This window comes from Halorussus caseinilyticus (genome assembly GCF_029338395.1).
In the GTDB taxonomy this organism is placed as follows: Archaea; Halobacteriota; Halobacteria; order Halobacteriales; family Haladaptataceae; genus Halorussus; species Halorussus caseinilyticus.
Genome location: NZ_CP119810.1, coordinates 227,693 through 283,272, shown reverse-complemented (window position 1 = coordinate 283,272; position 55,580 = coordinate 227,693). Strand labels below are relative to the sequence as shown.

Genomic DNA, 55,580 nt, shown 5'->3' with positions numbered 1-55,580 from the left:
GTGCTTCCAGACGTTCACTGGTCGGCGACTCGTCGGCCGCAAGTGGTTCATCGCGGCGATGGTGCTGGTGGCCCTCCAGAGCTTCCTCGTCTGGATGCACCACATGTTCCTGACGAGCATCAACCTCCAGATAAAGACGCTGTTCATGGCGACCACCATCGGCATCTCGCTTCCCTTCGACCTGATGGTGTTCGCGCTCATCTACACCACCGTCAAAGGCCGGGTGCGATTCACCACGCCGTTCCTGTTCTCCTTTGGCGCGCTGATACTGTTCATCCTCGGAGGCATCACCGGCGTCTTCCTCGGCGCAGTGGTGCTAGACTACGAGTTCCGGGGCACCTACTGGGTGGTCGCGCACTTCCACTACGTGATGGTCGGCGGCGTCACCGCGCTGGTCGGGGGTCTCTACTACTGGTACCCCAAGATGACCGGCAAGATGTACGACGAGTTCTTGGGGAAAGTCCACTTCGCGCTCTACTTCGTCGGGTTCAACCTGCTGTACTTCCCGATGTTCGTCGCGTGGGAGACCCCCAGACGGGACTTCGTGTACCCCGAGGCGTTCGTCGGGTGGCACCAACTCGCCACCGTCGGCGGGTTCGTGCTGGGCGCGTCGTTCCTCGTGATGTTCTACAACCTCGCGGTCAGCCTCTGGACCGGCGACGACGCCGACGACAACCCGTGGGAGTACTCGACCACCACCGAGTGGGCGATTCCCTCGCCGCCGCCCCTCGAAAACTTCCCCGGTCGGCCCTCGTTCACCAGCGGGACGCTGGAGTTCCGGCGGGGACCGGGCCGGGCCGCGGACGGCGGCGAACTCGAAGCAGACGGCGGCGCGGCGCTGGACGCCGACGCCCCCGAGGAATCCGAGAGTCACGCCAGCATCTGGCCGTTCGCCACCGGCGTCGCGTCGTTCGTCCTCCTACTCGGCCTGTCGGGGATGCAGGACGCGAGCTATCCCGCCGGTCTCGAAGGCGGGTTCTACGTTGCGGCGACGCTCGGGGGACTCGGCGGCGGACTCTGGACGCTGGTCCGGATGGCCAGCGAGGAGTTCCACGCGCTGACCGGGCCGTTCGGCGAGAGTTGGCCGTTCGAGGGCGTCGAGAACACCAAGCTCGGCGTCTGGATATTCCTCGCCAGCGACGTGGTGCTGTTCGGCGCGTTTATCGGCTCCTACGCCTTCATCCGAGTCGCGGAGGGATGGACCGACTGGCACCACCTGATTCCGGAGGCCCACGTCCCGCTTCCGGGACTGATAAACACCTACCTCCTGCTGACGAGCAGTTTCACCGTCGTCCTCGCACTGGTCGCCGCCGAGAAGGGGAGTCGGTGGGGACTTGTCGGGTCGCTGACGACGACGTTCGTCCTCGGTGTCGCGTTCCTCGTCAACAAGGCGCTCGAATGGCTCCACCTGTTTCACGTCCACACCGAGGCGTTCCCGCAGGGGTGGGACATCGGCACGAACGTCGCGTCCTCGACGTTCTACCTGACGACCGGACTGCACGGTCTGCACGTCGTCGCCGGTCTCGTCGTTACTTTGTATTTGATTGTGCGCGCGTGGAACGGCGCGTACCTCGACGACGACAGGCCCGTCGAGTACTTCGGGTTGTACTGGCACTTCGTGGACATCGTGTGGCTGTTCCTGTTCCCCCTGTTCTACATCCTGTAATCATGACCAGAATCAAACTCTACACCGCGATTTACGTCGTGTTGTTCGCGTTCGCAACCGCGCAGGTTCTCGTCGAGCAGTCGGGCGGCCTGCCCTACTGGAGAGCGTTCTGGGTCATCATCGCCCTGTCGTTCGTGAAGGCGCTTTTGGTGGCGTGGTACTACCAGCACCTCAAGTGGGAACCCCGGTCGGTGTCGTTCACGATGTTCGTCGGTCTGCTGGCGGCGCTGGCGCTCACGACTGCGGCGGCGTACTCGATACTGTAGTCGGCGTCGTCACCGGAGTCGCCCCTCGGTCAGTCGCCCGTCGCTCGCCCGCCGTCGGCCGCGAAGTCGGCGGCGTCCACCTCGCCAGCGAGATACCGCTCCCCGAGTTCCGTCACGCGGTAGACGGCCTCGCCCGTCACGCGCTCTAACAGTCCGAACTCCGTGAGTCGGGCGCACCGCTCGTCGGCGTAGTCGAGGTGGAGGCCGAGCCGATTCGCCACGAACGGAACGTAGTCCGGTTGCGTGCGGTGGAAGCCTTCGAGAATCTCTTCGTCCGCGCTCCGAATTCGACCTCGTTTGTGCGACATCTGGAATCTGCCGTACCCGTAGTGAGATAGGTTAACGTATAACAGTACCGGTCGGAACCCCCGAGGCGAGCGACGGCCGGTTCACCCCGAAGCCTGTACCATCGACACCGCCAGATACGTGAAGAAGAAGAAGGCGTACACCGCGACCAGTCCCGCGACCACCTTCAGATGGTAGACGAACAGGTCTTCGCGTTCGGCTTCCAGCGCCGCGTCGTAGGCCTCGCGCTGGTCGGCCGAGCAGTCCTCGGCGTGGGAGTCGCCGACGTGGAGCGCGCGCAGTCGCTCGGTCCGGAACGGGCGGCGACAGTGGGGGCACCGGGCGGGCGTCTCGGCGTCGGGGACGCGAACCTCGGAGTCAGAGACGACCATCACGTCGTCACCCCGCGAGAACGAGTTTGACTGCGACGGCCGCGACGAACAGCGACCCGAACAGCCACGCGCTCAGGAGTGCGGCCTGCGCGCTCCGGAGGCCCCGAAAGCGCGCGGAACTGTAGGTTCCCCACAGCAGGAACCCGACGAGGACGACGGCGAAAACCACCGCCAGTGCGACCCAACTCCCGACGGCGGACGCCACGGCGGGGTCGCTGACCAGTAACACCGCGCCGCCGCCCGCGACGAGGACCAACAGGAGGAAGCCAGCGACCCACGCGCCGACCGACTCGGACGCGCCGGTTTCGCCGGGTCGGGCGGGCGTCTCGGACGCCGACCGGTCGTAGTGTCGCCACTCCTCCATCCGAGCGACGGCCACCCAGACCGCGAGCAGTACCACCCCGGTCACGAGAGCGCTCGTCAGATAGGCCGTGCGAGCCATGTGAATCGGTCCGTACGGTATTGTTAGAGAGTATCACGCATAAGCGTTCACCCTGCGAGAGAGCGCACCCGCCAATCGCGTGACGCGTGCCAACGTAGCTCAATCAGTTTTAATAGATAACCGGTTATAGCAAGAGATACATCAGCCGCCCGGAACGACCGGGCGCGCGAGGTGACACCCATGAACTGCCTACCCACCCCGACCGACGCTTTCGGCACTTCGGCCGACAGCGTTAGGTCCGTCTCCGCGGCGTCGGGTCCCTCTGCCGGAGCGATTCCGGCTTGGGGCAAGCACGCCGGTCGGGTGGGTAATACGGGCGAGAGTGGGTATCGCCTCGAACGGACCACCCCGACCGCGTAAGGCGTTCGCGGACGCCGACGGGAGTTCACTCCCGTCGGCCGCGTGACGCCGGGTCGACTCGCTTCCTCTCGAACTCACGACTCGGAAGCGAGCGGCGTGCGTCGGGAGCGTGGTCCGTTCGGCCACGTCTTTCTCCGGCGCACCGACCCGGTAGCCGCGAGTCGCCTCCGCGAGTCGGTTCCCACCAACCAGACACATCTGCGCTCCCGATAGCGCCGCGTCTCGCGGCCGCGAGCGAACACTCGACGGGAGACACCGACCGCACCGGCCGCGACCGAACACACCCAACCACACCGACACGAATCACCATGACCGCACCCACCATCGACGCGACAGCAGACCTCGAAATCCAAGTTCCCCGCGGCGACGACGGCACGCTACAGGACGGCATCGTCACCGTCCTCGGCCGGAGCGCCGCGGTAGACCGCACGGAGGTCGTGGACATCTCGGGCGTCACACCGACGCTCAACGACCTCCGAGTGGACGCCTCGGTCCGCCTGCACGTCCACCTCGACGATTCGGTCGAGGACGAACGGGCGGCGGTCCGGGAGACCGTCGCCGACCAGTTCGGCGTCCGGGCCGTCACCGCCGTCGAGACCGACCAGTCGGCCTGAGTCCGGCCGGAATCGGCCGGACTCGGGCCTCGCGGCGGCAGAGGACGCCCAGACCGGTCGGCACGACTGCCGACGGACCCGGCGCGCACGACGCATCGAACACCGACCAACCCTGCCGAACTCACACCCATGCGATACACGCAGTACACGCCCGAACGACTCACCAGAACGACCCTGCGAGACGCCGCCACCCGACCGCTCGACGCCGCCGAGGGCTACGTCCCGACGGCGGCAGTCGCCCTCGCCGCCGCCGCGACGTTCGCGGCGGCGGCGACGGCCATCACCCTCTCGCTCGCTCTGGTCTTGACGACCCTGCACGCTCACCCCGCCGCTCTGCTCGCGGTCGGTGCGACGGCCGTCGTCGCGCCCGCCGCGCTCCCCCTGCTGGCGCTCTACTCGGCCCGCGCGGTCCTCCGGCGGTTCGACTGACGGGGCGAATCGACCCCGCCGACTACCGGACGCCGTTAGCCCGGTCTCGCCGGGCCGACCGATTTCGGTCGGCCCGGCTTGCCTCGTCCGGCCGCTAAGTTCGACTTGCGGGCCGATAGGCTCTTGTTACGCCGGGTAAGGCGCGCCATAACAATGGAATCGTGGTGCAGAGAGATACGTGGCATGGACCTGAAAGACATCACGCGCGGACTGCGAGGCGGCGACGAAACGCGCAAAGGCGACCAATCGCGGACGACGGCGGACGCTCGACCCGGCGCGGCCCAATCGTCCACGAGCGACCCCGCCGAGGCGACGACGAATCGAACCGACTCCGCGAGCGACGACGCCACCGACCCGGACCGGGACGACGAACACGTCTGCTCGTTCTGTCAGGCCGAGTTCGACGCCGACCGCGGCGTCTGTCCGGAGTGCGACGCCGAAATCGTCTTCCGGGGGACGCGATAGTCCCAACCCCCGTCTCCGGGGAAATACGGCGTTATACGGTTCGTAAGGCGGGACCTATCGCGCAACGTAAGCACACTTTTACACCGGATGGTGTCGTGGCAGGTGTCAATGAACCGTCGGCAGACTCGTCGGCAGTTTCTGGGAGCGAGCGTATCGGCCGGACTCGTGGGGATTGCGGGGTGCGCCGCACCGACTGGGGACCGCCGCCAGCGAAGTGGCTCCGCCGAGGGGAACGGAAACCCGGCCTCGACCACCCCGGACACGACCGAGAGGATGGCGCAGGCCAACGTCGAACCGGTGGACGTTCGCGGCGCGCTCTACGTCCCCGCGCGGGCGTGGAACACGTTCCAGATGTGGCACGGCTACGACGAGAAGGTCATAGAGCGTGACCTCGGGTACGCCGAGCAGATAAACATCAACGCCATCCGGACGTGGGTCAGTTACGAGCAGTGGTTAGAGAACCCGGAGAAACTGGAGCGGTCCATCGACCACTTCCTGACCGCGGCCGACGACAGGGGAATCGAAGTGCTGTTCGGCCTGTTCGAGAGCGTCGGCAAGGAACCCACCGAGAAGAACCTCCACGACACCGACCCGCTGACCGCGCCGCCGGTCCAGTCGCCGTCGAGTCCCGTGATTCAGAACCCCGACAAGTGGGACGAACCGCGGGAGTTCGTCAGGTGGTTCATGGACCGCTGGAAGGACGACGACCGACTGCTCGCCATCGAAGCGATGAACGAACCCGGATGGCTCCCGAAGATAAAGCAGTTCTCGAAGGGGATGTTCGAGACGCTGGCCGAGAACCGGGGGTCGGTCCCGCTGACCGTCGGTTCGACCAGTCTCGCCAACAACGCCGATTACGTCGATTGGGGGGCCGACGTACTCCAGTTTCACTACAACTTCCCGAGCAACCGCGACATCTACCACGACCTGCTCCCGGACGCCAAGCGACTCGGCGAGGACTTGGACATGCCGGTCTACCTGACCGAGTGGCAACGCATCGCCAACTACGGGTGGGGTAGCAACGAAACGGTAGAAGAGTGGCAACCCGACTACGCCTCCATCGCGCCGGTCATCCACCAGCACGGCGTCGGCAACTTCTTCTGGTCGCTGATGGTCAAACCGGCCTACGTCCGGTACATGCGCAAGCGCGGCATCATCAACGGCCTGTTCCACGAGGACGGCGCGGTGTGGAACGAGGCCGACGCGAAGGCAATCAAGGCGATGTCGGGCGACCCCGTGGTGGACCTCGAACAACGCCGCGAGTGGCCCGAGTGGGCGACGAAGGTCAAGCGCCACGCCTTCGGAAGTCAGTAGCGGGGACGCCCGGCGAGGGTCAGTAGAGCGCCCCGCCGAGGGGAACGTCCTCGTCGGGACCCACCAACACCGGGTGGCCCTCCTCGTCGGGGACGCCGACGGTCAGCACTTCGCTCTTCTCGCCCGCGATTCGGACCGACCCGAGATTCGTCGCGCAGAGAACCTGCCGACCCACCAACTCGCCGGGGTCGTAGTTGTACCCGGTCTGAGCGACCGACTGGACTTCCTCGTCGCCGAGGTCGATTCGCAGAATCGCCATCTCGGGCTTGTTCGTCTCGGGGAACGACTCGGCGTCCACGACTTCGCCGACGCAAAAGGTCGTCTCGAAGGGACTGTCGGACATGTCGCGGACCTACGCGGTCGGCGGACTTAAACGCCGAGTGCTACGTTCCGGTGGGTCGTGGCTCGTTTCTAAATAAAAATATCCGCGAAAACCGTCAGGGAAGCCGAATCAGTCGCGCTGGACCTCGATTGCGTTACCCGAGAAGTCGTTTTCCGTGAGCGTCACGTTCTCGCCCGCGGCCGAGACGCCGACGAGGTTGTCCGAGATGGTGCTGTTCTCGACCGTCGCGCCGGTCGCGTTCTCCAGTCGGACGCCGTAAGCGTTCGAGAACGTCTCTACGTTCCGGACCGTCGCCGACGACCCCTCGGTGACGAGGACGCCCGAGTGCCAGTCGGCCACCGAGACGTTCCGAATCGTGACGCCCTCAGCGCCCGCGACGGCGACGCCTTTGGTGTGGCTTACGCCCCGACCGTCCACAAGGTGGCCGCCGCCGTCGAAGGTCACGCCGTCGGCGGTGATTTCGATGCAGGCCTTCGAGATGGCGGTCTTGCCGCCGTTCTCGATGTCGCTGGTCAGGACGTAGGTACCGGAGTCGTCGATAGTCGTACACGAGTCGATTTCGGTCGGGGCGGCGTCCGTCGCCGCCGCGTCCGTCACCGCGCCGAACGGGGCCGCGGTTGCGAGTACCCCGCCGCCCGCGAGTCCGAACGCGACGACGAGAACGCCGAGCGTGCGAACGTCTCGAGGAGTCACGGTTCCGGCCACGACGGACGGGTAGTTATACCCACGGTGCGGTTCGACCGCCAAGGGCCGAAAACGAAACGGTAAGCGAGAGTTAACCGGCCGGTAGCGGCGGTGGGACGACCCCGCCCGAAGCGTGTCCGCGTCGGCGGTGACCGACGCCACCGGTCCAGAGCGACTCTGGCAGGGGCTACTCGTCCGCGAACGAGACCCGCCTCGGCCGGTCTCCGGCCGAGGCGCGTGCGCGTCGGCCGCGCCGCCCGCGTCGTCAGCGTCCGTCGGTTCTGCACTCCTCGCAGACAGCCACCTCAGCCGAAATCGGCCCGTCGTCAGGGGCGACTGGTAAGACCGTAATCGGAACGTACTCCCGGCAGTACGCACAGCGTTCGATGGCCGCGATTCCCGTGTCCATACCTGCCACCTCAAACCCCCACTACTCAAAGTTTACTCTGATTGTCAATGTATAGAAATAAATCTTGTGGCCATCTGTCGGAAAAACAAGGTCGTATTAGGCAGGAGTTAAACAGCGTTTGTAACAAAAGCCGTTTATTTACTACCCGCCTAAGACGGTCCGATGACCGACTCCGAGGACCGCGTGGGTGGCACCGAGAGCGACGGCCCGGAAACCGACTCGGCGGACGGCCCGGCCAACGACTGCCGGGAAAGCGGCGGCCCGACAGTCGCGGACTCGTCCGGCGACGACTCGCCGGGCGAGTCCGCTGACGACGGGACCAAGCGTCTGGACGTGGAGGCGTTCCACGACGCCATCGAGCAGTTCGGACGGCCCGTCGTCACCGCCGAGGAGGTGGCGCGCGCGCTCGACCGCTCGCAGTCCGGGACCGACGACGCCCTGTCGGGTCTCGCGGAGGGCGAGGGCGTCGAACGACTCGACGTGTCCAACGACCCCGTGGTGTGGTACCCGACCGACTGGGGGAAGTTGGCCGACCGCGAGCGCGTGGTCGTGTTTCCCAAGCGCCGCGAGTTGGTCGTGGACCAACCCACCCAGTTCACCCGCGCGCAACTCTCGCAGTTCGCCCACCTCGTAGACACCACCCGCGACGGCGGCTACATGTACGAGATTCGCCAAGAGGACGTGTGGGCCGCGCCGTTCGACGAGTTAGAGGACTTGCTCGGGACGGTCCGCGACGTGCTTCCCGAACGGTCGCCCCACCTCGAAGAGTGGATAGAGAGCCAGTGGAAGCGCGCCCGCCAGTTCGTCCTGACGACTCACGAGGACGGTTACGTCGTCCTCGAAGCCGCGAGCGAGGACCTGATGGGCAACGTCGCCCGCCAGCGGTTGGACGACGGCCAGTTGCGCGCGCCGCTCTCGGACACCGAGAGTTGGGTCGCTGAGGAATCGGTCGCCGAGGTCAAGCGCATCCTCTACGAGGCGGGCTATCCCGTCCGCGACGAGCGAGACTTGGAGACCGGCGAGGAGTTGGACGTGAGCCTCCACCTCGACCTGCGGGACTACCAGCGGGAGTGGGTCGCCGAGTTCGCCGAGACCAAATCGGGCGTCCTCGTCGGCCCGCCGGGGAGCGGGAAAACCGTCGCGGGGATGGGCGCGATAGAGGCGGTCGGCGGCGAGACCCTGATTCTGGTCCCGGGCCGGGAACTCGCCGTCCAGTGGCGCGAGGAACTGCTCGCCCACACCACGCTCGCGCCCGACCAAATCGGCGAGTACCACGGCGGGACGAAGGACGTGCGGCCGGTGACGATAGCGACCTACCAGACCGCCGGGATGGACCGACACCGGCAGTTGTTCGACCAGCGCGAGTGGGGGTTGATTATCTACGACGAATGCTTGAGTGGCGATACTATAATCGAAACTCGGTCCGGACGGACGACGTTCTCCGAATTAGATGAGAACTTTGGGTTCGACCAAGGTTGGAACCGAGACATAGACCTCTCAGTTCGGACGTACCTACCGGAAGATGGAAACTACGGTTGGACCGACGTACAGGGCGTATACAAGACCGAATCATCAGTTCGACGTATAGAGACGAACACAGGTCGTACACTCGAAGCAACTCCGAACCATACGCATCTCGTCTTCGACCCTAAAACGGGAGAAGTCAAGGAACGAAAACACATCGAGCAGGGAGATTTCCTCGTTCAGCCTCACAAACAGACCGAAACATCGGGTTCGACTTCTGATGCGGCTGATTTCACGAAACAGGAAGCCCGTGCCGAGTTAATGGGTTGGTTCATCGGTGACGGACACCTAAACGAGTACGGGGATGTGAAATTCGCGTTTGCCCGGCGCGCCGAGAGACAGGTGGAGATTCTTAAGAGCCTCTGTGAGCGTCTCGATACAGGGTATTCCGTTTTCGACAATTCTCGGGGCGATTTGAACCTCTGGGCACCGAAACTACAAGACGAACTGAACTGGACTGGAGCGAGCGGTGATAAAGCAAGCTCAGTTACGGTACCGAAGGAGAGCTACTGTTGGTCACAAGAGAAAATCGGTGCTCTTCTCCGAGGCCTCTTTGACGCTGAGGGGTCCGTCGATAAGAAAGGTCGTATTCAGTTCAATTCAGTGTCTGAGCGACTAGCGATGGACGTAACACTCCTGCTTCAAAAACTTGGAATCCTCTCTCGAACGTTCGAAATCGAACGGGATAACGAGGCACATAACGACATCTACCGAGTGACAATTCCCTCGTACTACGGAGACCGCTTTGAGGAGCAGATTGGCTTCCAATTACGTCATAAGGCCGAACGAGTCTGCGGCGGAGAATCACCAGCCACCGGACTTCCAGTCGGCCCGTATCTTCAGCAACTAAAAGAGGAAATAAATTTAACCAACGACCAGATTGCGGAGATGTGTGGCGTGGCAAGTGTCACTATTTCCGACGTGATAAACGGGAAGTACCGGCTCGGTCAGCGCCACATACATACCTTAGCCACGTCACTCCGAAGGTACGCAGACGAAGACATGGGCGCCCCGAAAGAAATCCGGGAGCGTCATAATATCACGTACTCGGAGCTAGCAGAAGTAGCGGATTCACCGCAAGCGACGGTGTACAAACGATTTCAACGTGAGGAGGAGGCGACGATTCAAACGACGGTGGACATCGCCAAACGACGACGAAATGTCGCTCGAAAGCACGCCGACCGTCTCGAAAAGCTACAAGGACTTACGTTCGTGGAAGTCACCGATGTAGAATCCATCGGTACGAAAACTGTCTACGACTTCGAGACGGAATCGCACACGTTCCTCGCCGATGGCTTCTTGACTCACAACTGCCACCACATACCAAGCCGGGTCTTCCGAAGGTCGGCGGAACTCCAGAGCAAGCACCGCCTCGGCCTGAGCGCGACCCCGGTACGGGAATCTGACGACGAAGAGGAAATCTTCACCCTCATCGGCCCGCCCATCGGCACCGACTGGGACGCCCTCTTCGAGGCCGGATACGTCCAAGAACCCGAGGTCCAGATTCGGTACGTCCCGTGGGACGACGAGACCTACCGCCACGAGTACGGGAGCGCCGACGGCCACGAGAAGCGCCAAATCGCCGCGAGCAACCCCGCGAAGGTCGAGGAAATCCGCCATCTCCGGACCGAACACCCCCACGCGAAGGCCCTGATTTTCGTTGAGTATCTCGACCAAGGCGAGGAGTTGGCCGAGGCGCTCAACGTCCCGTTCATCTCGGGCGAGATGCGCCACGCCCGCCGCCAGCACCTGCTACAGGAGTTCACGTCGGGCGAGCGCGACACCCTCGTCGTCTCGCGGGTCGGCGACGAGGGCATTGACCTGCCCGACGCCGAACTCGCAATCGTGGCCTCGGGACTGGGCGGGTCTCGGCGGCAGGGCGCACAGCGCGCGGGCCGGACGATGCGCCCGACCGGGAACGCCCGGATGTACGTCCTCGCCACGCGCGGGACGACCGAAGAGGACTTCGCCCGGCGGCGGATGCAACACCTCTCGGCGAAGGGCGTGCGCGTGACCGAGCAAAGCGCCGAGGCGGTAGAGGACCGCAGGCCGTAGCGGGAGTCGCGGGTCCGACTCCCGAACCGTCGTCGGACTCGCCGGTCGAAATCCGCGTTACGTCCGCGGAACCGGCCGAATAACGAGGGCGGTGGCACGCGAAGCGCGAGCGTGCGCCGAACGCTCGTCGCCCTCGCGGTACTGGGAACTCTGCTCACATCGGTCGGACCAGTCGCGTCGTCGCCGACCGAAGCGGTCGGCGACGACGCGGGCGAGGCCGGATTCGACTCGCGGACGAGCGCCGACTCTCGCGCGCCCGCGCCCATCGACTCCTGTACGACCATCCGCGAGTCGGGGCGCTACGCGCTGACGACCGACCTCCGGAACGTCTCGGCGGACCAGTGCATCCGGGTTCGGGCGAGCGACGTGGTACTGTCGGGCCGAGACCACCTCGTGGACGGCCGCGGTGCCTTCGGCACCGCGGGGGTGGCGGTCGGCGCGTGGGGAAGCGGCGTCTCGAACGTCACCGTCCGGAACCTCACGGTGGCCGACTGGGACGACGCCGTGCGCCTGACCGAAGCGGACCGCGGCGTCCTCGCGGACGTGACAGCGACTCGGAGCAGGGTCGGGGTCCGACTCTACGGCGCGAGCCGAAACCGACTTGCGGGCGTGCGCGCGACCGGCAACGCGGTCCACGGTCTCTCGCTCCTCGACGACAGCGACCGGAACGTCGCGGCGAACGTCACCGCCGCCGGGAACTCGCTGTTCGGCGTCCACCTCGGCGCGGACTCGTCGGGCAACGCGGTCCGGAACGTGACCGCGCGGGAAAACGAGTACGGCGTCGTCGCGGTTGGTGTGGACGGAAACAGCGTCGTCGGCGGGTCGGCCACCGGCAACCGCGTCGCGGGGGTCTGGCTCTCGGCCGCCGACGGTAACCGAATCGCGGACCTCCGACTCACGAATCGGTTCTACGGCGTCTTCCTCGCCGACGGCGCGTCGAACAACGCGCTCGCGGGCAACCGCGCGACCGACAACGCGGTCGGCGTCCGCCTCCGGAACGCCGACGGCAACCGCCTCCGGCGCAACGTCGCGTCGGGCAACCGGGACGGACTCCTGTTCGTAGAGAGCGACCGGAATCTGGTCGCGGGCAACCGGGTCGTGGACAACCGCCGCGGCGTCTCCCTGCTGGCGTCCGACGACAACCGCTTGCGGGCCAACGAGATACGGGGCAACCGGCGGGACTTCGTGGTCGCTCGCGGGAGCGCGAACAACAGCGTGTCGAGGTCGGAGAGGAAGATAGGAAAAGGATTGTTTAAGAAATGTTTCTATTTCTTTTAGAAATAATTATGCAGTCTTCATCAGAGATTAAAAGTTAGTCGTCCGACGGTTACGCCGCCGCTACACTCGGATAGCGTCCGCCAAGATACCCGGCAGAGAGTCCATAACAAAGGGAAATACCGGAATACGGACGATAAGTAGCGAGATGAACGTCGATAGAACCACGATTGCGAGCATCGCGCTGACGGTGCTGTTAGTCACGTCGGCGCTCCCGTCCGGTATCGCGGGAGTAGTCGGAACCGCACGCGCAGACCACGACGGGTCGCCGGTGTACACGATTACCCAACCCGGCACGTCGGTCTGCTACGAAGTGAACCCCTACACCGCCTCCCACCCGAAGATGGTGCCGGAGGTCGAACTCCGGGAAGTCGAACCATACGACGGGCCGGGCGAACCCGCCGACGTGTACGGCGACTTCGAGAATCCCGACTGGAACGGGTTCGAGTCCATCGAGTCCCAGATGGACTACCGCTACCGCAACGACACCGACCCCCGGCCCGGCGAGGAGAACGTCTCGATGCGGGGCCAGATACGCGAGTACGCGCCGTACCTCAACGACCAGTTTCGCTGGGAACCGTGGGAGTACGGCACCTACGGCAAGTACAACTGGTCGGCCGACGGCGAGAGCCACCTGTTCTTCTACGAGAACCCGAACGGCGAGGTCAGCCTCGTCGTCCGCCACGACCGACTCTACGAGGAGACCGCCATCTCGTCGCACAATCCCTACAACGGGATTCACGGGCCGGGCGACGGGTTCTTCGAACCGTCGCCCGGCGGGGGCACGGCCGACTGGACCTTCGAAAACCTGCCGTCGGGCGAGTGGGCGTACATCGACGACATGTACCCCCGCGAGAACATCGACGACGTGTACACCGACGGGTCCGGAACCCGGTACGGCCACCGGAACCTCGCGGAGAAGAGCGACGAGTTCGCTCCTCTCCGGGCGTTCGACGGTGGATACTTCGATATTCACTGGCAGTGGGGACCGGGCGGCACCGACGGCGGCGCGTACCGCGGGTTCCACAACCTCGCCGAGGGCGAGAGCGTCACCATCGACGCCGAGTTCACCGGCGACATCGAACGCTGGGCCGTGCGCAACAACGTCGGCCACGACGACATGGACGGCGAGATGCTCGACCTCCGGATGGGCGAACCGGTCGTCATCGAACGCGGCGCGAACTGCCTCGACGCTCGCGTCGAGGCGGACCCCGGAACCGTCGAGGCCGGACAGAGCGTGACGTTCACCGCCGACGACAGCGCCGAGGAGTACCGCTGGGACTTCGACGGCGACGGCGAGACCGACGACACGACCCCGCGAGCGCAGGTCTCCCACACCTACGAGAGCGCCGGGAACCAGCAGGCCGCCGTGACGATGGTCGCGGACGGCCAGACGGTGACGGCTTCCACAACAGTCGAAGTGAGGGCCGGAGAGCCACCGACCGCCGACTTCACCGTCGAGGACGACGCGGGCGACAGCGAGTACCACGTCGTCGGCGAGACCATCACCTTCGACGGGTCAGCGAGTTCCGACAACGTGGCGCTGGCCGATAGCTACGAGTGGCGTATCGACGGGACCCCCGAGACCGGCCAGCGCGTCTCCCGCGCGTTCGGTTCGCCGGGCACCTACGAGGTGACGCTGACGGTTGCCGACCGGTCGGGCAAGACCGCCAACGTCACGAAGACGGTCCGAATCGTCGCGGGCGACGACCCGACAGCGAGGGCCGCGGCGTCCCCCGCGGAAGTCGAGGCGGGCGCACCCATCACCCTGAACGGAAGCGCGAGCAGTGACGAACGCGGGAGCGTCGAGACCTACGAGTGGTCGGCCCCCGGTGGCGACGTGACCGACGCCGACCAGAACACCCCCGGCGCGAGCGTCACCTTCCCCTCGCCGGGCGAGTATCGAGTCAACCTGACCGTCACCGACAACAACGGCAACACCGGCACCGACGGGGTGGCCGTCACCGTCACGAACGCGAGCGACCCCGCCATCGAGAACTACACCGTCCCGAGCGAGGTGTCGGCGGGCGAGACCTTCGACGTGTCGGCGAACGCGACCGACAACAGCGACAGAGCGCTGACCTACGCGTGGACGTTCCGGCAGGGCGGGGACGCCGACCGGCGCGAGGGCGCGAACGCGACCTACGCCTTCGACGGAATCGGAGACGCCACGGTCCAACTCGTGGTCGAGGACGCCGCGGGACGAACCGCGGCGACCGAACGGATTCCGGTCGAAGTCACCGACGCGCCGAGCGCGCGACTCTCGGTGCCCAACCGGACCCGAACCGGGAAGACGGTGACGCTCGACGCGAGCAACTCGACCGACTCAATCGGCGAAATCGTCGAGTACCGCTGGGACTTCGACGGCAACGGAACGATTGACGCCACCACGACGGCGAACGCGACGGTGACCCACGAGTACGGGAGTTCCGGCACCTACGAACCCGTCGTGACCGTCGTGGACGACGACGGGAACGCCGACGAGGCGTCGGCCCGAATCGAAGTCGAGTCCGAGCGCAAGGCCGCGACCGGCGGCGGGGGCGGTGGCGGAGGCGGTTCGACCAGTCTCGGCCCGCCGCCGGTCGTCACCGAGACAGAACGGACCGGCCCGAACGCGTTCGCCATCGACGTGCGCAACGCCCGCGGCGACGAGGCGGTGAAGGCCGACCTCCCCGCCAGCGCCGTCGCCGACGAGACCGGAGTTCGGTTCCGAGCGATAGCGGTCGACCTCCGGAGCGACGACACCCACGTCGTCTTCGAGAGTTCTGCGAGCGCCGACCCGCCGGAGGGTGCCCCGGCGCTCGACTCGGCCGGTCGGACGCTGGCTTACCTCGACCTCGGCGCGAGCGCCCTCGACACCGGCGTCGAGAACGCGACGGTCGAGTTCGCGGTCCGGCGGTCCGCGCTCGGCGCGCTGACTTCCGGCGACGACGTGGCGGTCTACCGAAACGCCACCGAGTGGGAGCGACTCGACGCGAGGGTCGTGGAAGCGACCGACGACACTTACCGGATTGCGGCGACGACCGACGAACTCGGGACGCTCGCGGTCGGCGCGAACCGACCCCTCTCGGTCGCCGACACCCGACTGGAGCGCGAAGTCGTGGCGACCGGTGACGACGTGACCGCGAACGTGACGGTCGAAAACACGGGGACTGCGGCCCGGAGCGCCACGGTGAACCTCACGCTCGACGGGAGCGCGATTGCCTCGAAGACGGTCGAGGTGGCCGCTGGCGAGTCGGCCGACGTGACGCTCTCGGGGACGGCCCCCTCGCCCGGCGAGTACGAAGTCGCGGTCGAGGGCACCGCGGCCGGGACGCTCGCGGTGAAGGAGACGATTCCGGCGAACACGTCGGTCGTGGACGTGTCGCTGAACAGTTCGACCATCTCGGCTGGCGAAGCGGTCGAAATCACCGCGACGGTCGAGAACACCGGCGGCGAGGCGGGCGAGCGACCGGTCGCGCTGACCATGTTCGGCGACGAGTTGGCGACCAAGAACGTGACGGTTCCCGCAGGCGAGACGACCGAAGTCACCTTCGTCAGGCGGGTGAACGCCGCCGGAAACTACACGGTCGAGGTGGCGGACCGCACCGCGACCCTCGGCGTGACGAGCGAAGGCGACGGCGGCGGATTCGGCGACCCCGCGCCGAACGTCCCCGGATTCGGCGTCGGCGCGACGGTAGTCGCGCTTCTGGCGGCGGTGCTGGTGGCGCGGATGCGGGTCTGAGTCGCGTCTCTCCGCGCCCGAGGACTTTTCTCGGCACACACTGTTTTCGGTCGCACCGGCGTATCCGACGTGGAATGACCGGCGAGCGAACCGGCGACGGGAACCTCACGTGGATTACCGTCGTAGTTCTCCTCGGGTTCACGGCCGAGCAGGGGTCGGCGGTGACGGACGCCCTCCACGTACTTTTGCCCGTGAAATCCACCGAGCGCGACCAGAACCCTGATTTGCCGACGCCGCGACCCCACGGCCATGAAGCAGTCGTCCGCCGAGCGCGACTCCCCGCGGTCCCTCGACGTGTTGATTCTGCCAGCGTTCGCCGCCGAGGACTTCGCGTTGCCCGACGACGAGGACGCGCCGAGCGAACTCGACTACTGGGTGGACGCCTACGACTTCGAGCGCGAGGTCCGGGTCCCCGGCGCGAACGCGCCGGTCTACGTCACCGACCACGGCGTCGGCGTCACCCCGACCGGGATGGGGAAAGTCGAGGCCGCGACCACGCTCACGGCTCTGCTCGCCGCGCCCGAGTTGGACCTCTCGGACGCCTACTTCGTGACTGCCGGGGTCGCCGGGGCACCGCCGAACGTCGCCACGTTGGGGGCCGTCTTCCTCGCCGACGCGGTGGTCGATTGGGACCTCAAGCACCGCTGGAGCGACGGCGGAGGCCCGGGAGCAGACGAGACCCGGCCCATCGACCTGCTCAAGTACCGGCCCCGAGATTACGTCTACCGCTTGAACGACGACCTCGTGGAGTCGGCCCTGAACGTCGCCGAGGGCGTCGAACTCGCCGCAGACGAGGAAGCCTCGGCGTACTGCCAGCGGTACGACGAGGCGACCGCACGCTCGTCGCCGTTCGTCGGCGTCGGCGCGACGGTCTGCGGCGACGAGTTCTGGCACGGGCGGGCGCTGGCCGAACAGGTCGAATGGCTGGTCGAGCGGTACGACGCGGGCGTCTACGTCACCTCCGAGATGGAGGACTTCGGAACCGCGAGCGCGCTGGCGCGGTTCGGCGCGCTGGACCGCTATCTGAGCGTCCGCGGCGTGGTCAACTTCGACCGGCCAGCGCCCGGCGAGACGCCGCGCGAGAGCATGGACGACGGCGGTCTGGCGCTCGAACTCGGACTGGAGAACGCCTTTCGCGTGGCGTCCGGAATCGTGGACCACCTCGCAAGTCGGTCGGCATGAAAACGAGACGACTCACACCGACTCGTCGGACTCGCGGACGAGTCGCCGGACGTGACCGAGCGAGTAGGAGACGCCGAACTCGCGTTCGATGAACTCCCGGACGAGGTGGGGCGTCCACGACACCGCCTCGAAGCCGTAGGACTCCGGGGAGTCCGCGAGTGCGTCGAACAGCGCCTCGCGGTCGGTGTCGTCGAGTTCCGAGGGTCGGCCGGGCCGTTCGTCGTCTTGCACCGCGTCCGAGAGCGGTTTGTCGGCAATGCGGTCTAGCCAGTAGTAGAGCGTGGACTCGGGGACGCCGTATCGCTCCGAGAGTTCAGAGACCGACACGCCGTCCTTGTACGCGATGGCGACCATGAGTCGCTTCGTCGCCTTCGCGCTCTCGGCCGCGTCGAGGTGGTCCTGTAGTGCCGAGAGCGGTACGCCGTCGAGTTTGTCCATCAAAACGAATTTTCATATTTCTGGTTTTTAATTCTATCTATTTTTATTCAATACCCGAAAATACGATATTGTCGGAGCGTGGTCGCTATCCTCGACGACCCGGAATCTGCACTCTCGGTCCTACCGGTCGCCGCCGGTTTCCGGCGGCGACCGCTTCCCGAGGATTTAGGCCGTCGCTCGCGTACCTCGGGGCATGGAAGTCACCGACTACGAGTTGTTCGAGGTGCCCCCGAGATGGTTGTTCCTGCGCCTCGAAACCAGCGACGGCACGGTCGGGTGGGGTGAACCCGTCGTAGAGGGCCGCGCTCACACCGTCCGGGCAGCCGTCGAGGAACTGCTCGAAGGTTACCTGCTCGGCGAGGACCCCCTCCGAATCGAGGACCACTGGCAGACGCTCTACCGCGGCGGGTTCTACCGCGGCGGCCCGGTTCTGATGTCGGCCATCGCGGGCATCGACCAAGCCCTCTGGGACATCAAAGGCAAGCACTTCGACGCGCCGGTGTACGAACTGCTGGGCGGCAGGGCGCGCGACCGAGTTCGGGTCTACCAGTGGGTCGGCGGCGACCGACCCGCGGACGTGGGCGAGGCGGCCCGCGAGAAGGTCGAAGCGGGATTCACCGCTCTGAAGATGAACGCCACGCCCGAGATGGAGCGCGTCGATTCGCCCGCGAAGGTCCGGGAGGCCGAAGAGCGACTGGCCGAGGTCCGCGAGGAAGTCGGCGACGAGGTTGACGTGGGCGTGGACTTCCACGGCCGGGTCGCCAAGTCGATGGCCAAGCGACTCGCCGCCGCGCTCGAACCCTACGAACCGATGTTCGTCGAGGAACCCGTCCTGCCCGAACACAACGACGCACTGCCGGAAATCGCGGCCCACACCACCACGCCAATCGCCACGGGCGAACGCATGTACTCCCGGTGGGACTTCAAGCAGGTTCTCGAAGACGGGACCGTGGACGTGATTCAACCCGACCTGAGCCACGCCGGGGGGATTACCGAGGTCAAGAAAATCGCGTCGATGGCCGAGGCCTACGACGTTGCGCTCGCGCCCCACTGTCCGCTCGGACCCCTCGCGCTGGCCGCCTGCGTCCAAGTGGACGCCTGCACGCCCAACGCCCTGATTCAAGAGCAGAGCCTCGACATCCACTACAACGAGACCAGCGACGTGCTGGACTACCTCGCGGACCCGAGCGTCTTCGAGTACGACGAGGGTTACGTCGAACTCCCCGACGGGCCGGGTCTCGGCGTCGAGATAGACGAGTCGGTCGTCCGCGAGCGCGCGGGCGACGTGAACTGGCACAACCCCGTCTGGCGACACGACGACGGGAGCGTCGCGGAGTGGTGAGATGGCGGACCCACTCGCGGCGTTTCCCGACGTGGAGACCGAGACCGACCGCGAACTCGTCGCGCGCCACCAGCAAGCAATCCGGGAGTTGGAGGGCGTCGGCGTGGACGGACTCGTCTACGAGTACCGGACCCAGTTCCACCGGGACCCCCTCGTGACCCAGACCGAGACGGCGTACTACCTCTCGGTCCGGGACCACGTCTGGAACGAGTTCGGCGAGCGCATGAGGTTGGACGCCGACGAGTTGGCGCGCTTGAGGGAGGCACACGCCGCGCAATTCCGCGCGAGCGTCGGCGAAGAGGCTAGTGACGAGGCGATGGTTCTGACGAAGGAGTGAGCATTCGAAACGGGAATAGTTAATTTTGACTCGGTATCGTGGCACCTAAATAGGACGGCTTCGACACTGACACTCGAAATGCCACCCGGTACAGCTGGCGGTTTAGGTGCCGTTCCGCTCTACTTACTTTTCCTCGTGCTACCGGGGCTAGCTTTTGCGAAGGCGTTCATTTATGCCGAACGGAGGTTAGACACGCTAGACCGTTGGGATAAGCTCGGATACGTCCTCGTCGGCGGCGTTTTGTCGGCTCTCGTTCTCGTCGGAGTTTTTCGGCTCTTGTCGGACGGTCCGAAACTCAAAGGAAGCAACGTAGGAGAGGTCACCATATTGGCGATGCTTATCGGCGTAAGCATTCAGTCACTCATAGCGGCCGGAGTAGGTTTAGGAGTCGGGATACTAAGATACAAACGCGGAGACGATTTGTCTGATAGAATGGAGGAGACGATTAGAAACTGGTCCGGTGAAGTAGGCCGGAAATTCGACGACCGCGAAGAACCGTGGGAGTTAGTTGTCGATAACGTCCGTGACCAAGAAATCGAGGTAGTGACTGCCGAAGGACAGAAGTTAGTTGGATACGTCGCCAGATTCAGTTCTACCCCCGACAAGCGAAGCCTCGTCTTATCCCCGATAGAACCGGAAAACCAAGAGAAAATCGGACGAGAGAACACGGAAGCTAACTCCATCTACGTCCACGATGCGGACATCTCCCATATCACGTTTATAAACAGAGAGGCCGACGACGAGTATGCAGATATGCTACCGAAAGGCGACGTAGAACTTCCCGACGACGGTCCCGAAGATTGAAACGGATTAAATAACGCTTTCGGAGGTGTAACCGGGATACTTGTTGTACACGTGTTCGAGAAGGCGTGAAATAGGGACTGAATTAAACTGTCGAGCGACTCTCTCGGCTTGCGACTCGATTTGGTCCCACTCTTCGTCGGTAATATCGAGGTCTTCGGGGAGTTCGTCTCTTAAATTCCCGCGGTATTGGTTGTTCAGTCTATAGGTGTACTTTTTATTGTTGCCGATATCAGTTTCTTGCGACGAAATTATCCCTTCGTCTTCTAAATCGTCTAAGTCGTGCAGGATGTTCTTGTCGAATGGCCCATAATCGTAAGCCTCGAAATCATATTCCACCGGAAACGATTCTCCAGCCTTCTCCTGCGCCAAAAATATTAATTTAATAAACCGCGTTCGGCCATCAACCTCCCCACCTGCCTCGTCCAAGATTGCGAGCGGAAGAATCTGTCTACGGTGCATGAGTGCTGTCGTTGTCGCGTAGATTGTAACGCCAACTGCGTAACTCTTCCGGTGCGAGCTTCTACGAATGCATTTTCCACTATATCATTTAAATCCTCCACGAGAAACGGAAGATGCTATCCGCATTCTGTTACACATAGTTCAGCGACGAAGCAATCAAGCGTTTCGCCACCGACGTACCTCCATGAACCGCTTCGAGGGCCAAACAGTTCTCGTCACTGGCTCTACGAGAGGAATTGGAGAATATACTTCGAAACGATTCGCGCGCGAAGGTGCGTCCGTCGTCGTGACAGGCCGAACCGTCGAAGACGGTGAGACCACCGCCGAGGAAATCCGGGACGCGGGCGGTGACGCCATCTTCGTGCAGGCGAACATGCGCGACCCGGACGAAATCGCGGCGCTGGTCGAGGCGACGGCCGAGGAGTACGGCGGTATCGACGTGCTGGTGAACAACGCGGGCGTCGAGACGAACACCTCCGTCACCGACGCGACGACGGACGACTGGGAGTTGGTCCTCGAAACCGACTTCCGGGCCTACTGGCTGACCGCCAAGCGCGCCGTCGAGTACATCGAGGAGGGAGCCATCGTCAACGTCTCTTCGAACCACGCCTTCGTGACGATGCCCGAGATGTTCCCGTACAACGCGGTCAAGGCCGGGATAAACGGGATGACCCGCGCGATGGCGCTCGACTTGGGACCGGAGATTCGGGTCAACACCGTCAATCCCGGATGGGTCGCCGTCGAACGCACGGAGTCGGACCTCTCGGAGGACGAACGCGAACATCTGGAGTCCATCCACCCCGTCGGGCGCATCGGCGACCCCGAGGACGTGGCGGGCGCGGTGGCCTTCCTCGCCAGCGACGACGCCGACTTCGTGACGGGAACGAGTCTGGTCGTGGACGGCGGGCGGACCGCGGTCATGCAGGACGACACGTTGCCGAACTACGACGCGGAGTGACATTTCCGGAACCCGAGAAAAAGAGCGAATCCAAGCCAGACGATTATTTGATGCTATCACTCGATGGTTTTCCGGGGGCAAATCGTGCATCTTTTTATAGATGAGTCCGATTGAATCGGTACGCCGATAGTGACAGTCGGTGACACTCACCTCGAAACTATGAGCCGGGATACAGACCTCACGGAGCGTGCGCCGTCACTCGACCGAGACGGACGCGCGGCGTATCGGATAGCATCGACCGACTGGAGCGTCAGCACGGCCGTCGTCAGAGCCGTCACCGAGATTTCGGGTTGTGACCTCCTGCCCGAGGAGGGCGTCCTGTACGACGTGGTGGACCCCGACGCGTTGGACCGCCTGTTCGCCGACCGGGGCGGAGTCGGCGAGACGGTCGGACGGGTCGTCTTCGACCTGCAAGGGTGTCGCGTCGAAGTCCGCGCCGACGGCGAACACGTCGTCTACGAACCCACGGAACGCGACGAGTCGCCAGCGTCGGCCGCACAGTCCGCGTAAGATTCGACTACCGTTCGGACGCCGCGGAACGCCGAGCGGCGGGAGCGAAACGGTCAAAATCGACATACGAAAAGGTAATCAGGGTGTACCCGAAGCCTCTCTCAAGGAACGATTACCGAATGGCCGCCTCGAACAACGTTTCGTTTTGGGAGATGTACCGCGAGTTGCCCGTCCGCACGACGGTTGCCACCGTCGTTCCGGTCTTCCTCGGTCTGGCGCAGTTACTCAACGGCTACGTCCACGGGGTACCGATAGTTCGGGTCGTCGGGTTCACCGCCGGAATCGTCCTCGCGGCCGTGCTAGTGACACAGCACCACCTCGTGCAGTACCACCGTCGGAACCTCCAGCGGGAGTTTCTGGGCGACGAGTGAGCGGCACGTCCGTTCGGAGCCTCACGTCTCGGAGTCGAACCTGTCGAACCAGTCGGCCAGTTCTTCGAGTCGGTGAACCGCCCGGTCGGGGTCGCCGATACTGTGATTCTCGTCGGGGTAGACGACTAGTCTGGCGGGAACGCCCTGTTTCTTGACGCTGACGTAAAGTTGTTCGCTCTGGGAGGGCGGACACCGCCAGTCCTCACCGCCCGCAGTCACGAGAAGCGGCGTGTCCACCTCGCCCACGTCGGCGATGCTCGACGACGCCTCGTAGCCCTCCGGGTTCTCCCACGGCAGGCCGAAGTCGTTCTCCCACCAGACGTGACTGTCGTCGGTGCCGAACGCCGACCGGAAGTCGTAGACGCCGTGTTCGGCCGCCCCCGCGGCGAAGCGGTCGGACTCGGCGACTAGATAGCCCGTGGTGATGCCGCCGTAGGAGAACCCGGTGGCGAAGCATCGGTCGTCGTCGGCCCACCCGCGGGAGACGGCCCCCTCGACCGCGGCCAACACGTCTTCGGTCTCGCGGGGTCCCCACTCGCCGCGAATCTGTTCGCTGAACGCCCGGCCGTAGGAGGAACTCCCGCGGTAGTTGGTCCGGACGACGACGTAGCCCCGCCCGGTCCAGTAGGAGAAGTCGAACGAGAACGTCGGGGCGTCGTAGGCGATTGGGCCGCCGTGGATGGAAGCGACCAGCGGTCGCGGGTCCGGGTCGTCGGGGTCGAAGTCCGCTGGGAAGTAAGCGACGGCCTCGACTTCCTCGCCGCCGGACTCGACGGTAAATCGGCGCACCTCGGGCGTGTGGCGGTCGGCCAGCAGGTCGTCGTTGAGCGCGGTGAGCCGGGTGGGGTCGGCGTCGGCGAGGTGGTCCGCGTCGGCGGCGAAGAGGTCCGTGCCCTCGCGGGGGTCCGAGAGGGTGACGACTGCCGTGTCGCCCCGCAAGTCGAACGCCTCTATCGTCCGGTCTCGGCCCTGCGCGTCGAAGGTTCGCTCGGGGGCGGCGTCCGCGCGGAAGCGCGCGAGGCGGGTCAGGCCCTCGTCGCCGACGGCCGCGAGTACGTCGTCGCCGTCCCACCCGAGTTCGCCGTGTCTGGCGACGGTCCGGTCGAAGTCGCCCGACCACGACTCGTGAGCGGCGTCGCCCGACACGTCCGCGACGAACACCTCCGAGGGCCGGTAGGCGTTTTCGGGGTCGCTCCCGACGAACGCGAGGCGGTCGCCGTCGGGGTGCCAGCGGGGTCTGGTGGCGGTCAGGTCGGAGTCGGTCAGCTTTCGGCAGTCGGTGCCGTCGGGCGCGACGGTGTAGAGGTCCATCACGTAGTTGTCGTCCGGGCGGTCGGTCCGGTTCGAGAGGAACGCGATGCGGCCCTCGTCGGTCCCGTCCGAGGGCGACCACGCGGGACTCAGACCGGTCGCGGGTTCGCGCGCGCCGCCGCCGTAGGCGTCGTCGAGGCGACGAGTCTCGCGGGTGTCGTAGTCCACGACGAAGAGGTAGGTCCGCACGTCGTCTAACCACCCCTCGCCGTCGTACTTGTGCTGGAGTCGCTCGGTGACGACCGGGCCGTCGTCCTCGCGGCGGTCCCGCAGGTACGCGCGCTGGTCGTCGGTCGGGTCGCGGGCCGCGACCACGAGTCGGTCGCCGTCGGGTCCCCAGTCGAACCCCTTCGCGCCCTCCTCGAAGTCGGTGAGTTGGCGTGCGTCCCCGCCACGTTCGAGGTCGAACGCCCAGATTTGCGGTTTGGGTTCGTCGTCGGCGTCCGTACCCTCTTCGTCCGCGTCGGACTCCTCGTCCTCGTCCGCGCGCGAGACGGCGATTTCGGCGTCGGTGCCACGCGCGGCGGCGAACGCGAGTCTCGACCCGTCGGGACTCCACGCCGGGGAGCTGGCGTCGGACGCCCGCGAGAGGCGGTGAGGCTCCCGAGAGCCGTCGGTGGGCGCGACGAACAGCGAACTCCGGCGCTCGTCGTCCCGCCGGTCGAACTGGTCGGCGACGAAAGCCACGCGCTCGCCGCCCGGCGAGACGGCGAGGTCGGTCGGGAGCGTCAGGTCGTAGAAGTCGTCGAGTTCGAGCGATTGGGTCACGGTGACACCGTGGCGCGCCGGCGTCTTGAGCGTGGGGGATTGGTGGGACGACGGGACGAAGCAGTCCGGCGTGGAGCAGACGACCGAGGCAACGCGGAAATAGACGACCGAGGCAACGCGGAAATGCAATCCATCCCGGCGCGCGCGAGCAACGCGCGCGAGGTTTTCCGGAGCGAAGCGACGGAAGGCTCGGTAGACGCGGTTCGTCTGCCGGTGGACGACTGAACGACCGGAGAGAGTGAGGGAGGAGGTTGGGGAGGTTCGAGGTTGCGGTGCTATGCGGTGCGGTTGCGGTCTGATTGGCTCAAGCCTGAAACTAGTGACTTCTCGTCGTACTCCGGAGCAGGGGAGACGAGAGAGAATGGAGACACGATAGAGCGAGGAAACAACGGAGAGCTAGCTACAGGCTTGAGCCAATCAGACCGCAACCGCACCGCCACCGCGGGCCACACCCTCCCCAACCGATTGCGCGTCTCGCTCCCTCCGGTCGCTCCGATGCTCATCCCTCGCGCGCCGTCGGCGCGACACGCTCACGCGGTCGCGCCAGCGCGCGCCGGACAGCAAACAAATCGAAACCCGCCTTTCAGAAAGAAAAATATAGTTAAAGAAAATATATCTATATCTAAAATAACACCAAAGATTTCTACTCCCGACCGCTCAGACGCGGCGAAACGGTGCCCCGGTCCACCGTCTGCTCCATCCACACCCCCAGATTCAGGACGCCCGAGAGCAGGCCCCAGTGGTCCGCATCGCCCGCGAGGTGCCGTCGGCGGAGCGTTCCACGAAGTCGCCGTCGAACAGCGGGCGGTCTCGGGCCGAGTCTAACCAGCGGTTGACCGTCCGCCGGACCCTCGGCACCTCGCGGTACCAGTCGTTCCACCGGGAGGGTCGGCCCGCGACCTGCCACCGGAGTTGCTTGCCGACGTACCCGGCGTCGTGGAGCGCCAGCGGGCGTTTCGGCGCGAGTCCGGTCCGCTCGTAGGGAATCCGGTCGAGACCCGCGCCGAGGCGACACACCGCCTCGCGCTTCAGCGGCGACATCGAACGCGGGATTCGCCCGCCCGTCAGCGGCACGGTCCCTCGGCGGAGTCGCCGGTGGTCCATCCCCGCCACGGCGTCCAGAAACGCGCCGTCGGCGAAGGGTACGCGCATCCCGACCTGACTCCGGACCGCCTCGTTGCCCCGGAAGTGAGAGTTCCTCGGGAAGTTGCGGAACCACGCGTCCAGCACGCGATTTCGGACGCTCGATTTGGAACTCTCGGCGACCATCTCGCGGATGGAACGGTCGGGGTCCACCGGCGCGTCGAGGACCGACCGGACGCGCTCGGCGACTCCCGGCGAAAGGCGAGCATCGACCGGAAGGCGTCGGCCGCCGAGGGCGCGTCGAGGTGGGCGGTCCAAATCTCCTCGCCGAGGAACTCGCCCTGCGGCGCGGCCTCCATCATCACGTCAACTTTCGCGTGGAGGTCCCCGAAGACGAACGACGGCGCGAACAGATTCTGGTGGGGCACCATCCCGTCGCAGGCCCGGACCGCCGCGGCGTACGACTCGGCGAAGTCGTCGGGCGTCTCGACCACCACGTCGTTGTCCACCCCCAGCGTCTCGGCGACCCGCCGGGCCGGGGCCAGATTCGAGGCGTCGGGCGGGTTCGAGTCGTAGGTGAACGTCCGGAACGGTCCGAACTCCTCGCGGAGGACGCCCGCCGGTAGGCCGACAGCGTGCGCTCTACGTAGCCTTCCTCGGGGAGGCGCGAGAACGACGGTTCCCGGTAGCGCCGGACCGACGGAGCGGAATCGCCCTCGCTGACGCGGAGGAAACTCGCCGGAGAGAACGCCTCGACGCCCGAAACGAGCGTCTCGTCGCCGAGCGCGAACCCGAACGACAGCAGGTCGGCGGCGGTCCGGGCGTCAATTTCGGGGTCGTCGAGTCGCTCGGCGACCGCCGAGAGGTCCGAGGCCGCCACCACGCCGTCGGGCGTCTCGGCGAGGTAACACTCCCGCGTGCCGAGTTTGTCGCTGGCGACCACGAGCGTCCCGTCGCGGTCGGCCGCCGCGAGCAGGAACGGGCCGCTGAGTCGCGGGAGCGTCACGGTCGGCCGGTCCAACACGCGCCGGAACACCTCGGCGTGGGAGAGACCGAGGTCGGCGCGATTCGAAATCGCGCCGTGGAGGACGCCGACGGTTGCGCCCTCCCACGTCGCGTGTCCGCCGGGGTCTTTCTCGCCGTGGTGGACCAGCGCCAGACCCACGTCGCTCGCTCGGCCGGTCTCGCCCGCCGAGAGCAGTTCGACTCGGTACCACTCCTCGGCGTCGAGCGACCGGACCATCGCGTCGAGCGAGTCCTGCCCGGCGGTGCTGGCGGCGATTCCTACCATACCCCGACGACCACCGACCGACTCATTGTTATTGGCAGGGAAAGTCCCCTACCGCCGGTTATCCCCGGCGTTCGCGGCCGGAAACCCGGCGTTACTGACCCCGTTTCTATCAAGTAGCCGAAGACCGGGGAGAGCCGGATTTCCGTCGTCGGACGCGTCCGCGCCCTCGGTCGCACACCACGTGTGCGCCGGACGCGAACGAGCCAGTAGTATTGTACCTCTCGTGCAAAACAGTTAAAGCCGTAGAACGAGAAGACGTAGGTGATGAGCGAAGACGAACTCGAATCCATCCGCGAACGGAAGCGCGAACAGATGCTCGGCGACGACGAGACCGACGCCGGGGACGGCGAGAGTGCGGACGCGCCGGACGAACCCATCCACGTAGAGAGCGTCGAACAGTTCTCTGACGTGACCACCGACTACGGCGTCGTGCTGGTGGACTTCTACGCGGACTGGTGTGGACCGTGCAATATGCTCGAACCAATCGTGGCGTCCGTCGCCGCCGAAACAGACGCCGCGGTAGCGAAAGTGGACGTTGACCAGCATCAGGGACTCGCTTCGCAGTACGGCGTCCGGGGCGTCCCGACGATGGTGCTGTTCGCCGACGGCGAACAGGTCGAACAACTCGTGGGCGTGCAGGACGAGGGAACCCTGACGAACCTCGTGGAGCGATACGGCGAAGACGCCCAGTAACGACGGATACCGGCGCTCTTGTAACGTCCGCACACATCCCGCAGACGTTAAGGCGGTCGGCCACCGAGTCGGTGACGATGGGTTTTCACACGTTCGACCCCGAGTCGGCCGACAAACTCGAAGACGACTCGCGGTATCGCTACCTCTCGCGCGAGGAACTGGTCGTCGCGCTAGCCCTCGGGTCCGACCGAACCGGGGCCGTCGCGGACCTCGGGAGCGGAACCGGCTTTTACACCGACGACGTGGCCCCGTTCGCCGCCGAGGTCCGGGCCGTGGACGTACAGGACGAGATGCACGAGCTGTACCGCGAGAAGGGCGTGCCCGAGAACGTCGAACTCGTGACCGCGGACATCGGCGACTTGCCCTTCGGCGACGGCGAACTCGACGCCGCCTTCTCGACCATGACGTTCCACGAGTTCGCGGGCGACGGCCACGGCGAGAGCGCGGGGGACGAAAGCGGCGCTGAGACCGAAGTCGCGCGCGTCCTCGCCGACGGCGGGCGCTTCGTCGTCGCCGACTGGTCGGCGACCGGCGAGGGCGAGAGCGGTCCCCCGGTCGGCGAGCGATACGACCGCGACGAGGCGGTCGAACTCCTCGAAAATGCGGGTTTCGAGGTCTTGCGGGCCGACGAGCGACCCGAGACGTTCTTCGTGGTCGTGCAGGCGTGAGGTCCGACCCCGAAACACCGCGTCTTCACTCCCGAACCTATTTTTCCGGCAGGACCCAACTCACGCGCATGGTGATGAAAGAGTCCCAAGAGAAAATCGAACGCGACGAACCGGTCCCGAACTTCGAGTTGAAAGGTACCGATGGCGAGACCCACACCCTCGCGGACTTCGCCGACTACGACGCCGTTCTGCTGGTGTTCACCTGCAACCACTGCCCGTACGCGCAGGCGAAGTTCGACCTGTTGAACGACGTTGCCGACGAGTACGACGACGCCGCAGTCGTCGGCATCAACCCCAACGACGCCGAGGAGTATCCCGACGACTCCTACGAAGCGATGGTCGAGTACGTCGAAGACGGCCGGATTCGCTACGACGCCTACCTCCGGGACGACACCCAAGCAGTCGCGGAGGACTACGGCGCGGAGTGTACGCCCGACCCGTTCCTCCTGCGCAACGAGGGCGAGGAGTTCACGCTGGCGTACCACGGCCGACTCGACGACGCGTTGAACCCCGACGACGAACCCACCGAAATCTACGTCCGAGACGCCATCGACGCGGTGCTGGCGGGCGAGGAAGTCGATTTGGACTTCATGCCCTCGCGGGGTTGCTCCATCAAGTGGAAGTGAGCGCCGCGTCGTCAGTGTTCTCTGCTCCGGAACGCCGTCACCCCGTCGGCGTACTGCATCGCTACCGTTCCGAGAACGCTCATCACGAGGACGTAGCCTACGGTGAACGACGCGAGTTCGTCGGTCCGCGGGATGGACGCGCCTGCGGTAGTCGCCAGCGCCGCGATGACCAGCGAGAACTCGCCGCGGGGGACCAGTCCGACGCCGACCCGGAGCGACCGCCGCCTGCTGAGACCGTAGACCCGACCGCCGAGGACGCCGCTGGCGAGTTTCGAGAGTGAAGTCACGACCACGGCGACGGCGAGTAGGACCCACACGTCGAGGAACGCGGTCACGTCGGTCGTTAGGCCGATGGAGAAGAAGAACACCGCGGCGAACAGGTCGCGGGTGGGACCCACCACGAGTTCGAGGCGTTCGTCGTGGTCGGTCTGGCCGAAGGCGGTTCCCACGAAGAAGGCGGCGACAGCCTCGCTGACTCCGAGGACGAGGGCCTCGCCAGCGACCAGCGTGGTGATGCCGACCGCGAACAGCAGGAACAACTCGTCTGCCTCCACCGAGAGCAGTCGCTCGACGTAGGGGGTACCGTAGACCGCGACGGCCGCCAGCGCCGCCAAGAACGCCCCGGACCTCCCGACCGAGACGAGGACGGCACCGACGCCGCCACCGCCGAGGGCCACCGCGGTCAGGATAGCGAGGACCACCGCGATGAGCAGGTCCTCGAAGACGAGCGTACCCAGAATCACGTCGCTCTCGGGGTCGGCAATCCACCCGCGTTCGACCAGCGACTTCGTGACGACGGCGCTCGAAGAGATGTAGACGATGCTGGCGAGAAACATCGCTGTCAGCAACGGAAAGCCGAACGCCGCGGCCAGCGCCAGTCCCGCGCCGAAGTTGACGAGGAAGTCGGTCGCGCCGACGCCGAACAGTCGGGTCGGCCGGGCCAGCAGGCGGTCGGGACTGAACTCCAGACCGAGGAAGAAGAGGAGAAAGACCACGCCGAGTTCCGCGCCCACGTCGAGTATCGGCCGGTGAGCGACCAGCGTCAGGTCTATCGGGCCGAGCGACAGCGGCGGGTTCGGACCGACGACCACGCCAGCGAGGATGTACGCCGGGATGACCGACTGGTTCGCGCGGGTCGCGAGCGCGCCAGCGACGGCCAGCGCGGTGAACGTGATGCCCAACTCCACGAGGATTTCGGCCATCAGTTCGACGCGAGGTCCGCGAGCGTTCCGTGTTGCGCGCGAGTGCCGAGTGCGACAACCACGTCGCCCGCGCCGAACTCGAAGTCCGGTTCGGGGTTGGCAATCGTCTCGCCGTCGCGCTGGACCGCGAGTATCGAGGTGCCGGTCTCGCGTCGGACGTTCGACTCGCTCAGCGACCGGCCGACCAGCGAGGAGTCCGCGGTCACGTCGTGCCACTCGATGATTTCCTCGCCGAGGGGGACCTGCACGCGCTCTAAATCGAGGGGTTGGAAGTACGCGCCCTCCAGCAGGGTGCCGAACTCGCGGGCCTGCTGGTCGTCGAGTTCGAAGAGTTTCTCGCTGTCGGCCTCGGCGGACCGACGCCGGAACACCTCGCGCTTGCCGTCGTGGTGGACGACGAGGACGAGACGGTCGTCGCCGTCGAGTTCGTACTCGAACTTCCGACCCACACCCGGAACGTCCGTCTCGTAGACGGTCATGCCCCACGATACGTCGGAGACGACCATAAACGTGTGTCGGGAGTCCAGTGCAGGCCGACCCTCCGGGTCCGACGCTCCGGAGGGGTTCGCGGGTGCGCGCTCGCTTGCGAGCGCGCACCCGCGAGAGCGCGAGGGGACGCGGGAAACAATCAATACTTAATACCGAAATCCGACTCGACCCCGCGAACGCTCGGCCGACCAATCGACGCGAACGCTTCGCTCCCGCGTCTCCGCCGCCGGGTCGAACTCCTCCGGTACTCGTGCGCTCGGGACGCCTCGGTCGGGTCGTGAGCGGAGAGAGCGAACCGGAGAGACCGCCTGAAATGCTGTTTGCGAAAACGTTTGCGTTTTCGAAAACGAAAACGTAAACGTCGTCGCACGCGCCGCGACGTGACTCGCTCACCGCTATCGAACCGCTCCCGCACCGCCACCGCGTCGAGGGAGGGAGCGAAGCGACCGACCGAGGACGGGACCGACGCCCGAACGAGAAAACTATAGGTTTCCTAAAGAAATAGAAACATTGCTAAAGCATAGAAAAATACGCCTCTTCCGGTCGGCCCAACACTTTACCCGAGACGCGTCGAACGCCCACGCAACGTGCCCGAACTCGAAGCCCCCCTCGAAATCGGCGGCGTCGAACTCCCGAATCGGCTCTATCGCGCGCCGTTGCTCGAATGCGCGGGCGAGGGACCCGACGCCGCCGAGACGCTGGCGGCCGAACTCGAACCCGCGGCGGCGTCCGGTGCCGGACTCGTCTTTCAGGGCGCGGCCCCCGTCCGCATGGACGGGGGCCGCGTCGCACCGTCGATGACGAGCCTCGCGGACCCCGAGTTCGCCGCGGGTCTCTCGGAGTTGACCGACGCAATCCACGACCACGGCGGGCGCGTCTTCGTCCAGTTGGACCACGGCGGCCTGCGGAGCATGGAGACGTGGCACGCCGAGTACCGCCGGGCCAACCCCGAGACGACCCAACTCGCGGTGTCCGAACCCCCGTGGCCCCTCCGTCTCGCCGACCGCCTCGGGTTTCTGGACTTCGACGTGCGGGTCCTCTCGACCGACGAGGTGTACGACCTCGCCGCGGACTTCGGGCGGTGTGCGGCCAACGCCGCCGACGCTGGCTACGACGGCGTCCACCTCGCGGGCGCGAACATGGGCATCCTCCAGCAGTTCCTCTCGCCGTTCTACAACCGCCGAGACGACGAGTTCGCCGACGGCGTGCGCTTCTTCGAGGCGGTGTACGACGAGATTCGGGCGCGGGCGGGCGACCTGCCCGTCGTCGCCAAAGTGCCCGCAGAGACCGAGACCCCGCCGTTCGTCCGCCGCCACCTCACCGCCGACGACGCCGTGGACATCTGCGCCCGCCTCGACCGCATCGGATACGACGCCCTCGTCCCGGTCCGGGTCTCGACGTTCTGGGACATGAGTATCGTCCGCGGGCGGTTCCCCGACCGGGCGTGGCGCGACCCGAACTTCCGCGAGGGGTACGTCGCGGCGTTCGGCAGTCGGTGGAAGGCCGCACTGGTCGCGGCCGCCAACCGAGTCGAGGCGTTCGAGTACGACTTCGAACCCACGTGGAACGCCGACCTCGCGCGCCGCGTGCGCGAGGCGGTTTCCGCGCCGGTGCTACTGGAGGGCGGCGTCCGGACCCGCGAGCAGATGGACGCCCTACTGGGGGACAGCGAGGACGGCGAAGAGGAGGACGACGGGAACGCGCCCGCCTGCGACGCGGTGGGGATGGGCCGACCGTTCTACGCCGAACCGCGACTTCCCGCCCGGATTCTCGACGCCGAGGACGCGGCGGCGGTCTGTGCGAACTGCAACAACTGCACCGTCCCGCAGGTGACGGGCGCGAACGGCGTCTGTCGGACGCCCAACGTGCTGGCCGAGAGAGGCGAGTTGGTGCGGGAGGGTGCCTACGACCGGGAGTAGGCCACCCGTCAGTCGCTCAGAGAGCGGAGATAGGCGTGCTTGCGGTCGTACTCCCGAATATCGGGGAGTTCGTCGGCCCCGAACCACGCGAGGTCCGCGACTTCCCCGTGGTCTGCGAGTTCGCCGTCGCCGAGTTCGTCGCCGCCGACCGGCCGCCCGGCGAACACCACGGTCGGAATCGGGAGGGTCTCCGGCGCGCCCAGTTCGAGCGCCATCGTCCTGACGAAGAGAACGTCGGTGAGTTCGCACTCGACGCCGGTCTCTTCGAGCGTCTCGCGCCGGGCGGTCTCGGCGGGCGTCTCGCCCGATTCGCCACCGCCGCCGGGGGTCTCCCACTCGTCACGCGCGGAACTGTAGACGCAGAGGAGTCGGTTCCTGTCGTCGGTGACTGTGGCACCCGCCGCGTACGGGTAGAACTCGTCTTCGAAGTCGTTGGCGGACGCGGGAAACCCGCCGTCGCGCTCCGAGAGCGGCGAGACCGTAAGCGCGTCGAGACGTTCGACCGGACCCCATCGTTCCTCGACGCCAGCGAGAACTGCGTCGGCACGGCGTCGAACCTCGTCTCGAACTGCACCGCGGTCGTGACTGTCCATAGCGTCCGTCGAACCGCCCGGCGTAAATAGTTCGCCAACCGCCGCGACCGACGCCAGCGTTACGTGCCGCCACTCCCTACCTGCGGGCATGTCCCGCGAAGTCACCCACGAGGCGACCGGCCCGCTCAAGTTAGACGAGAGCGATTTAGACGACGAGAAAGGCGACATCGCGGTGTGTCTCTGCGGTCTCTCGGAGGACTACCCCTTCTGTGACGGGTCCCACCGCGTCACCGAGGAGGAGAACGACGGCGCGCGCTACAAGTACGAGGGCGACGACCCCGAGGGCGAGCGCCGGGAAATCGAGGGGTTCGACTTCGCCGACGAGTAGTCGAGGGGTCGCTCGTCACCCGGTGAGGTCCCGGAGTCGTCCCGACAGGTCTCCGAGCGACACGGTGTCGGGGTTCGGTCCGTCGGCGTCGAGTTCGCGGAATCCGGTGCCGGTCAGCACCGCGACTACCTCGTCGTCCGCCGAGAGGTCGCCCGACGACGAGAGTCGCCGAATCCCCGCGAGCGTGGTCGCCGAGGCCGGTTCGACGCAGAACCCCGCTTGGCGTGCGAGGGTGGCCTTCGCGTCCAGAATCTCGTCGTCGGGGACCGACAGGACCGCGCCGCCGGTCGCGCGCGCCGCCGCGAGCGTCCGGGTTCCGCTCGGCGGGTCGGCGTTGGCGATGGAGTAAGCCGCGGTGTCTCCGGGGTCGCCGTCGGGTGTCACCTCGTCAGCGCCCTCGCGGAAGGCCGCCGCGATGGGGTCGCAGGCCGCCGTCTGCACGAAGTAGAGTCGCGGCAGGTCGTCGGCGAGCAGGTTTGCGGCCTGCAACTCGCGCAGGGCCTTCCACGTCGCGCTGGCGTGGCCGCCGCTACTGACCGGGAGGACGATTGCGTCCGGCGCGCGACCCGACGGGTCGCGCGCCTCGGCCGTGGTCTCCGCTTCCTTCTCGGTCGCGGCCCCCGACGCGAACGCCTCACAGACCTCCAGCGCCGTGGTCTTCTGGCCCGCGACTCGGAGCGGCGTGTCGGAGTTGACGAACTCGACCGGCGCGTCGGACGCGAGCGTCTCGCGGTAGAGTCGGCCGTAGTCGCCCGCGACCCGGAGGACGGTGGGGTCGTACCGGGCGATGGCCGCGAGTCGCTCGCCGGAGATGTCGTCGGGCACCAACACGACGGCGTTCGGGCCGTCGGCGACCCCGGCGGCGTTGGCGGCGACGCTCATCGCCATGTTCCCGTGCGAGACGGTTCCAATCCACTCGCGGCCCGCACTGGCGGCCCACGCCGCGCCGACCGCGCTCCCGCGGTCCTTGAAACTTCCCGTCGGGTTCTCGCTCTCGTCTTTCACCCAGAGTCGGCACCCCGCGTCGGCGTCGAGGGTCGGGACCCGGACGAGCGGGGTCGCGCCCGCGGCCGCGCCGACGCCCGCGGGCGCTCGCGGGTCTGCGCTCTCGCGCTCGCTTGCGCTCGCGCTCTCGGTCGCGCGCGAGTCCGAACGAGCGCGCGACCCGACCGGAAGGAGGTCGGCGTAGCGCCAGACGCCGGTTCCCGAGTCGGGCCACGCGAAGTCGGCCGCCGCGCCCTCCGTATCGAACCAGAGGGGTTCGCCGCACGCGCACCGCTTGCGGTCGGGGAACGCGGCCGTCGCGCCGCACCGGTAGCAGGTCAGCGGCGGAGCGGAGTCAATCATCCGTCGCTTCGTCGTAGGCGCTCCGGGCGCGTTCGACCCCCGAGGCTAGGTAGCCAGCGTCCACGCCGACGAGTTGGTAGTCGTAACCGTAGTCGACCCACCGGCGAATCTCGTCGTCGGTGGTCGCCAGCGTCCCGACCGGGGTGTTGGACGCGCGGGCCGCGTCGAGGACCGACTCGACCGCCTCGCGGAACTCGTCGGCGTCGTACTCGCCGAAGACGCCCAGCGACCCCGAGAGGTCTGCGGGACCGACGAGCAGAGCGTCGATACCTTCGACCGCGGCGATTTCGCGGGCGTTCTCGACCGCGCGCTCGGTCTCGACCTGCACTATCGTCACGAGGTCCGCGCCCGCGCGTTCGACCTGTTCGGCGAGGTCCCGGCCGTAGTCGTTGGCCCGCGACCCCGCGATTCCTCGGATTCCCTCGGGCGGGTAGCGCACGGCTTCGACGACTCGCCGGGCCTCGTCCGCCGATTCGACCATCGGCACCAAGACACCGGAAACGCCGGTGTCCAGCACGCGCTTGATTCGCACGGGGTCGTCGTCGGCCACGCGAGCGAGCGCGGCGGCGTCCCCTGCGGACTCGACTGCTCGGGCGACGTTCGCCACGCTTTCGAGGTCTGTCGGCGCGTGTTCGGTGTCTACGACCGCGAAGTCGGCGTCGCGGGCGCAGATTTCGGCGACTGCGGGGTGGCCGATGGAGAGCCAGTGGCCCACGACCGAGCCGCCGTCTCGAAGCCGTCGCTTGAACTCCGGGGTGTCGGTCATGTGAGAACCGTGGGCGGCGCGCGGCAAGTAGGTTCGGAGTGACGAAGCCGCCGACCCGTACCGAAAAAACCGAAAACCGAAAACCGAAATCGCGCTACTGCGCTCGGACGCTGGTCACGATGAAGGCGTAGCCAATCGTCGTGACCGCGTAGTTGATTGTCAACAGGAGTCTGCTCCGCGAGAACCCGGTGAAGAAGGCGCTGAAGGTGGTCGCCACCGCCGCGGCGACCACCACCGAGAACCCGACGGCGAGCAGGAACATCGACCGACTTCTGGTTTCGAGGTACGCGCGGCCCGCGAGACCGACGAGAGTGAGACCGGCGACTACGAGGGCGAGGCTCAAGACGACGTAGGCAACTTCCATCGGTTGCATTTCGCTACGTCCGAGTTATCACATGCTGGAGATTTAAACCCGGCCGGTCGTTATCAAGAGAGATAATCAGAACTGTCCGTCAGATGGTACAGTCCGAGCGCCGATAGTTTGTCGCTCAGTCGGTTGCACTCGGAATCTCACTCAGTCGGGAGCGCACGGGCCAGTTTCTCGACCGGATGGGCGGGTCGCTCGGCCTCCAGTTGCGACCGGCAGGACGCGCCGGGCGCGACCACCTCGTCGGCGTCCACTTGCGCGATTTGGTCCCGGAGGATGTCGCCGATGGACTGGGAGAGGTCGTAGTGTTCGGCGTGGTAGCCGAAGCTACCGGCCATGCCGCAACACCCCGAGTCGAGGGTGGCCACCTCGTAGCCCGCCCGCGAGAGGACCGCCGCGGCGTGGTCGTCGGTGCCCAGCGCCTTCTGGTTGCAGTGGCCGTGGTACGCGAGTCGCTGGTCGGGCGCGTCGAAGTCCACCGCGTCGTCGGCCCGCGTCAGGTCGAGGTACTCGCAGACGCCGTAGGCGTTCGCCGCGAGGCGGTCGGCCCCCGCCGAGTCCGGAAGAAGGTCCCGGTACTCGTCACGGACCATCGCGGCGTCGGAGGGTTCCGGGTAGACGACCGACCAGTCGTCGCGGACCCGCGGCGCGAACCGGGCGACGTTCGACGCGGCGCGCGAACGCGCCGCGTCGAGAAAGCCCTCGGAGTAGGACGGGCGTCCGCTCGGGTCGGCGTCGGGCACCCGGACGTGGACGCCCGCCGCTTCGAGGACCTGCACCGCGGCCCGGCCAGTCTCGGGGTAGACGTAGTTGGTGTAGGCGTCCGGAACGAGCAGTACCCTGTCGGCGGCCCCGGATTCGGGAATCCGGGGGCCGCCGCGGGCCTCGAACCACGCCGCGAACGACTGGCCCGCGAACTCCGGGAAGTCGCGTTCGCGCGCGACCCCGAGCGTCTTCTCGGCCAGCAGGCCCGCACCGGGGAGGTCCGCCAGCCAGTTCGAGACTGGCGCGAGCGCGGACCCCACCGCCGCGAGGCGGTCCGCCTCGGCGAAGAGGCGTTCGCGCAGGCCAGCGCCCTCTCGCCGGTGGTAGCGGTGCTTGACCTCGGCCTTGAGTTTGGCGAGGTCCACCCCGGTCGGGCAGTCGCTCTGACACCCCTTGCATCCGAGACAGAGGTCCAGCACCTCCTTCTGGAACCGCTCGGTGTACATCTCCTCGGGAGGGAGTTCGCCCGAAATCGCGGCCCGGAGCATGTTCGCCCGGCCCCGCGTCGTCGCCATCTCGTCGTCCATCCCCCGGTAGGACGGACACATCACCTCCGAGTCGGTCTGGCGGCAGGTGCCGCACCCGTTGCAGAGTTCCACGAGGTGCGAGAAGCCGCCCTCGTCGGCGAAGTCCTGCGTGGTCGCGGGTTCGAGCGACGAGTAGGCCGGGCCGTAGCGCAGGTTCTCGCGCATGTCCGTGGGGTCGTCCTCGCGGAAGACGACCTTCCCGGGGTTCATCCGCCAGTCGGGGTCGAACGCGGTCTTGAGTTCCTTGAAGGCGTCCCACAACTCGGGACCGTAGAGCTTCGGGTTGAACTGGGTCCGAGCGAGTCCGTCGCCGTGTTCGCCCGAGAACGACCCGCGGTGGTCCGACACCAGCGAGGTCACGTCCTCGGCGATGGACTGCATCTTCTCGACGCCTTTCGACTCTTTGAGGTTCAAAATCGGCCTGACGTGGAGGGTGCCGCTCCCGGCGTGAGCGAAGTACGCCGCCGAGGTGTCGTGGGCCTCCAGAACCCCCTCGAACCCCTGCACGTACTCGGCGAGTTCCGCGGGGGGAACCGAGGCGTCCTCGATGAAGGGGTAGGGCTTGGGGTCGCCCTCCATGCTCATCAACAGCGGAATCGCGGCCTTCCGGAGTTTCCAGAGCTTCGCCTGCGCGTCGGTGTCGTAGGCCTCCAGCACGTCGAACGCCGTGCCCGCGCGGACGAACTCGGCGTTGGTCTCGGCAATCGCGTCGGCCAAGTCGTCGCGGACCTCCGAGTCGAACTCCAGCATCAGCGCGGCCGCGGCGTCGTCGGGAATCGGGTCGGCGTACTCGGCGTACTCGGCCGAGTCGCGGGCCAACCGGAAGACCTCCTCGTCCATGAGTTCGACCGCGCTCGGGTCGTAGTCGAGCGCCACCGGCACCGCCTCCATCGCCGACAGCAGGTCCGGAAAGCAGTAGAGCGCCACCGCGGTCCGGTCGGGTTTCGACACCAGCGAGAGGGTCGCCTCGGTCACGACGCCGAGCGTCCCCTCCGCGCCGACGAACAGCTTAGCGAGATTTACGCATTCGTTGCCGTTTTCGTTTACGTAAACGCACTCGTGGAGGTTGTAGCCCGACACCGACCGCTTGAGGTTCGGGTACTTGGCTTCGATTTCCTCGGCGTTGTCCTCGACCAGTCCGCGGACCGTCCGGTAAAGGTCGGCCTCCCGGCCGTCGTCCCCGACAATCTCGTCCCACTCGGGACCGTCGAGTTCGACCTCGCGGGCGCGAATCCGACTTCCGTCGGCGAGGACCGCCTCGCACTCCTCGACGTAGGCGTCGGTGATGCCGTACCGGACCGAGTGCGCGCCCGTCGAGTTGTTGCCGATGCCGCCCCCGACCGTCGCGCGGTTCGAGGACGCGGGGTCGGGCGCGAACTTCAGCCCCCACTCTTCGAGGTGGGCGTCCAAGTGGTCCTGCACGACGCCGGGTTGGACCGTCGCGCGCTTCGCCTCGGGGTCCACGTCGAGAATCCCGTCCAAATGGCGCGACAGGTCGAGGACGATGCACTCCGGTCCGACCGACTGGCCCGCGAGCGACGACCCCGCCCCGCGGGGCAGGACCGGCGCGTCGTGGTCGGCGGCGACCGCTACCGCGGCCTGCACGTCTCCCGCGCCGGTCGGGAAGACGACGCCCGCGGGACGGGCCTCGTAGATGCTCCCGTCGGTCGCGTACAGAATCTGGCTGTACTCGTCGAACCGGACTTCGCCCTCGCACGCCCGCCGGAGGTCGGCCGCGAGGTCGGCGTGGGCCGGGTCGTCCGGCGCGTCGATACCGAGCGACTCCCGGTAGTCCTCGAAGTCGGAAGCGTCTGCGGGGGGAGAAGACATGGTACGCCATGCCACGCCAACGCCCATAAATTGGGGGTTCGGTTGCGGGCGACGGTCCCGACTGAACGGAGCCACCTCGGACGGGCGCACGACACCTACCTCGCACGACGCCCGTCTCGAAAAGTCCTGCCCGCTCGCGCGACTGCGCGAGCGGGCGAGACCGTCACCTCGCGTCGAGTGGTTCTCGCGTCGGATGGCCAGCGGTCGCGCGTCGAACGGTCGTCAACGACCGTTCGACGCGCGGGAGAGGTTGAGAAATATTTGCTTTGGAACTGTATACATTTCTTTTAGAACGAATATCCTTTCTCAGCCGCGGTCTCGAACGGTCCGCGACGGGCACAGTTCCGTCTCCGAAAATGAATACGTAAACGAATACGTAAACGAAAACGAATCCGCGAGCGCCCGCCGCCGCGACTATAGGACTACGCTAAATCAGTCGTCCGACCGGCAGGAGGCGTGTAACAAAGACCGACGCGGCAGAACGGTGGGCCATGGCAGTACGAAACGGCGACCTCACCGAAAAATGGTACGAGTACGTGTACCGCGACCGCGACGAGTCGGTGCGCCGGTTCGTGGACAACTATCCCGACGAGCGCGCGCTGTCGGTCAGTTGCGACCGGTTCGGCCACGACTACCGATTCGTCCGGCCGTTGCTGTCGAACCCCGACGAGGCCCTGCGTGCGGGAAAGGCCGCACTCTCGCGGTTCCTCGCCTCCGAGACCGACCGCGAACTACAGGACGTGTACCTCCGAGTCAGCGACCTTCCCGCCAAGAGCGAAGTGTCGCTGGCCGACCTGCGAGCGACCCACCTCAACGGGCTCTACACGACTCGGGGCGTCGTCGCCGACACCGGACCGTCCCGCCCGAAGGTCGTGCGCGCGGCGTTCCGGTGTGCGAAGTGCGAGGATGTCACCCGTCACGTCCCCCAGACAGGCCGGGAGTTCCGGAGTCACGCCAAGTGCCCGCGGTGCAGTTCCGTGGGCTACCTCTCTTTCGAACCAGAGGCCAGCGAGTACGTAGACGCCCAAGAGGTGCGCGTGCGGGACCCGACCGGTTCCGACGAGATGCCCCTCTTGCTCGAACATGACCTGACCGGAACAGTGTCGGACGGCGACGAAATGAGAATCGTTGGCATTCCCCGAGCGAGCCGGACCGACGACTCTGCGGTAACCGACATGTGGGTCGAGTCGGTGAGTATGGAATGCTTAACGGACTCGAACCGATAACGTCGGACGATTCCACTATCTTTCACTTGTGACACTTTTTCGGCTTCGAAACGGCCACCATCCTTTTGCCGATACGAAGATTTTAGTCTAAAAGGGGAGAAGATGTACGACCTGACAGGCTTCCAGAGAGACTTGCTGTACGTCATCGCGGGGCTAGACGAACCGCACGGTCTCGCCATCAAAGACGAACTCGAATCGTACTACGAAAAAGAGATTCACCACGGCCGACTCTACCCGAACCTCGACACCTTGGTTGACAAAGGCTTCGTGGAAAAGGGCCAGCGCGACCGCCGGACCAACTACTACACGCTGACTCGGCGGGGCACCCGCGAAATCGAGGCCCGCCGCGAATGGGAGTCACAGTACGTGGACCTCCCGCAGGAAGCGACCGCGTAGTCCGTCCGCGGACCGCGACCCCCGGTTTCGGAGGCACTCATGGGTGCGACGGCGCGAGCGTCGCACCGACGACCGCGGCGTCGAGCGACTGTACCAACCGAATCACGGAGTTCGACGCGCCGACGACGTACTCGTCGCCCGACTCTTCGACCACCCCGAGGTCCACTAACTTCTCGACGTGTAGCCAGACGCGCTTGCGAGAGACGCCGGTCAGGAGATGCACGTCCTCTTGGGTGAGCGACTGGCCGGGGTCGGCCTCCAAAAGCGCGTCGAGCATCAGGCGCACCGATTCGAGACGTGCGAGGTACTCCAGTCCCGTCTCGTCGTCCGGCGCGCCGGTCGCTTCGACCGCCGCCGAGAGTTCGCCCGCCGCGTGGTAGACGATTGCGTGGTCGTTGATGCGATACGCGCCCTCGTCGGCGACCAACACGCCGAGCGAGATGAGCGCGTCGATGGCTTCCTCGACGGCGCTCTCGTCTAAGTCCGAGCGAGACGCGAGGTCGTCCACGCCGTAGCGAGCGTCGGTGTCGGCGTCGAGCAACGCCACGAGGAGCGTCCGAACCGATTCTTCGCCGGTCAGCCAGAGCCACCCGCTCGGGTAGGTCCGGCGGGCCTCGGCGGGGTCGCCGCCTTCTACGAGGTCCCACATCTCCTCCTCGGTGTCGCTCGTTCGTAACTGGGCGTCGTCGGTCGTGGGGAGGGTCATTACGTTTGGGGTGTCCCGGCGACGATAAAAAGCTACCGCGCTCGGCGGACGCCGGGGGAGTCCCGAATCGTCACTCGGGCCGAGTCGTCTCGCAATCGACGCACCACCCGCATCCACCGGTCTCGCAGAGCCGCGAGTACATCCCGCGAAGGGCCGCCTCCGCGGTATCCGGCAGGACGTGAAACTCCACGCACCCCGAGCGAATCACGACTCGGAAGGCCGTCGAGTGGCACTCGTCGTGGACCAGATACACCGGTGCTGGGAGTTCGAACCAGTCACCGTACGTGTACCGGTCACCGTCCAAGACGCGCTCTACCAGCGCGGATAGCTCTCGCTCGGGCACCTCCGAATCGGGCGAGAGGCGGAAGACCGTTCCACCCTCGTACTCCACGCCGCCGTCGCGCGGGTAGACGCGCTCGGGGCGACGCGGGATGTCGAACGTCGGCGCGTCGTCGCTCACGACCCGTGGTACGTCGCCATCGCTTATCAATCTCCGCGAATAATGTCAAATATGGTACTTTTCTGGGAGTAGCGCGCCATTCCGTTTTCGAAATCGTTTGCGTTTTCGTTTACGAATTCGTTTACCATCTGGACGTGCTGGCGTCCCGAGGAGAGCGTTCAGACTCGAAAACGGAATCGGAAATGATTCTGTAAACGATTTCGAAAACGCCGATTGACAGCCGATTCAGACGTTTCGACGGGCGTACTCGCCGGATGCTTCCGCGAGCAGGTCGAGGTACTCCGGGGACGCCTCGCGCAGGCCGAGTCGAACCGCGAGGCGGACGATTTCGCTCCGGTCGAGCGACGACGTGTCGATTTCGCGGCCGAGTTCGCCCTGAAGCGAGGTGCCGACCGCTTCGAGGTCCTCTTGTCGGTCGTCCAAGGTGGTCAGGAGCGCCGTCACCGACTCGTCGCGCGCCGCGAACGTCTTGGCTTGCTCGCCCGAGTCGATGGCACCGAGTGCGTCCACGAGGTCCTCCACCAAGTCGTCGGTTCCCTCCTCGACTCCGGCGGATTCGGCGAGACGGTCGGTGCGCTGGGTCTGCTGGCGGAGTTCTTCGAGTTCGGGGTCGCTCACGCCGTCTCACCTCCTGCGGGAGCCGCCCGCTCGGAGCGTTCGAGTCGCTCGACCAGCGTCTCGGCGTTATCTAGGAATGCTTCGCGTGCGCGTTGGGCCGTGGTCGATGGCTCTTCGAGTGCGAACGCGGTCCGGCCCGACTCGGCGGCGTTCCGGATGTCCTGACTGACCGGGACGTGCGAGGAGACGAACGCTTCGGGGTAGGCCTCCTCGAAAGCGTCTAAGTACTCCTCGGCGAGTTTCGTCCGGGTATCGACCTTGTTCGGGAGGACCATGGCGAGTTCCACGTCCACGTCGAAGTTCGCGCCGATTTTGTCGAGGTCCGCGCGGAGTGCCTCGGCCTGTTCGGACTCGAACGGTCCCATCTCGACGGGCGCGATGACGTTCCGGGCGGCCCAGAGACCGTTGTAGCTGACGTTGTTCGTCAGGCCCGGCAGGTCGATGAGTACGGCATCGTAGCCCAGCGGTTCGACGTACTCGTCGAGGAACGTGTCGAGTCGGGAGTAGCGGTCGTGGGCGTCGTCGATGTTGCCGAGTTCGGCGTCGAGACTGTCGAGACCCGGATGGGCCGGAATCAGGTCCACGCCCTCGTCGGTTTCGAGAATCAGGTCTTCGACCGCCGCGTCACCCAACTTGTCGGCGATGGCGCTCCACTGGTCCTGAAATACCGTCGAGATGTTCGGCCAGTCGTCGTCCGCCGCGATTTGGCGCTCTACGGTCTCCCACCGGCCGAAGTGCTTCACGAGGTCGCCCTGCTTGCCCGCGAGGTCGATGAGCAACACGTCGTTTCCCCGTTCGGCCAGCGCCACCCCGAGGTGGGCCGCCGTGGTCGTCTTGCCCGTACCGCCCTTGTCGAGGAAGGTACAGGCCCGGATGGACCGAGACATAGTTTACGTTTGCGCAAACGCAAACGTAGTACTTAATCCTTCGTCAGACGCGTGTGACGAGAACGACATTTACGATGGCGTTTACGGTATCGTTTCCGTTTTCGTTTCTGTTTCCGAACCCGCGTCGGGACGATAGCCGGAATCGCTAACGGACAGGAGTTCGAAAGGACGGTCATGGACCTGATGTTTCTCGTCGCGGTAGCAATCCTTCTCGCGGGCGTCGTCGGAAGCGTGGTACCGCTGGTTCCCGGCGCGGGCCTGTCGCTGGCCGGAATCTACCTCTACTGGTGGTCCACCGGGTACGCGGCCCCCGGACTCTGGGCGCTGGTCGCGTTCACGCTGGTCGGACTCGCCGCCGTCGTCGCCGACCAGTTCGGCGGTGCGCTCGCGGCGGGCGCGGGCGGCGCGTCCACGAAGACGGTGGCGCTGGCGACTGTCGTCAGCATCCCGCTCCTGTTCGTCGCCGGGCCGGTCGGACTCGTCGTCGGCGTGGCGGTGACGGTGTTCGCGGCGGAGTTCTACCGGACGCAGGACGCGGGTCGCGGCGCGCGAGCCGGAGCGTTCGCGGCAGTCGGCGTCCTCGGGTCGGCGCTCGTCCAGTTGGTCGTCACCCTCTCGCTACTCGTCGGATTCGTGGTCGTCGCGCTCTAACCTTTTTGTCCGACCGCGAAGTAGTAGGAGTACCATGCGAACGCACGCCGCGCTTCTCGTCGGGGCGATGGTCCTGTTAGGGGGTTGCATCGGCGGGGTAGGCGGAACGACTTCGGACGACGCGAGTAGACAGACCGACTCGCCGACGCCACCGACGACGACGGACGTAGAGCGAACGGTCAACGCGACGTTCGTGGTCGAGGACGGCGAGAACGTCACGGTCGAACTCGAAGTCGCCAACGAACGCGAAGAGCGCCGGACGGGACTGATGCACCGCGAGTCCCTCGCCAACGACACCGGGATGGTCTTCGTCTACGAGAGTGCCCAACCGGTCTCGTTCTGGATGAAGAACACCCTGATTCCGCTCGACATGATATTCGTCGGTCCCGACCGTACCGTGTTGAACGTCCAACACGCGAGTCCACAACCCAACGCCACGTCAGGCGAACTGAAGACGTACCCGAGCGACGGCGAGGCGAAGTACGTCGTGGAACTCCCGCGCGGGTTCGCCAACCGGACCGGCGTCGGTTCGGGGACGAAACTCGTCTTCGAGGGCGCGCCGCCGACCGTGGAGTCCGACGGGTAATCGCGCGAGGGATGGAACACAAAGCATTTATGAGGTGCGTGTGACCCAAAAGATACCTCGGGTAGGGGTACGCGAGGTATATTCTTTCGACGCAACCGGGTAGCTATCGGTGTATTCGAAGCGTCGGCGGCGGTCTATCCCCGAACCGTCGTCGTATTCGTATTCGTTTACGATTTCGAAAACGTAAACGAACCGAGCGATTCCGCCACGAGGACGACCACCGGCGCGAGGGTCGGACGAGGACGGCCCGCCGCTGGCGGAGACGCCGGAGTTCGGCGTGGCCGGAACGCGGCGTCGTCCCGGCCCCGTACACTTTCGGCGCTGGACGGCGTTGCTTCGGTGGGTTTCCTCGATGGAGTGGCATGCCGAACCACCGAGCGAGGTGTACGACGCCCTCGACACCGACGAGTCCGGACTGACCGACGACGAGGTCCGCAAGCGCCGCGAGAAGTACGGCCCGAACGAGATTCACGACGAACACCGGGTGTCGGTCCTCGGACTGTTCGTCTCGCAGTTTCGCAACTGGTTGACCTATCTGCTCGTCGTCGCGGCTCTTCTCTCGCTCGGCGTGGGGTTCCTGCCGGGTCAGTCCCCCGAGTACGCGGAGGCCGCGCTCATCTTCGGCATTCTACTCGCCAACGGCGCGTTCGGGTTCGCGCAGGACTACCGGACCGAGAAGTCGATTCAGGCGCTCCGGTCGCTCTCGACGCCGGACGCGACGGTTCTGCGCGGCGGCGAGAAGCGAACCGTGGACGCCAGCGAGGTGGTCCCCGGCGACGTGTTCTTCGTGGCGCAGGGCGACGTGGTTCCGGCCGACGGGCGACTCGTGGACGCCCAGAGTCTCGCCACCGACGAGTCGGCGCTGACCGGCGAGAGCGCGAGCGTCGAGAAGAGTACCGAAGCGGTCGATTCTGACGCACCACCGGCCGACCGGGAGGGGATGGTCTTCATGAACACCCACGCGGTGCAGGGGCGGGGGACGGCCGTCGCGGTGGCGACGGGCATGGACACCGAAGTCGGGGCCATCGCCGAGCAACTGGGCGAGACCGAAGAGCCACCGACGCCGTTTCAGGAGGAGGTAGACGCGCTCGGCAGGAGAATCGCGGGGCTGACGCTGGCGATAATCGGCTTCGTCGCGGCGGTCCAACTACTGCTCACCGACACGTCGACCATCTCGGTCCTGTTGGTCGCGGTGACGCTGGCCGTCGCCGCCGTGCCCGAGGGGTTGCCCGCGGTGGTGACGCTGACGCTGGCGCTCGGGTCCCGGCGACTTCTCCGGCGGAACGCGCTGGTACGGCGACTGCCGGTGGTCGAGAGCCTCGGGGCCGTGGACACCATAGTCACCGACAAGACGGGAACGCTGACCGAGAACGAGATGACGGTCCGGCGGGCCTACGCGGGCGGCGAAACCTACGAACTCCCGCCGGGCGAGCGAGAGGGCGAGAGCGCCGCGGCGCTCGCGGACGGTTCGACCCCCGCCGCGCTCACGACCCTGCTTCGGACCGGCGCGATTTGCAACGACGCCGAGCGCGGACCCGACGGCTACCGCGGCGACCCGACCGAGGTGGCGCTTCTCCGGGCGGCCGAGGACGCCGGACTCGACTGGCCCCGCGAACGACTCCGGGAAGTGCCGTTCTCCGCGGAGCGAAAGCGCATGACGGTCGTCGCACCGGGCGCGAGCGAGGGCGTAAACGATAGCGAAAACGTAAACAGAATCGGAAACGAATCCGATAGCGAAAACGTAAACGGAATCGGGAACGCCGTCGGAGACGGCGTTCCCACGGCGTACGTCAAGGGCGCGCCCGAGGTGGTGCTGGACCGGTGTGACGCGGTGCTGGAAGACGGCGAGTCGGTGAGTCTGACCGACGAGCGCCGGGCCGAGGTACTCGACGTGACCGACGCGTTCGCCGAGGACGCGCTTCGAGTGCTGGGGTTCGCCTACCGGGAGAGCGTCGATACCGAGGCCAGCGACGGCGAGTTGGAGCGCGGACTGACGTTCGTCGGCTTGCAGGGGTTGATGGACCCGCCCAGACCCGAGGTGGCCGACGCGGTGGCCGACTGCCGACGGGCGGGCATCCGGACGGTGATGGCGACCGGTGACAACTTGGAGACGGCGAAGGCAATCGGCACGGAGTTGGGATTCGACCCCGAGGGCGCGCTGACCGGTCCCGAGATAGAGACGCTTTCCGACGGGGAGTTGGCCGAGCGCGTCGGCGACGTGGAGGTGTTCGCGCGGGTCTCGCCAGCTCACAAGGTCGAGATTCTGGAGGCGTTGCAGGGCAACGACCACACGGTGGCGATGACCGGCGACGGGGTGAACGACGCGCCCGCGCTCAAGCGGGCCGACGTGGGCGTGGCGATGGGCCAGCGAGGAACCGACGTGGCCCGGACCGCCTCGGACGTAGTGCTTCGGGACGACAACTTCACCACGATTCGGGACGCGGTGGCCGAGGGACGGGGCGTCTTCGACAACGTTCGGAAGTTCGTCAACTACCTGCTGTCGGCCAACGCGGGCGAAGTGCTGGTGGTGTTCTTCGGCGCGCTGGTCGGGACCGCGCTGTTCCCCGAGACGTTCGGTGCCGCCGAACAAGCGGTGGTGCTGACGCCGGTCATGCTCCTGTGGGTCAACCTCGTCACCGACGGCCTGCCAGCGCTGGCGCTCGGGGCCGACCCCAAGTCCGGCGACGTGATGGCCCGCCCGCCGCGCGAGGCGTCCGAGCGCGTGGTGAATCGCCGGGTGTTGGCATCGGTCGGCGCTATCGGCGTCCTGATGACCGTGACCGGACTGGGCGTGTTCTTCTACGGTCTCGGTCGCTCGACGCTGGTCGTCGCTCAGACCGCGCTGTTCACGTTCCTCGTCGCCATCGAGATGGTTCGAATCCAGCTCATCCGGTCGCGCTACCGACTGTCGGTCTGGTCGAACCCGTGGTTGCTGGCCGCAATCGGCGTAACGCTGGCGCTCCAGTTGGTCGTGCTGTACACGCCGCTTCGGGTCCCGTTCGGCGTCGTCTCGCTCGGAGCGACCGAGTGGTCGTGGATTGGTGGCGGGTTCGGGGCGTTCGTGGCGCTGGCGCTGGCCGCGCGGGTCGTCCTCGAACGCGTCGTCGGCGAGTAGCACCGGAGACGGCGACTTAGGGGGAACGCTTACCGGTCGGTCTACCGAAACGAGTCGCGTGCCGGTCACACCGAGGTCGGTCGTGGCGGTACTGGTGGGCGGGGTCTCGCTCTACTTGCTGTTGGTCAGCACGCGCGTCACGGTCCAGCGACTCGTCAACGTCGCGCAGGGCTACGGGGTCTCGGAGTCGGTCATCGGACTGACCGTGGTCGCGGTCGGGACGAGTCTGCCCGAAATCTCCGCGAACGCCACCGCCTCCGTCGGGATTCTCACGGGCGCGCTCGACGCCGGAGTCGCGTCGGCGACGGTACTGGGCGGAAGCATCGGGTCGTCGGTGGTCCAGCAGACGCTACTGGTCGGCGTGTTCCTCTTCGCGGCGGGGGAGGTGACGCTCTCGCGGTCGTTCGTCCGGTCGAGTTACGTGCCGATGATGCTGTCGGCGGCGCTGGTGCTGGCGCTCTCGGCCGACGGCGAAATCGCCAGACTCGACGGTCTCCTGCTGGTCGGGGCGTTTCTGGTCTACCTCTACTACACCTACGACCGGCGCGAGCGGGCGACGGTCCCCGAGGGACTGGAGGTCCGGAACGTCGGCGTGCGGACCGACGCCGCAATCGCGCTCGGCGGACTCGCGGTCGTGTTGGCGAGCGCCTACCTCGTGCTATCGGCGCTCGAAGTCCTCGTGGCGTCCCTCGACCTCGGCGGGTCGCTCGTCGGCATCGCTACCCTCGGCGTCGGGACGGCGCTCCCGGAACTCTCGACGGTCGGTGAGTCCATCCGCCGGAAGCGACCGACGCTCGCGCTCGGGACGCTGGTCGGGAGCAACGTGGTCAACCTGCTGGTCGCGGTGGGTCTCGGGGGCGTGATTTCCGGTTACAGCGTGCCCGACGCGGTACTCTACTGGGACCTTCCGGTGATGCTCGCTATCGGCGTCGGCGCGTTCATCTACGTCACCCGCGTCACCGACGGCGAACTCAACCGACGGGACGCCAGCACCTTCGTCGTGGCCTACTTCGGGTTCGTGGCCGGACACCTTCTGCTGTTTCCTTCGAGCTGAAATATCGTTCCTTTAGAATTTTTAACCAATATATAAGATATATTTCGTTATATTTCGGCCATCTATAGCTATCTTTAGCTGAAGCGACCCCGCGGGCGCGCGCCGCGGCGGACCACGAGCGAACGCCCTGCCGAACACATCACCCCCGGCGGCGACTCGTAGTGAGCGAACGGACCGGCTTCCGAGAGCCGGTACTTGCGATTCCGTTTACGTTTATGTTTTAGTTTACGTCTCCGTTTACGTTCCCGATTACGTTTCCGTTTACGCACTTCGTTCTTCGCCGACGGTAGCCGGTGAAGAAAACTTATCAGACGGGAGCGAATCGGTCGAACCGATGGACGGACGCGAGCGCGACTCTCACGACCCCGAGCGGGCCGAACGACTCCGCGAGGAGGCCCGCGAGCGGTGGGGCCGGGCCGACGACGACGCGGACGCAGTTGCCGCGAGACTCGACAGCGACGACCCGGCGGTCCGCGCCGAGGCGGTGTGGACACTCGCGGAACTCGCGGCCGACGACCCCGACCGGTCGCGGCGACTCCCGGTCGAGTCCAAACTCGCGCCGCTGTTGAACGACGACGACCAGTGGGTCCGGCGGGGCGCGTCGTGGGCTGTGGCGACCATCGCCGACGAACACCCACACCGCGCCCACGCCGCGCTCCCGGCCGTCACCGAGAGTCTGGCCGACGAGGACCCGCTGGTCCGTGAGAACGGCGTCCTCGCGCTCTCGAACGTCGCCGAGGAGTACCCCCGCGCCGTCGAACCGGCGCTGAGCAAACTCGCCGCCCTCGTCGCCGACGAGGACGGACTCGCGCGGCGGTACGCCGTCGAGACGCTCCGGCGACTCGTCGTCCGACTCGACGAGGGAGGCTTCCCCGAGACCGTCGAGGCCACGCCCGAAATCGCCGAGATGCTTCGCGGCGAGGGCGACGTGGTGGCGGTGTCCGACGACGCGGACGACGGCCGACTCATCCGGATTCGCGGCGGCGGGGCCGACGACGAGTCGGCGGACGACGACGACGAGAGCGACGGGACCGACGGCACCGACGAGTCGCTCGGCCCGCCCGACCGGATTCCCGCAGTGCCGGAAATCGACGGCGACCGAGAGACCTTCGAACGCCTCGCGGACCTCGGCACCGACCCCCTCACGACTGCGACGAAGGCCCGCGCGCCGTCGTCGGAGGGCGGCCAGCACGTCGTGGTCGTCGTCCGGACGCTCAGACCCGACAGCGGCGTTGACCCCTCGCGTTTCGAGACGGCGCTCCGGTCGTGGGTGGGCGTGGACGACCACGCGCACGTCGCGCCCGTCCTCGCGCGCGGGACCGACCCTCGGCCGTGGTTCGCCAGCGAGTTCATGGACGCCGGAAGCCTCCGGAAGGCCGTCGGGTCTGTCGGGTTCGACCGCGCGGTGTGGTACGCCCACTGCCTCGCGGCGACGATGTGTCACGCCCACGCCCGCGGGGTTGTCCACGGCGCGCTACGACCCGGTGCGGTGGGTCTCTCTCGCACCTTCGGTGCGTGGCCGGTCCCGAAAGTCGGTGACTGGGCGTTCGGCGACCTGTTCGCGGACGCCACGACCCCGCCGGTGCCACCGGCCTACGCCGCGCCCGAACACCTCGCGCCCGAGACGTTCGGCCGCCCGGACCCCGCGACGGACGTGTACCAACTCGGCGCGCTCTGCTACGCGCTGTTCGCCGGTCGGCCGCCGTTCACCGGCGACCCCGCCGACATCGCCCGGAAGGTCCAAAACGAGGACCCCGAACCGCCGAGCGCGCACGCCGAGGGCGTGCCCGAGGCGATAGACCGGTTGGTGGGCCGGGCGCTCCGGACCGAGAAGCCCGCCCGGTTCGAGACGGCCGAGGACTTCCGCCGGGAGTTGGAAATCCTCGCGCGGGACCTGTCGCTCTCCTACGAGTTGTAGCACTCGCTCGCCGGGAGCGTTCTCACTGCGGTTGCGGTCCGGCGGGGACGCGTCCCCGCCGGACCGCGAGCGCTATCGCCCGCCCGCGGGTCCGTCGTCGTGGAAGTAGACGACGCGCTCGCTCTCGCCTCGCGCGCGCTCTTCCTCCACGTCGTAGCGACTCGCACAGCGCCGGGCGTACTTCGTGATGAACGAGAACGGCGGCCCGCCGAACACGTCGGCCCATCGGTCGCCGCGCGCTACGACGACGCGCTGGTCGTAGGCTTTGCCACACACCGGGCAGGGCGTGTCTTCCGGGTCGTGGGAGTGCACGTCGGACTAGACGGAGGCGAGCGATTTCAATCTCCCGGCGTTTCCGACCGCGCTGGCGTCCCCCGACGCCGGTCGGCGTTCCGCCCCCATTTAAGTTCCCTCGCTTCGACGCCTCGAAAAAGATGGCGCTCGCGCCCCTCACCGCTCACGCCTCCGGAGACGCCAGCGCCGCGGCCGTCCACTTCCTCGGGTCGGTTCTGGTCACGATGGCCGCGGCGTTCTTCGGCTTCTACGCCGTCCGGAACCTCCGGTTGAACCGATTGGAGTCTCAAGGTCCGTTCTGGCGCTACCTCGCGCTGGTCGGGGCCGCGGCCGGACTGTACGGTCTGCTCGGTGTCGCGGGGACGGTCGTCAGGTCGCGCGCGCTGACCGCGTTCGGCCACGGGGCGCTACTGCTCTGCATCGTCTTCCTCGCGTTCTCGATGCGCGAGGTGTACTACAACTCCGCGCTCGCGCCGCCCCCCGAGGACCGGCAGTTCTCGCTCGACACCCTGCGCCGGATAGAAGCGGGATTCGTCGTCGTCATCGTCGTGGAGTGGGTCGCGGTCCTGCTCATCGACCAGTCGGTGGTCGCCCAGTTGGTCAAGGGTCTCGGGAGCGTGGCGTTCGCGGCCTACGGTCTCGTGTTCGCCGACAAACTGGAGTCGCTGGCCCGCGGGACGAGTCTCGACACCCTCCGGCGACATCTCCTGCCGGTGCTGGTCTCGTTGGGGGGACTCGGCGTGGCGGACCTCGGCGTCGTCGCGGGGGCGAGTCCGGTCGTCGTCCAAGCCGTCGAGAGCGTCTTCGTCGTCCTCGTCGCCGGGTTCCTCACCACCGCGACCATCCGACTCCAGCAGAACGTCGAGGGACTGTCGCCTCGATAGCCCCGAGTCGCCGCGTCCCGGCCTTTCGTCCACCGATTCGACGCTCGAACTGGTCGGAAATCATTAGTGTGTGTTCGTAGTTGACACCCTCGGGGGACACGAATGGGAGCAAACGAAGACACGCTGTCGAGACGTACGTATCTGAAAGCGACCGGCGCGGCGAGCGTTGCCGGTCTCGGCGGACTGACCGGACTGCTCGGACAGGACTTCGAGACGTTGGAGGTCCAACACTGGTGGACCGGCGGGGACGGCGCGGCGGCGATTGAGGCGCTGTTCGAGGGGTTCGAGCAGAAGCACTCGAACATCAAGGTCAACCAGAATCCGGTGGCCGGTGGCGCGGGACAGAACCTTCACACCGTCATCAAAAAGCGCGTGCTGAACGACAACCCGCCGAGTTCGTGGCAGGCGTGGCCGGGCGCGAACCTGCTACCGTTCACGCGGGCGAACAAACTGGAGAACATCGGGCAGTCGGTGTGGTCGCACAACGGCATGCAGTCGGCCTACCTGCAGGGACCGAAGGACGCCGCCCGGCCGTCGGGCGACTTCGTGACGGTGCCGCTGAACATCCACCGCATCAACAACCTGTTCTACAACGTGAACGTCGTGGAGCAGGCGGACGTGGACCCGTCGTCCATCTCGAAACCGAGTGACCTCGTGGGCGCGATGGAGCAGGTCAACAACAACACCGACGCCGCGGGGATGGCCCACCAGACCAAATCCGGGTGGTCTACGCTCCAACTCTGGACGACGGTTCTCCTCGGCGAACACGGACTCGACACCTACACCGCGTTCACCGAGGGAAGGGTCGAACAGAACCAGCAGGCCGTCAAGAACTCGCTCCGAATCGTCAAAGACTACAAGCAGTTCTTCAACGACGACGCCGGGTCCATCGGATGGACCGAGGCGAACACGAAGGTCATCAACGGGCAGGCCGGGTTCTTCCATCAGGGCGACTGGGCGGCGGGCATGTACTCGCCCGACAATCTGGAGTTCGAGAAGGGGTGGAATCAGGTCGCCTTCCCCGGCACCGAGGGCTACTACATGCTGAACATGGACTCGTTCCCGTTCCCGACGAACAACCCGTCGCCAGACGCGACGACACAGTTCCTGCGCTACGTCGGGAGCGTGGACGCCCAGCGCCGGTTCAACCCGAAGAAGGGGTCGATTCCGCCCAGAACCGACGTGCCACAGGACGCCTTCGGGCCGTTCCTCCAGCGCCAGATGAAGGAGTTCAAGAACTCGGAGGCACAACCGCCTTCGACCGCACACGGACTCGCGGTGGACCCCGAGACGCTGACGAACTTGGAAGACGCCATGGCGACGTTCATCTCGTCGTGGAACGTCCAGCGGACCTACGACGGGATGGTCCAAGCGTTCCAGTAAGGAAGTCTTCGAGTCGCCGCAGTCCCGACTCCGACGTTTCGTTTTTTCCGCGAGGTACCGTCAGAAGCGAAACCGACGAGTCACAGAAGTCGCTAGCGAGTCGTGAATCAGGGCGGCGAGGACCGCCCCGGTTGTCAGAGGCACAGTTTGAATACGACTCCCTTGCCTGCGACGCCGGGGCGTGGGACCCCTGCAGGCGTTTCTATACGTGTCCGATACACGCATAGGTGTACTGCATGGTATATCATCTTTTTAAGTCCCGTCGGAAAGTTACGCGGTGAGTTCCGCGTCCTCGGGGATTGCGATGGACTGCGGTGCGTACAACCGCTTTCGCGCGTCGGGAACGTACATCTGTTCCTCGACGAGTCCCTCGTCTTTGAGTTTCGTCAGCGCGTCTCGGGTCGTCCGTGCCGGGAGGAGCGCCTCCTTGCGAATCTGGCCCTGCGTCAGCGGGCCGTCCTCCTGTTCTAGCACTTTGTAGACGAGCTTCGCGCTCGGTGGAAGTTCTAGAAGCCGTTCGAATCGTTGCTCGGGTGTTGCTTCGGGCTCACTGCCCGTGGCAAAAGCGATCACTGGTTTTCGACATATCCAATATTGTATACAAAATACACTGACTTAGTTATTATGGTTAGAGCAGTGAACAAAACCGGCGAAACGCGAAATAACCGGCTCCCAACGCGAATTTCGACGCCGAACGCGAATGTCAATTTTCTCTTACGTCTGCCGAGAGTCAGTTTCATCCTGTAACCACAAGATATAAGTCTATCTTGTCGCATGATTCAGTCAGTAACCAGAGGCTATCGAGTCGCCTGACAGACCATGTCCCCCGACCAATCGACAGTTCTCGTCGTTGACGACGAGCAAGACGTTGCCGACCTTTACGCGATGTGGTTGCAGAACGACTATCGCGTGCGGAGTGCCTACGAAGGTGACGAGGCGCTGGACGTTCTCGACGAGACCGTGGATGTCGTCCTTCTCGACCGCCGGATGCCCGGACAGTCCGGCGACGAGGTACTCGAACAGATTCGTGACCGCGACCTCAACTGCCGGGTCGTCATGGTGACGGCAGTCAAACCCGACTTCGACATCTTGGAGATGGGCTTCGACGACTACCTCGTCAAGCCGGTGTCGAAAGACGACCTCCACGAAATCGTGGAGCAGATGCTCACGCGCGTCGATTACGGGTCACAACTTCAGGAGTACTACTCGCTCGTCTCGAAGAAGGCGGTCCTCGAAGCCGAGAAGGACCCCGAGACGCTCGAAGCCAGCGAGGAGTACGCCGAACTGCAAGCCGAAATCGACGAACTCAGCACGGAGGTAGACGACACCCGCGACCAACTGGACGACCACGACGACTTCGTTGGGGCGTTTCAGGACCTCTGAGACCGGGACTCCGCCCGTGGGTAGCCCGGCTTTTCTCGTCGCCAAGCGTGTTTCGTGAGGCGGTGAAACTCTCACGGAAAGCGTTTCGTCCGTTTGCTACGCCTCGCCACCGTCGTCTCCGCCCGTCGCGTCCGACCGGGAAACACGGACGCGGACCGCGGAGTGCTTGTACTCCGGAATCTTCGCCACGGGGTCGAGCGCATCCCCGGTCAGTCGGTTGACCAGTGGCTCCCCGAAGTGGAAGGTCAGGAACGCCGTGCCCGACCGCACCGCGGGCGTCACCGCCGCAATCGCCTCTACTCGCCCGCGGTCGTTCTCGACCACGACCGAATCGCCCTCCTCGACGCCGCGGTCCGCGGCGTCGTCGGGGTGGAGTTGAAGCGCGTCCTCGCTCCGGAGGCGGGTCAGAATCCCCGACCGGCGCGTCACCGCGCCGCTGTTGAAGTGCGAGAGGACCCGCCCGGTGGTCAGGACGAGTTCGTCGTCGCCCACTTCGTCGGCGGGTTCGACGCCCTCGACCGGTTCGAGCGTCGCGCGCTCTGCCCCGTCGCCCCACGTTTCCCGGTGGAGGACGCCGACGCCCGACTCCGCGCCCGCCGGGAACGGCCAGCGTTGGCTCTCCTCGCCGATGCCCTCGTAGCCCATCCCGGCGTAGAGCGAATTCACGCGGGTCATCTCCGCGAAGACCGCTTCGGGACCCCCACGGTCGCCTCCGACTTCTCCATCCGTCAGCCTCTCGGCCACCTCCCGAATCAGGTCGAGGTCCCGGCGCGCGTCTCCGGGCGGTTGCGCCGCGGG

55 protein-coding genes and 1 pseudogene (2 of these 56 running past the window's edge) are annotated in these 55,580 nt (G+C 66.1%); 31 read left to right on the top strand and 25 right to left on the bottom strand.

The genetic code is table 11. The annotated features are described in order from the left end of the window. Window positions 1-1,666 carry the 3' portion of a cbb3-type cytochrome c oxidase subunit I gene (locus P2T60_RS18885; protein WP_276282310.1) on the top strand. It extends 854 nt beyond the left edge of the window, so the window shows 1,666 of its 2,520 coding nt (coding positions 855-2,520); the start codon falls outside the window, past its left edge; its stop codon occupies window positions 1,664-1,666. 2 nt (window positions 1,667-1,668) lie between these two features. Beyond that, window positions 1,669-1,932 carry a cytochrome C oxidase subunit IV family protein gene (locus P2T60_RS18880; RefSeq protein WP_276282309.1) on the top strand — a complete coding sequence of 88 codons (264 nt, stop codon included), beginning with the start codon at window positions 1,669-1,671 and terminating at the stop codon, window positions 1,930-1,932. Between the two features lie 29 nt (window positions 1,933-1,961). Here the strand turns inward: P2T60_RS18880 and P2T60_RS18875 are convergent, their stop codons facing one another. The 3 genes from P2T60_RS18875 to P2T60_RS18865 all read right to left on the bottom strand — a co-directional run bounded on the left by P2T60_RS18875 (window position 1,962) and on the right by P2T60_RS18865 (window position 3,051). Continuing rightward, window positions 1,962-2,240, bottom strand: a complete 279-nt coding sequence (locus P2T60_RS18875) for a dimerization domain-containing protein (RefSeq protein ID WP_276282308.1) — start codon at window positions 2,238-2,240, stop codon at window positions 1,962-1,964. A gap of 81 nt (window positions 2,241-2,321) precedes the next feature. Next, complete coding sequence (locus tag P2T60_RS18870) at window positions 2,322-2,609, bottom strand: DUF7410 domain-containing protein (RefSeq protein ID WP_276282307.1); 288 nt, start codon at window positions 2,607-2,609, stop codon at window positions 2,322-2,324. A 7-nt stretch (window positions 2,610-2,616) separates the two neighbouring features. After that, window positions 2,617-3,051 (bottom strand): hypothetical protein, encoded by a 435-nt coding sequence (locus P2T60_RS18865; protein ID WP_276282306.1) that lies wholly within the window; start codon window positions 3,049-3,051, stop codon window positions 2,617-2,619. Window positions 3,052-3,719: 668 nt separating this feature from the next. On the opposite strand from P2T60_RS18865, the gene P2T60_RS18860 reads away from it, so the two are divergent. From P2T60_RS18860 to P2T60_RS18845, 4 genes are all read left to right on the top strand, one after another. Continuing rightward, entirely contained in the window at window positions 3,720-4,025 is a 306-nt protein-coding gene (locus P2T60_RS18860) for a hypothetical protein (RefSeq protein ID WP_276282305.1), read from the top strand. Window positions 4,026-4,154: 129 nt separating this feature from the next. Beyond that, a complete protein-coding gene (locus tag P2T60_RS18855; protein ID WP_276282304.1) occupies window positions 4,155-4,454 on the top strand; it encodes a hypothetical protein in 300 nt (99 codons plus the stop codon). 183 nt (window positions 4,455-4,637) lie between these two features. Further along, window positions 4,638-4,919 (top strand): hypothetical protein, encoded by a 282-nt coding sequence (locus P2T60_RS18850; protein WP_276282303.1) that lies wholly within the window; start codon window positions 4,638-4,640, stop codon window positions 4,917-4,919. Between the two features lie 108 nt (window positions 4,920-5,027). Further along, window positions 5,028-6,233 (top strand): glycoside hydrolase 5 family protein, encoded by a 1,206-nt coding sequence (locus tag P2T60_RS18845; RefSeq protein ID WP_276282301.1) that lies wholly within the window; start codon window positions 5,028-5,030, stop codon window positions 6,231-6,233. Window positions 6,234-6,252: 19 nt separating this feature from the next. Here P2T60_RS18845 and P2T60_RS18840 read toward each other — a convergent pair whose 3' ends face one another. From P2T60_RS18840 to P2T60_RS18830, 3 genes are all read right to left on the bottom strand, one after another. Next, window positions 6,253-6,576: a tRNA-binding protein gene (locus tag P2T60_RS18840; RefSeq protein WP_276282300.1), complete on the bottom strand. Its 324-nt coding sequence runs from the start codon at window positions 6,574-6,576 to the stop codon at window positions 6,253-6,255. Between the two features lie 108 nt (window positions 6,577-6,684). Further along, window positions 6,685-7,269, bottom strand: a complete 585-nt coding sequence (locus P2T60_RS18835; RefSeq protein WP_276282299.1) for a right-handed parallel beta-helix repeat-containing protein — start codon at window positions 7,267-7,269, stop codon at window positions 6,685-6,687. A 256-nt stretch (window positions 7,270-7,525) separates the two neighbouring features. Next, window positions 7,526-7,669: a hypothetical protein gene (locus P2T60_RS18830; protein WP_276282298.1), complete on the bottom strand. Its 144-nt coding sequence runs from the start codon at window positions 7,667-7,669 to the stop codon at window positions 7,526-7,528. Window positions 7,670-7,831: 162 nt separating this feature from the next. Here P2T60_RS18830 and P2T60_RS18825 point away from each other — a divergent pair, with 162 nt between their 5' ends. The 4 genes from P2T60_RS18825 (at window position 7,832) to P2T60_RS18810 (ending at window position 17,429) form a co-directional block, all read left to right on the top strand. Then, window positions 7,832-11,248 (top strand): DEAD/DEAH box helicase family protein, encoded by a 3,417-nt coding sequence (locus P2T60_RS18825; protein WP_276282297.1) that lies wholly within the window; start codon window positions 7,832-7,834, stop codon window positions 11,246-11,248. A gap of 111 nt (window positions 11,249-11,359) precedes the next feature. Next, the gene (locus tag P2T60_RS18820; RefSeq protein WP_276282296.1) at window positions 11,360-12,526 is read left to right on the top strand and encodes a right-handed parallel beta-helix repeat-containing protein; all 1,167 of its coding nucleotides are present in this window, start codon (window positions 11,360-11,362) and stop codon (window positions 12,524-12,526) included. Between the two features lie 145 nt (window positions 12,527-12,671). After that, on the top strand, window positions 12,672-16,247 hold the full coding sequence (locus tag P2T60_RS18815) for a PKD domain-containing protein (protein WP_276282295.1): 3,576 nt from the start codon (window positions 12,672-12,674) through the stop codon (window positions 16,245-16,247). A gap of 249 nt (window positions 16,248-16,496) precedes the next feature. Next, complete coding sequence (locus P2T60_RS18810; protein WP_276282294.1) at window positions 16,497-17,429, top strand: phosphorylase family protein; 933 nt, start codon at window positions 16,497-16,499, stop codon at window positions 17,427-17,429. 12 nt (window positions 17,430-17,441) lie between these two features. Here P2T60_RS18810 and P2T60_RS18805 read toward each other — a convergent pair whose 3' ends face one another. Next, window positions 17,442-17,867, bottom strand: coding sequence for a helix-turn-helix domain-containing protein (locus P2T60_RS18805; protein ID WP_276282293.1), 426 nt, complete (start codon window positions 17,865-17,867; stop codon window positions 17,442-17,444). Between the two features lie 193 nt (window positions 17,868-18,060). Here P2T60_RS18805 and dgoD point away from each other — a divergent pair, with 193 nt between their 5' ends. The 3 genes from dgoD to P2T60_RS18790 all read left to right on the top strand — a co-directional run bounded on the left by dgoD (window position 18,061) and on the right by P2T60_RS18790 (window position 20,350). Next, window positions 18,061-19,209 carry a galactonate dehydratase gene (dgoD, locus tag P2T60_RS18800; RefSeq protein WP_276282292.1) on the top strand — a complete coding sequence of 383 codons (1,149 nt, stop codon included), beginning with the start codon at window positions 18,061-18,063 and terminating at the stop codon, window positions 19,207-19,209. Between the two features lies 1 nt (window position 19,210). After that, entirely contained in the window at window positions 19,211-19,546 is a 336-nt protein-coding gene (locus P2T60_RS18795; protein WP_276282291.1) for a DUF8048 family protein, read from the top strand. Between the two features lie 78 nt (window positions 19,547-19,624). Continuing rightward, window positions 19,625-20,350: a DUF6338 family protein gene (locus P2T60_RS18790; RefSeq protein WP_276282290.1), complete on the top strand. Its 726-nt coding sequence runs from the start codon at window positions 19,625-19,627 to the stop codon at window positions 20,348-20,350. Between the two features lie 6 nt (window positions 20,351-20,356). Here the strand turns inward: P2T60_RS18790 and P2T60_RS18785 are convergent, their stop codons facing one another. Beyond that, on the bottom strand, window positions 20,357-20,809 hold the full coding sequence (locus tag P2T60_RS18785) for a beta/alpha barrel domain-containing protein (protein ID WP_276282289.1): 453 nt from the start codon (window positions 20,807-20,809) through the stop codon (window positions 20,357-20,359). Window positions 20,810-20,993: 184 nt separating this feature from the next. Between P2T60_RS18785 and P2T60_RS18780 the strand changes: the two genes are divergently transcribed. The 3 genes from P2T60_RS18780 (at window position 20,994) to P2T60_RS18770 (ending at window position 22,648) form a co-directional block, all read left to right on the top strand. After that, window positions 20,994-21,767, top strand: coding sequence for an SDR family NAD(P)-dependent oxidoreductase (locus P2T60_RS18780; RefSeq protein WP_276282288.1), 774 nt, complete (start codon window positions 20,994-20,996; stop codon window positions 21,765-21,767). 159 nt (window positions 21,768-21,926) lie between these two features. Then, entirely contained in the window at window positions 21,927-22,277 is a 351-nt protein-coding gene (locus tag P2T60_RS18775; protein ID WP_276282287.1) for a HalOD1 output domain-containing protein, read from the top strand. A gap of 119 nt (window positions 22,278-22,396) precedes the next feature. Next, window positions 22,397-22,648: a hypothetical protein gene (locus P2T60_RS18770; RefSeq protein WP_276282286.1), complete on the top strand. Its 252-nt coding sequence runs from the start codon at window positions 22,397-22,399 to the stop codon at window positions 22,646-22,648. 21 nt (window positions 22,649-22,669) lie between these two features. On the opposite strand, the gene P2T60_RS18765 is transcribed toward P2T60_RS18770, so the two are convergent. The 3 genes and pseudogenes from P2T60_RS18765 to P2T60_RS21935 form a co-directional block, all read right to left on the bottom strand. Beyond that, window positions 22,670-24,727 carry an alpha/beta hydrolase family protein gene (locus P2T60_RS18765; RefSeq protein WP_276282285.1) on the bottom strand — a complete coding sequence of 686 codons (2,058 nt, stop codon included), beginning with the start codon at window positions 24,725-24,727 and terminating at the stop codon, window positions 22,670-22,672. A gap of 714 nt (window positions 24,728-25,441) precedes the next feature. Beyond that, window positions 25,442-26,128, bottom strand: coding sequence for a hypothetical protein (locus P2T60_RS18760; protein ID WP_276282283.1), 687 nt, complete (start codon window positions 26,126-26,128; stop codon window positions 25,442-25,444). Between the two features lie 98 nt (window positions 26,129-26,226). Then, a pseudogene (locus P2T60_RS21935) lies at window positions 26,227-26,361 on the bottom strand (hypothetical protein); the annotation flags it as partial. A 1,004-nt stretch (window positions 26,362-27,365) separates the two neighbouring features. Here P2T60_RS21935 and trxA point away from each other — a divergent pair. The 3 genes from trxA to P2T60_RS18740 all read left to right on the top strand — a co-directional run bounded on the left by trxA (window position 27,366) and on the right by P2T60_RS18740 (window position 29,088). Further along, window positions 27,366-27,794 (top strand): thioredoxin, encoded by a 429-nt coding sequence (gene trxA / locus P2T60_RS18750; protein WP_276282281.1) that lies wholly within the window; start codon window positions 27,366-27,368, stop codon window positions 27,792-27,794. A gap of 77 nt (window positions 27,795-27,871) precedes the next feature. Continuing rightward, window positions 27,872-28,462, top strand: coding sequence for a class I SAM-dependent methyltransferase (locus P2T60_RS18745; RefSeq protein ID WP_276282280.1), 591 nt, complete (start codon window positions 27,872-27,874; stop codon window positions 28,460-28,462). Window positions 28,463-28,530: 68 nt separating this feature from the next. After that, window positions 28,531-29,088, top strand: a complete 558-nt coding sequence (locus P2T60_RS18740; protein ID WP_276282279.1) for a thioredoxin family protein — start codon at window positions 28,531-28,533, stop codon at window positions 29,086-29,088. Between the two features lie 11 nt (window positions 29,089-29,099). On the opposite strand, the gene P2T60_RS18735 is transcribed toward P2T60_RS18740, so the two are convergent. After that, window positions 29,100-30,290 (bottom strand): cation:proton antiporter, encoded by a 1,191-nt coding sequence (locus tag P2T60_RS18735; protein ID WP_276282278.1) that lies wholly within the window; start codon window positions 30,288-30,290, stop codon window positions 29,100-29,102. Beyond that, window positions 30,290-30,769: a cation:proton antiporter regulatory subunit gene (locus P2T60_RS18730; protein ID WP_276282277.1), complete on the bottom strand. Its 480-nt coding sequence runs from the start codon at window positions 30,767-30,769 to the stop codon at window positions 30,290-30,292. The genes P2T60_RS18735 and P2T60_RS18730 overlap by 1 nt, the downstream gene beginning before the upstream one ends. A 597-nt stretch (window positions 30,770-31,366) precedes the next feature. Between P2T60_RS18730 and P2T60_RS18725 the strand changes: the two genes are divergently transcribed. Then, window positions 31,367-32,698, top strand: a complete 1,332-nt coding sequence (locus tag P2T60_RS18725) for an oxidoreductase (protein WP_276282276.1) — start codon at window positions 31,367-31,369, stop codon at window positions 32,696-32,698. A gap of 8 nt (window positions 32,699-32,706) precedes the next feature. Here the strand turns inward: P2T60_RS18725 and P2T60_RS18720 are convergent, their stop codons facing one another. Continuing rightward, window positions 32,707-33,291 carry an NUDIX hydrolase gene (locus tag P2T60_RS18720; protein WP_276282275.1) on the bottom strand — a complete coding sequence of 195 codons (585 nt, stop codon included), beginning with the start codon at window positions 33,289-33,291 and terminating at the stop codon, window positions 32,707-32,709. A gap of 88 nt (window positions 33,292-33,379) precedes the next feature. On the opposite strand from P2T60_RS18720, the gene P2T60_RS18715 reads away from it, so the two are divergent. After that, window positions 33,380-33,619 (top strand): CDGSH iron-sulfur domain-containing protein, encoded by a 240-nt coding sequence (locus P2T60_RS18715; RefSeq protein WP_276282274.1) that lies wholly within the window; start codon window positions 33,380-33,382, stop codon window positions 33,617-33,619. A 15-nt stretch (window positions 33,620-33,634) separates the two neighbouring features. Here the strand turns inward: P2T60_RS18715 and P2T60_RS18710 are convergent, their stop codons facing one another. The 4 genes from P2T60_RS18710 to P2T60_RS18695 all read right to left on the bottom strand — a co-directional run bounded on the left by P2T60_RS18710 (window position 33,635) and on the right by P2T60_RS18695 (window position 39,221). Beyond that, the gene (locus P2T60_RS18710; RefSeq protein ID WP_276282273.1) at window positions 33,635-34,966 is read right to left on the bottom strand and encodes a threonine synthase; all 1,332 of its coding nucleotides are present in this window, start codon (window positions 34,964-34,966) and stop codon (window positions 33,635-33,637) included. After that, a complete protein-coding gene (locus P2T60_RS18705) occupies window positions 34,959-35,732 on the bottom strand; it encodes an HpcH/HpaI aldolase family protein (protein WP_276282272.1) in 774 nt (257 codons plus the stop codon). The genes P2T60_RS18710 and P2T60_RS18705 overlap by 8 nt, the downstream gene beginning before the upstream one ends. 94 nt (window positions 35,733-35,826) lie before the next feature. Further along, window positions 35,827-36,105, bottom strand: coding sequence for a DUF7521 family protein (locus P2T60_RS18700; protein ID WP_276282271.1), 279 nt, complete (start codon window positions 36,103-36,105; stop codon window positions 35,827-35,829). A gap of 137 nt (window positions 36,106-36,242) precedes the next feature. Then, window positions 36,243-39,221: an FAD-binding and (Fe-S)-binding domain-containing protein gene (locus tag P2T60_RS18695; RefSeq protein WP_276282270.1), complete on the bottom strand. Its 2,979-nt coding sequence runs from the start codon at window positions 39,219-39,221 to the stop codon at window positions 36,243-36,245. A 491-nt stretch (window positions 39,222-39,712) separates the two neighbouring features. Between P2T60_RS18695 and P2T60_RS18690 the strand changes: the two genes are divergently transcribed. Then, complete coding sequence (locus P2T60_RS18690; protein WP_276282269.1) at window positions 39,713-40,447, top strand: minichromosome maintenance protein MCM; 735 nt, start codon at window positions 39,713-39,715, stop codon at window positions 40,445-40,447. A 102-nt stretch (window positions 40,448-40,549) separates the two neighbouring features. Then, on the top strand, window positions 40,550-40,843 hold the full coding sequence (locus P2T60_RS18685) for a PadR family transcriptional regulator (RefSeq protein WP_137286217.1): 294 nt from the start codon (window positions 40,550-40,552) through the stop codon (window positions 40,841-40,843). 37 nt (window positions 40,844-40,880) lie between these two features. On the opposite strand, the gene P2T60_RS18680 is transcribed toward P2T60_RS18685, so the two are convergent. The 4 genes from P2T60_RS18680 to P2T60_RS18665 form a co-directional block, all read right to left on the bottom strand. Beyond that, complete coding sequence (locus P2T60_RS18680) at window positions 40,881-41,549, bottom strand: hypothetical protein (protein ID WP_276282268.1); 669 nt, start codon at window positions 41,547-41,549, stop codon at window positions 40,881-40,883. 70 nt (window positions 41,550-41,619) lie between these two features. Further along, window positions 41,620-42,009 carry a hypothetical protein gene (locus tag P2T60_RS18675; protein WP_276282267.1) on the bottom strand — a complete coding sequence of 130 codons (390 nt, stop codon included), beginning with the start codon at window positions 42,007-42,009 and terminating at the stop codon, window positions 41,620-41,622. Window positions 42,010-42,234: 225 nt separating this feature from the next. Beyond that, window positions 42,235-42,627, bottom strand: coding sequence for a DUF8115 family protein (locus P2T60_RS18670; protein ID WP_276282266.1), 393 nt, complete (start codon window positions 42,625-42,627; stop codon window positions 42,235-42,237). Further along, window positions 42,624-43,514, bottom strand: a complete 891-nt coding sequence (locus tag P2T60_RS18665) for a ParA family protein (RefSeq protein WP_276282265.1) — start codon at window positions 43,512-43,514, stop codon at window positions 42,624-42,626. The genes P2T60_RS18670 and P2T60_RS18665 overlap by 4 nt, the downstream gene beginning before the upstream one ends. Before the next feature lie 174 nt (window positions 43,515-43,688). On the opposite strand from P2T60_RS18665, the gene P2T60_RS18660 reads away from it, so the two are divergent. The 5 genes from P2T60_RS18660 to P2T60_RS18640 all read left to right on the top strand — a co-directional run bounded on the left by P2T60_RS18660 (window position 43,689) and on the right by P2T60_RS18640 (window position 50,838). Next, window positions 43,689-44,165 carry a DUF456 domain-containing protein gene (locus P2T60_RS18660; protein WP_276282264.1) on the top strand — a complete coding sequence of 159 codons (477 nt, stop codon included), beginning with the start codon at window positions 43,689-43,691 and terminating at the stop codon, window positions 44,163-44,165. Window positions 44,166-44,199: 34 nt separating this feature from the next. Beyond that, window positions 44,200-44,751, top strand: a complete 552-nt coding sequence (locus P2T60_RS18655; RefSeq protein ID WP_276282263.1) for a DUF192 domain-containing protein — start codon at window positions 44,200-44,202, stop codon at window positions 44,749-44,751. 352 nt (window positions 44,752-45,103) lie between these two features. Continuing rightward, window positions 45,104-47,866 (top strand): cation-translocating P-type ATPase, encoded by a 2,763-nt coding sequence (locus tag P2T60_RS18650; protein WP_276282262.1) that lies wholly within the window; start codon window positions 45,104-45,106, stop codon window positions 47,864-47,866. Window positions 47,867-47,948: 82 nt separating this feature from the next. Beyond that, window positions 47,949-48,920 carry a sodium:calcium antiporter gene (locus P2T60_RS18645; RefSeq protein WP_276282261.1) on the top strand — a complete coding sequence of 324 codons (972 nt, stop codon included), beginning with the start codon at window positions 47,949-47,951 and terminating at the stop codon, window positions 48,918-48,920. A 334-nt stretch (window positions 48,921-49,254) separates the two neighbouring features. Then, window positions 49,255-50,838: a HEAT repeat domain-containing protein gene (locus tag P2T60_RS18640; protein WP_276282260.1), complete on the top strand. Its 1,584-nt coding sequence runs from the start codon at window positions 49,255-49,257 to the stop codon at window positions 50,836-50,838. Between the two features lie 72 nt (window positions 50,839-50,910). Here the strand turns inward: P2T60_RS18640 and P2T60_RS18635 are convergent, their stop codons facing one another. Further along, window positions 50,911-51,150, bottom strand: coding sequence for a hypothetical protein (locus tag P2T60_RS18635; protein ID WP_276282259.1), 240 nt, complete (start codon window positions 51,148-51,150; stop codon window positions 50,911-50,913). A gap of 122 nt (window positions 51,151-51,272) precedes the next feature. Between P2T60_RS18635 and P2T60_RS18630 the strand changes: the two genes are divergently transcribed. Further along, on the top strand, window positions 51,273-52,016 hold the full coding sequence (locus tag P2T60_RS18630; protein WP_276282258.1) for a hypothetical protein: 744 nt from the start codon (window positions 51,273-51,275) through the stop codon (window positions 52,014-52,016). A 102-nt stretch (window positions 52,017-52,118) separates the two neighbouring features. After that, on the top strand, window positions 52,119-53,399 hold the full coding sequence (locus P2T60_RS18625; protein WP_276282257.1) for an ABC transporter substrate-binding protein: 1,281 nt from the start codon (window positions 52,119-52,121) through the stop codon (window positions 53,397-53,399). Between the two features lie 270 nt (window positions 53,400-53,669). Here the strand turns inward: P2T60_RS18625 and P2T60_RS18620 are convergent, their stop codons facing one another. Beyond that, the gene (locus P2T60_RS18620) at window positions 53,670-53,873 is read right to left on the bottom strand and encodes a hypothetical protein (RefSeq protein ID WP_382208488.1); all 204 of its coding nucleotides are present in this window, start codon (window positions 53,871-53,873) and stop codon (window positions 53,670-53,672) included. Window positions 53,874-54,218: 345 nt separating this feature from the next. Between P2T60_RS18620 and P2T60_RS18615 the strand changes: the two genes are divergently transcribed. Further along, entirely contained in the window at window positions 54,219-54,782 is a 564-nt protein-coding gene (locus tag P2T60_RS18615) for a HalX domain-containing protein (protein WP_276282255.1), read from the top strand. A 96-nt stretch (window positions 54,783-54,878) separates the two neighbouring features. Here the strand turns inward: P2T60_RS18615 and fdhF are convergent, their stop codons facing one another. Further along, window positions 54,879-55,580, bottom strand: the end of a protein-coding gene (gene fdhF, locus P2T60_RS18610; protein ID WP_276282254.1) for a formate dehydrogenase subunit alpha. 1,395 nt of this gene lie beyond the right edge of the window; the window shows 702 of its 2,097 coding nt (coding positions 1,396-2,097); the start codon falls outside the window, past its right edge; it ends in the stop codon at window positions 54,879-54,881.

Bases quoted from the DNA above. Each gene is read 5' to 3' on its own strand.
- P2T60_RS18810 (WP_276282294.1), top strand. From the start codon at position 16,497: ATGAAGCAGTCGTCCGCCGAGCGCGACTCCCCGCGGTCCCTCGACGTG.
- P2T60_RS18630 (WP_276282258.1), top strand. From the start codon at position 51,273: ATGGCGCTCGCGCCCCTCACCGCTCACGCCTCCGGAGACGCCAGCGCC.
- P2T60_RS18640 (WP_276282260.1), top strand. From the start codon at position 49,255: ATGGACGGACGCGAGCGCGACTCTCACGACCCCGAGCGGGCCGAACGA.
- P2T60_RS18660 (WP_276282264.1), top strand. From the start codon at position 43,689: ATGGACCTGATGTTTCTCGTCGCGGTAGCAATCCTTCTCGCGGGCGTC.
- P2T60_RS18860 (WP_276282305.1), top strand. From the start codon at position 3,720: ATGACCGCACCCACCATCGACGCGACAGCAGACCTCGAAATCCAAGTT.
- P2T60_RS18695 (WP_276282270.1), bottom strand. From the start codon at position 39,221: ATGTCTTCTCCCCCCGCAGACGCTTCCGACTTCGAGGACTACCGGGAG.
- P2T60_RS18685 (WP_137286217.1), top strand. From the start codon at position 40,550: ATGTACGACCTGACAGGCTTCCAGAGAGACTTGCTGTACGTCATCGCG.
- P2T60_RS18880 (WP_276282309.1), top strand. From the start codon at position 1,669: ATGACCAGAATCAAACTCTACACCGCGATTTACGTCGTGTTGTTCGCG.
- P2T60_RS18770 (WP_276282286.1), top strand. From the start codon at position 22,397: ATGGCCGCCTCGAACAACGTTTCGTTTTGGGAGATGTACCGCGAGTTG.
- P2T60_RS18705 (WP_276282272.1), bottom strand. From the start codon at position 35,732: ATGACCGACACCCCGGAGTTCAAGCGACGGCTTCGAGACGGCGGCTCG.
- P2T60_RS18690 (WP_276282269.1), top strand. From the start codon at position 39,713: ATGGCAGTACGAAACGGCGACCTCACCGAAAAATGGTACGAGTACGTG.
- P2T60_RS18740 (WP_276282279.1), top strand. From the start codon at position 28,531: ATGGTGATGAAAGAGTCCCAAGAGAAAATCGAACGCGACGAACCGGTC.
- P2T60_RS18865 (WP_276282306.1), bottom strand. From the start codon at position 3,051: ATGGCTCGCACGGCCTATCTGACGAGCGCTCTCGTGACCGGGGTGGTA.
- P2T60_RS18665 (WP_276282265.1), bottom strand. From the start codon at position 43,514: ATGTCTCGGTCCATCCGGGCCTGTACCTTCCTCGACAAGGGCGGTACG.
- P2T60_RS18710 (WP_276282273.1), bottom strand. From the start codon at position 34,966: ATGATTGACTCCGCTCCGCCGCTGACCTGCTACCGGTGCGGCGCGACG.
- P2T60_RS18785 (WP_276282289.1), bottom strand. From the start codon at position 20,809: ATGCACCGTAGACAGATTCTTCCGCTCGCAATCTTGGACGAGGCAGGT.
- dgoD (WP_276282292.1), top strand. From the start codon at position 18,061: ATGGAAGTCACCGACTACGAGTTGTTCGAGGTGCCCCCGAGATGGTTG.
- P2T60_RS18825 (WP_276282297.1), top strand. From the start codon at position 7,832: ATGACCGACTCCGAGGACCGCGTGGGTGGCACCGAGAGCGACGGCCCG.
- P2T60_RS18680 (WP_276282268.1), bottom strand. From the start codon at position 41,549: ATGACCCTCCCCACGACCGACGACGCCCAGTTACGAACGAGCGACACC.
- P2T60_RS18615 (WP_276282255.1), top strand. From the start codon at position 54,219: ATGTCCCCCGACCAATCGACAGTTCTCGTCGTTGACGACGAGCAAGAC.
- trxA (WP_276282281.1), top strand. From the start codon at position 27,366: ATGAGCGAAGACGAACTCGAATCCATCCGCGAACGGAAGCGCGAACAG.
- P2T60_RS18875 (WP_276282308.1), bottom strand. From the start codon at position 2,240: ATGTCGCACAAACGAGGTCGAATTCGGAGCGCGGACGAAGAGATTCTC.
- P2T60_RS18780 (WP_276282288.1), top strand. From the start codon at position 20,994: ATGAACCGCTTCGAGGGCCAAACAGTTCTCGTCACTGGCTCTACGAGA.
- P2T60_RS18655 (WP_276282263.1), top strand. From the start codon at position 44,200: ATGCGAACGCACGCCGCGCTTCTCGTCGGGGCGATGGTCCTGTTAGGG.
- P2T60_RS18870 (WP_276282307.1), bottom strand. From the start codon at position 2,609: ATGGTCGTCTCTGACTCCGAGGTTCGCGTCCCCGACGCCGAGACGCCC.
- P2T60_RS18815 (WP_276282295.1), top strand. From the start codon at position 12,672: ATGAACGTCGATAGAACCACGATTGCGAGCATCGCGCTGACGGTGCTG.
- P2T60_RS18625 (WP_276282257.1), top strand. From the start codon at position 52,119: ATGGGAGCAAACGAAGACACGCTGTCGAGACGTACGTATCTGAAAGCG.
- P2T60_RS18650 (WP_276282262.1), top strand. From the start codon at position 45,104: ATGGAGTGGCATGCCGAACCACCGAGCGAGGTGTACGACGCCCTCGAC.
- P2T60_RS18790 (WP_276282290.1), top strand. From the start codon at position 19,625: ATGCCACCCGGTACAGCTGGCGGTTTAGGTGCCGTTCCGCTCTACTTA.
- P2T60_RS18830 (WP_276282298.1), bottom strand. From the start codon at position 7,669: ATGGACACGGGAATCGCGGCCATCGAACGCTGTGCGTACTGCCGGGAG.
- P2T60_RS18855 (WP_276282304.1), top strand. From the start codon at position 4,155: ATGCGATACACGCAGTACACGCCCGAACGACTCACCAGAACGACCCTG.
- P2T60_RS18730 (WP_276282277.1), bottom strand. From the start codon at position 30,769: ATGACCGTCTACGAGACGGACGTTCCGGGTGTGGGTCGGAAGTTCGAG.
- P2T60_RS18805 (WP_276282293.1), bottom strand. From the start codon at position 17,867: ATGGACAAACTCGACGGCGTACCGCTCTCGGCACTACAGGACCACCTC.
- P2T60_RS18850 (WP_276282303.1), top strand. From the start codon at position 4,638: ATGGACCTGAAAGACATCACGCGCGGACTGCGAGGCGGCGACGAAACG.
- P2T60_RS18715 (WP_276282274.1), top strand. From the start codon at position 33,380: ATGTCCCGCGAAGTCACCCACGAGGCGACCGGCCCGCTCAAGTTAGAC.
- P2T60_RS18700 (WP_276282271.1), bottom strand. From the start codon at position 36,105: ATGCAACCGATGGAAGTTGCCTACGTCGTCTTGAGCCTCGCCCTCGTA.
- P2T60_RS18840 (WP_276282300.1), bottom strand. From the start codon at position 6,576: ATGTCCGACAGTCCCTTCGAGACGACCTTTTGCGTCGGCGAAGTCGTG.
- P2T60_RS18845 (WP_276282301.1), top strand. From the start codon at position 5,028: ATGAACCGTCGGCAGACTCGTCGGCAGTTTCTGGGAGCGAGCGTATCG.
- P2T60_RS18720 (WP_276282275.1), bottom strand. From the start codon at position 33,291: ATGGACAGTCACGACCGCGGTGCAGTTCGAGACGAGGTTCGACGCCGT.
- P2T60_RS18775 (WP_276282287.1), top strand. From the start codon at position 21,927: ATGAGCCGGGATACAGACCTCACGGAGCGTGCGCCGTCACTCGACCGA.
- P2T60_RS18745 (WP_276282280.1), top strand. From the start codon at position 27,872: ATGGGTTTTCACACGTTCGACCCCGAGTCGGCCGACAAACTCGAAGAC.
- P2T60_RS18795 (WP_276282291.1), top strand. From the start codon at position 19,211: ATGGCGGACCCACTCGCGGCGTTTCCCGACGTGGAGACCGAGACCGAC.
- P2T60_RS18735 (WP_276282278.1), bottom strand. From the start codon at position 30,290: ATGGCCGAAATCCTCGTGGAGTTGGGCATCACGTTCACCGCGCTGGCC.